Origin of the sequence: Pseudomonas sp. UBA7500 (assembly GCF_002478435.1) — a bacterium.
In the GTDB taxonomy this organism is placed as follows: Bacteria; Pseudomonadota; Gammaproteobacteria; order Pseudomonadales; family Pseudomonadaceae; genus Aquipseudomonas; species Aquipseudomonas palmensis.
The window spans coordinates 1-49,986 of sequence record NZ_DLNW01000008.1; the positions used below are offsets into that span (position 1 = coordinate 1).

Annotated in this window: 41 protein-coding genes and 1 pseudogene; 12 read left to right on the top strand and 30 right to left on the bottom strand. The window is 63.5% G+C overall.

Annotated elements, in window-relative coordinates:
- Positions 1–58 precede the first annotated feature (58 nt).
- Positions 59–439 carry a Mor transcription activator family protein gene (locus B4I46_RS06170; protein ID WP_043860880.1) on the bottom strand — a complete coding sequence of 127 codons (381 nt, stop codon included), beginning with the start codon at positions 437–439 and terminating at the stop codon, positions 59–61.
- A 455-nt stretch (positions 440–894) separates the two neighbouring features.
- On the opposite strand from B4I46_RS06170, the gene B4I46_RS06175 reads away from it, so the two are divergent.
- Positions 895–1,083 carry a hypothetical protein gene (locus B4I46_RS06175; protein WP_043860879.1) on the top strand — a complete coding sequence of 63 codons (189 nt, stop codon included), beginning with the start codon at positions 895–897 and terminating at the stop codon, positions 1,081–1,083.
- 40 nt (positions 1,084–1,123) lie between these two features.
- Here the strand turns inward: B4I46_RS06175 and B4I46_RS06180 are convergent, their stop codons facing one another.
- Positions 1,124–1,510 carry a fe2+ zn2+ uptake regulation protein gene (locus tag B4I46_RS06180; protein WP_088515161.1) on the bottom strand — a complete coding sequence of 129 codons (387 nt, stop codon included), beginning with the start codon at positions 1,508–1,510 and terminating at the stop codon, positions 1,124–1,126.
- A 208-nt stretch (positions 1,511–1,718) separates the two neighbouring features.
- Between B4I46_RS06180 and B4I46_RS06185 the strand changes: the two genes are divergently transcribed.
- Positions 1,719–4,040, top strand: a complete 2,322-nt coding sequence (locus B4I46_RS06185) for an acylase (protein ID WP_313717898.1) — start codon at positions 1,719–1,721, stop codon at positions 4,038–4,040.
- Positions 4,041–4,123: 83 nt separating this feature from the next.
- Here the strand turns inward: B4I46_RS06185 and yegQ are convergent, their stop codons facing one another.
- Positions 4,124–5,443, bottom strand: coding sequence for a tRNA 5-hydroxyuridine modification protein YegQ (gene yegQ / locus B4I46_RS06190; RefSeq protein WP_043860877.1), 1,320 nt, complete (start codon positions 5,441–5,443; stop codon positions 4,124–4,126).
- A 120-nt stretch (positions 5,444–5,563) separates the two neighbouring features.
- On the opposite strand from yegQ, the gene B4I46_RS06195 reads away from it, so the two are divergent.
- Positions 5,564–6,625 carry an AI-2E family transporter gene (locus B4I46_RS06195; protein WP_043860876.1) on the top strand — a complete coding sequence of 354 codons (1,062 nt, stop codon included), beginning with the start codon at positions 5,564–5,566 and terminating at the stop codon, positions 6,623–6,625.
- A gap of 17 nt (positions 6,626–6,642) precedes the next feature.
- On the opposite strand, the gene B4I46_RS06200 is transcribed toward B4I46_RS06195, so the two are convergent.
- The 23 genes from B4I46_RS06200 to B4I46_RS06310 form a co-directional block, all read right to left on the bottom strand.
- On the bottom strand, positions 6,643–8,736 hold the full coding sequence (locus tag B4I46_RS06200; RefSeq protein ID WP_286899107.1) for a TonB-dependent receptor family protein: 2,094 nt from the start codon (positions 8,734–8,736) through the stop codon (positions 6,643–6,645).
- A gap of 534 nt (positions 8,737–9,270) precedes the next feature.
- Positions 9,271–10,740, bottom strand: coding sequence for an NADH-quinone oxidoreductase subunit NuoN (nuoN, locus tag B4I46_RS06205; protein ID WP_043860874.1), 1,470 nt, complete (start codon positions 10,738–10,740; stop codon positions 9,271–9,273).
- 7 nt (positions 10,741–10,747) lie between these two features.
- Positions 10,748–12,280 carry an NADH-quinone oxidoreductase subunit M gene (gene nuoM / locus B4I46_RS06210; protein ID WP_043860873.1) on the bottom strand — a complete coding sequence of 511 codons (1,533 nt, stop codon included), beginning with the start codon at positions 12,278–12,280 and terminating at the stop codon, positions 10,748–10,750.
- A gap of 39 nt (positions 12,281–12,319) precedes the next feature.
- Complete coding sequence (gene nuoL, locus B4I46_RS06215) at positions 12,320–14,173, bottom strand: NADH-quinone oxidoreductase subunit L (protein WP_043860872.1); 1,854 nt, start codon at positions 14,171–14,173, stop codon at positions 12,320–12,322.
- A complete protein-coding gene (gene nuoK / locus B4I46_RS06220; RefSeq protein WP_010220409.1) occupies positions 14,170–14,478 on the bottom strand; it encodes an NADH-quinone oxidoreductase subunit NuoK in 309 nt (102 codons plus the stop codon). Before nuoK ends, nuoL begins: the two co-directional genes overlap by 4 nt.
- A gap of 3 nt (positions 14,479–14,481) precedes the next feature.
- Positions 14,482–14,982, bottom strand: a complete 501-nt coding sequence (gene nuoJ, locus B4I46_RS06225; protein ID WP_043860871.1) for an NADH-quinone oxidoreductase subunit J — start codon at positions 14,980–14,982, stop codon at positions 14,482–14,484.
- A 9-nt stretch (positions 14,983–14,991) separates the two neighbouring features.
- Positions 14,992–15,540 carry an NADH-quinone oxidoreductase subunit NuoI gene (gene nuoI / locus B4I46_RS06230; RefSeq protein WP_009400993.1) on the bottom strand — a complete coding sequence of 183 codons (549 nt, stop codon included), beginning with the start codon at positions 15,538–15,540 and terminating at the stop codon, positions 14,992–14,994.
- 11 nt (positions 15,541–15,551) lie between these two features.
- Positions 15,552–16,559, bottom strand: a complete 1,008-nt coding sequence (nuoH, locus tag B4I46_RS06235) for an NADH-quinone oxidoreductase subunit NuoH (RefSeq protein WP_054915105.1) — start codon at positions 16,557–16,559, stop codon at positions 15,552–15,554.
- Positions 16,556–19,270, bottom strand: a complete 2,715-nt coding sequence (gene nuoG / locus B4I46_RS06240; RefSeq protein WP_043860869.1) for an NADH-quinone oxidoreductase subunit NuoG — start codon at positions 19,268–19,270, stop codon at positions 16,556–16,558. Before nuoG ends, nuoH begins: the two co-directional genes overlap by 4 nt.
- 128 nt (positions 19,271–19,398) lie before the next feature.
- The gene (nuoF, locus tag B4I46_RS06245) at positions 19,399–20,754 is read right to left on the bottom strand and encodes an NADH-quinone oxidoreductase subunit NuoF (protein WP_043860868.1); all 1,356 of its coding nucleotides are present in this window, start codon (positions 20,752–20,754) and stop codon (positions 19,399–19,401) included.
- The gene (gene nuoE, locus B4I46_RS06250) at positions 20,751–21,248 is read right to left on the bottom strand and encodes an NADH-quinone oxidoreductase subunit NuoE (protein ID WP_043860867.1); all 498 of its coding nucleotides are present in this window, start codon (positions 21,246–21,248) and stop codon (positions 20,751–20,753) included. The genes nuoF and nuoE overlap by 4 nt, the downstream gene beginning before the upstream one ends.
- Positions 21,249–21,250: 2 nt before the next feature.
- Positions 21,251–23,032 carry an NADH-quinone oxidoreductase subunit C/D gene (nuoC, locus tag B4I46_RS06255; protein ID WP_043860866.1) on the bottom strand — a complete coding sequence of 594 codons (1,782 nt, stop codon included), beginning with the start codon at positions 23,030–23,032 and terminating at the stop codon, positions 21,251–21,253.
- 77 nt (positions 23,033–23,109) lie between these two features.
- The gene (locus B4I46_RS06260; protein WP_043860865.1) at positions 23,110–23,787 is read right to left on the bottom strand and encodes an NADH-quinone oxidoreductase subunit B; all 678 of its coding nucleotides are present in this window, start codon (positions 23,785–23,787) and stop codon (positions 23,110–23,112) included.
- A gap of 10 nt (positions 23,788–23,797) precedes the next feature.
- Positions 23,798–24,211 (bottom strand): NADH-quinone oxidoreductase subunit A, encoded by a 414-nt coding sequence (locus B4I46_RS06265; RefSeq protein ID WP_010220397.1) that lies wholly within the window; start codon positions 24,209–24,211, stop codon positions 23,798–23,800.
- Between the two features lie 627 nt (positions 24,212–24,838).
- Positions 24,839–26,164, bottom strand: coding sequence for an isocitrate lyase (gene aceA / locus B4I46_RS06270; RefSeq protein ID WP_043860864.1), 1,326 nt, complete (start codon positions 26,162–26,164; stop codon positions 24,839–24,841).
- A gap of 522 nt (positions 26,165–26,686) precedes the next feature.
- A complete protein-coding gene (locus B4I46_RS06275) occupies positions 26,687–27,421 on the bottom strand; it encodes a secretin N-terminal domain-containing protein (protein WP_286899120.1) in 735 nt (244 codons plus the stop codon).
- A 125-nt stretch (positions 27,422–27,546) separates the two neighbouring features.
- Positions 27,547–27,972, bottom strand: a complete 426-nt coding sequence (locus B4I46_RS06280; protein WP_043860862.1) for a GNAT family N-acetyltransferase — start codon at positions 27,970–27,972, stop codon at positions 27,547–27,549.
- Positions 27,965–29,131, bottom strand: coding sequence for a cupin domain-containing protein (locus tag B4I46_RS06285; RefSeq protein WP_043860861.1), 1,167 nt, complete (start codon positions 29,129–29,131; stop codon positions 27,965–27,967). The genes B4I46_RS06280 and B4I46_RS06285 overlap by 8 nt, the downstream gene beginning before the upstream one ends.
- 80 nt (positions 29,132–29,211) lie before the next feature.
- Entirely contained in the window at positions 29,212–30,582 is a 1,371-nt protein-coding gene (gene purB, locus B4I46_RS06290) for an adenylosuccinate lyase (RefSeq protein WP_043860860.1), read from the bottom strand.
- Positions 30,583–30,717: 135 nt separating this feature from the next.
- Positions 30,718–31,338, bottom strand: coding sequence for a high frequency lysogenization protein HflD (gene hflD / locus B4I46_RS06295; RefSeq protein ID WP_043860859.1), 621 nt, complete (start codon positions 31,336–31,338; stop codon positions 30,718–30,720).
- Positions 31,338–32,459 carry a tRNA 2-thiouridine(34) synthase MnmA gene (gene mnmA, locus B4I46_RS06300; protein WP_286899123.1) on the bottom strand — a complete coding sequence of 374 codons (1,122 nt, stop codon included), beginning with the start codon at positions 32,457–32,459 and terminating at the stop codon, positions 31,338–31,340. The genes hflD and mnmA overlap by 1 nt, the downstream gene beginning before the upstream one ends.
- A gap of 73 nt (positions 32,460–32,532) precedes the next feature.
- Entirely contained in the window at positions 32,533–32,973 is a 441-nt protein-coding gene (locus B4I46_RS06305) for an NUDIX hydrolase (protein ID WP_054915102.1), read from the bottom strand.
- 163 nt (positions 32,974–33,136) lie between these two features.
- Complete coding sequence (locus tag B4I46_RS06310) at positions 33,137–35,362, bottom strand: NADP-dependent isocitrate dehydrogenase (protein ID WP_054915101.1); 2,226 nt, start codon at positions 35,360–35,362, stop codon at positions 33,137–33,139.
- A gap of 418 nt (positions 35,363–35,780) precedes the next feature.
- Here B4I46_RS06310 and icd point away from each other — a divergent pair, with 418 nt between their 5' ends.
- Complete coding sequence (gene icd, locus B4I46_RS06315; RefSeq protein ID WP_043860855.1) at positions 35,781–37,037, top strand: NADP-dependent isocitrate dehydrogenase; 1,257 nt, start codon at positions 35,781–35,783, stop codon at positions 37,035–37,037.
- Positions 37,038–37,098: 61 nt separating this feature from the next.
- Here the strand turns inward: icd and cspD are convergent, their stop codons facing one another.
- A complete protein-coding gene (cspD, locus tag B4I46_RS06320; RefSeq protein ID WP_058541364.1) occupies positions 37,099–37,353 on the bottom strand; it encodes a cold shock domain-containing protein CspD in 255 nt (84 codons plus the stop codon).
- A gap of 228 nt (positions 37,354–37,581) precedes the next feature.
- Between cspD and clpS the strand changes: the two genes are divergently transcribed.
- Together clpS and clpA are read left to right on the top strand one after the other, a co-directional pair.
- The gene (gene clpS, locus B4I46_RS06325) at positions 37,582–37,944 is read left to right on the top strand and encodes an ATP-dependent Clp protease adapter ClpS (protein WP_043860853.1); all 363 of its coding nucleotides are present in this window, start codon (positions 37,582–37,584) and stop codon (positions 37,942–37,944) included.
- Positions 37,945–37,974: 30 nt separating this feature from the next.
- Positions 37,975–40,245, top strand: coding sequence for an ATP-dependent Clp protease ATP-binding subunit ClpA (gene clpA, locus B4I46_RS06330; protein WP_043860852.1), 2,271 nt, complete (start codon positions 37,975–37,977; stop codon positions 40,243–40,245).
- Between the two features lie 130 nt (positions 40,246–40,375).
- Here clpA and infA read toward each other — a convergent pair whose 3' ends face one another.
- From infA to aat, 3 genes and pseudogenes are all read right to left on the bottom strand, one after another.
- Positions 40,376–40,594, bottom strand: coding sequence for a translation initiation factor IF-1 (gene infA / locus B4I46_RS06335; protein WP_002553999.1), 219 nt, complete (start codon positions 40,592–40,594; stop codon positions 40,376–40,378).
- Positions 40,595–40,695: 101 nt separating this feature from the next.
- A complete protein-coding gene (locus tag B4I46_RS06340) occupies positions 40,696–41,403 on the bottom strand; it encodes an arginyltransferase (protein WP_043860851.1) in 708 nt (235 codons plus the stop codon).
- Positions 41,404–41,478: 75 nt separating this feature from the next.
- Positions 41,479–42,157: pseudogene (gene aat, locus B4I46_RS06345) on the bottom strand (leucyl/phenylalanyl-tRNA--protein transferase).
- 341 nt (positions 42,158–42,498) lie between these two features.
- On the opposite strand from aat, the gene ftsK reads away from it, so the two are divergent.
- The 6 genes from ftsK to cysG form a co-directional block, all read left to right on the top strand.
- Positions 42,499–44,904, top strand: a complete 2,406-nt coding sequence (gene ftsK / locus B4I46_RS06350; RefSeq protein WP_043860849.1) for a DNA translocase FtsK — start codon at positions 42,499–42,501, stop codon at positions 44,902–44,904.
- A 65-nt stretch (positions 44,905–44,969) separates the two neighbouring features.
- Positions 44,970–45,593 carry an outer membrane lipoprotein chaperone LolA gene (gene lolA / locus B4I46_RS06355; RefSeq protein ID WP_043860848.1) on the top strand — a complete coding sequence of 208 codons (624 nt, stop codon included), beginning with the start codon at positions 44,970–44,972 and terminating at the stop codon, positions 45,591–45,593.
- A gap of 19 nt (positions 45,594–45,612) precedes the next feature.
- Entirely contained in the window at positions 45,613–46,938 is a 1,326-nt protein-coding gene (locus B4I46_RS06360; protein WP_043860847.1) for a replication-associated recombination protein A, read from the top strand.
- Positions 46,935–47,309: a fluoride efflux transporter CrcB gene (gene crcB, locus B4I46_RS06365; protein WP_043860846.1), complete on the top strand. Its 375-nt coding sequence runs from the start codon at positions 46,935–46,937 to the stop codon at positions 47,307–47,309. Before B4I46_RS06360 ends, crcB begins: the two co-directional genes overlap by 4 nt.
- A gap of 17 nt (positions 47,310–47,326) precedes the next feature.
- Positions 47,327–48,607, top strand: a complete 1,281-nt coding sequence (gene serS / locus B4I46_RS06370) for a serine--tRNA ligase (protein WP_043860845.1) — start codon at positions 47,327–47,329, stop codon at positions 48,605–48,607.
- Positions 48,608–49,986, top strand: a 1,379-nt coding sequence (cysG, locus tag B4I46_RS06375) for a siroheme synthase CysG (RefSeq protein WP_286899133.1), incomplete at its 3' end; no start/stop codon positions are given.

Here is a 49,986-nt window from a genome sequence, read left to right on the forward strand (position 1 = left end):
CACACAACAACGCCAGGCGCGACCGCTCGCGCCTGGCGTTGTTGTGTGCAGGGTGTGTCTAGCGCGTGTGCGCTTCCTGGCGACGGATGTTGCCGATCTGGCGCAGGCTCAACCCGTACTTGTCGGCCAGCACGCTGCGTGACTGGCCATTGGAGCTTTCCTGCTGGATCTGCTGGTTACGCAGCTGGCGATTGAAGTGGTCGGCCTTGGGAATCTCCAGCGCCATGCCGGCGTAGCGCTTGATCAATGCATCCAGCGCTTCGGTTGGCAGGATCTCGGCCAGCGTGGTGCGCTCGCGGTGCTTGGGAATGTACTTGGGGCGGCCGCCGTAGATGGTGGTCAGGCGGTAGGCATGCTCCAGCCCGATGCATTCGATGAGCATCTGCAGTGACTGGGGCAGTTGTTCGATGTCGATCTTGTTCAGGTCACACAGTTCCATGATGACTTCCTTGTTGGCGGTATGAGCGAAGGGGCCACTTCATCGGGTGCCGTCCGTGCCTGAGCATCCTTGCCAGGTGCGGCGCGCCCCACGTCGACAGCGTTGAACTGCCAAGTGGCCTGAAGGAATTCTCGGTCAACCGCCAAGGGGAGATCTAGGCAGCAAGCGGGTCAGGGGAGGTAGTCTTTCCGTACACATTGCGTGAGGAAGTCGGTGGTCTGTTGTAGGAACCAGCGGCGCCAGGGAGGGCGTGGCCGCGTGTCTACGGCGAGCCTGCTCCAGCACTGTGGTTCAGGTTGCTCAACCCTGAACGCAGGGCACGGGCACACCTGGCGGATGATTTCAGGTTGTCGCGTCGGGAAAAACCGGGAAACATCCTCCTGCGTGACGTGGCGTTGTATCATGGCCGCCGGCCGCAGTAGGGCCCTCAAACCCGTTGTCGTAAGGATTTTTCAATGACTCAAGCTCAACGCCTGAAATACTCGATCCTGGTTGCCCTGGTGGTGCTGGCAATCATGCTGGGCGGCTCGTACCTGCAGAACGCCGGCGTGATCAGCGAAAAGGTGTTCCAGTACATCGCCATCGGCGTAGCCGTATTGGCCGTGATCGTGAACGGCATCATGCGGCGCAAGGTCAAGTTCTGACCGCTTGCGAGGCTGCGGCCGGCGTCACCCGGCCGTTGGCCTAGCGTGAAACCGGCTGTTCCAGCACCGCGCGAGCCTCGGGGTTGAGGCTGTAGCACTTGTCGCTGCCCAGGCTGATCACACCCTCGACGCACAGGCGCTTGAGCACTTCGCGAACGCTCAGGAACGACAGCGGAATATCCAGCTGCTCGAGCTGGCTGTGCACCCCGCGCACCCCGATACTGCGCCCCTCTCTGGCGGCCGCGTGCAGCGCATCGATGACCTTCAGCCGGATCAGGCTGGTGCGCAGGCCGAATGCCTTGAGCAGTTCGCGGATATGTTCGTTGCCGGCGCGGTCCGGTTCAGCCGCTTCGGGCTTTTCCGGCAGCGGCGCGTGGGCTTTGCGTCTGAAACGCAGCGGTGTGATTGGCTGTTGCTGGTTGTACATGTGAAAACTCCCTTTCCCGAGCCTGTCCAGTTTGCGTGTGGTGCTCTCACTCTATAAGACGAACGAGCACGGCAAATCTGCATCGGCAAGGCAAAAAATATTGCCTTTATGTAGAGAGAGACGAACGAGCGGCGCAAAAGCGGTAAATTTTCATGATGAAATTCGTCTAGTCAGGATGTTCGTTCACCCTGATGCTGCCGGAGTCCGCGTGTCTGCCAATCGCTCGATCCCCTCGTTCTGCCTGACGGCCCTGCTGGTTGCTCTGAGTTGTTCAGCCCACGCCCGCGAGGCGCCGCCGGGCGAGGCCCGGGCCGAGATCCGCCGCACCAGCTTCGGTGTGCCGCACATCGTGGCCCGCGATGAGCGTGGCCTGGGCTATGGCATCGGGTATGCCTACGCGCAGGACAACCTGTGCCTGCTGGCCAACGAAGTGGTGACCGTCAACGGTGAGCGCTCGCGGTTCTTCGGGCCGCAGGCGCTGACCCTGGAGCAGCGTGAAAACCTGGCCAGCGACGTGTTTTTCACCTGGCTGAACACGCCGGCGGCGGTGTCTGCGTACTGGCAGGCGCAACCGGCGCCGATCCGTTCATTGCTCGAAGGCTACGCGCTGGGCTACAACCGCGCGCTGGCCGAGCGCACTGCCCAGGGCCTGCCTGCCCAGTGCCAGCAGGCCGAGTGGCTGCGCCCCATCACCGCCCTGGACCTGGTCAAGCTGACCCGTCGCCTGCTGGTCGAGGGTGGGGCCGGGCAGTTCGTCGAAGCCGTGGCCGGTGCCGCGCCCCCCGGTGCAGCGGCGGGGTTGCCGGCTGCGGCCTTCAGTGTGGCCCAGGCGCGCCAGGCCAACTTTGCGCTTGAGCGCGGCAGCAACGCGGTGGCGATAGGGCACGAGCGTTCGGCCAATGGCCGTGGCCTGTTGCTGGCCAACCCGCATTTCCCGTGGGTGGGTGGCATGCGCTTCTACCAGATGCAGTTGAGCATCCCCGGCAAACTGGACGTGATGGGCGCCGCGTTGCCCGGCCTGCCGCTGATCAATATCGGTTTCAACCGGCATCTGGCCTGGACTCACACCGTCGACACCTCCCGGCACTTCACCTTGCACCGCTTGCAACTGGACCCGAAAGACTCGACCCGCTACCTGCTCGACGGCGTGTCCACCCCCATGACCCGTCAGCCGGTGAGCGTGTCGGTCAAGGCTGAGGACGGCCAGCAGCAGGTGGTCACCCGCGAGCTGTACGGCACGATCTACGGCCCGCTGGTGCAGTGGCCCGGGCGGCTGGACTGGACCGGGCAGGTGGCCTTCAGCCTGCGTGATGCCAACCTGGGCAACACCCGCGTGCTGCAGCAGTGGTACAGCATGAACCAGGCCGACAGCCTGCAGGCCCTGCAGCAGTCGGTGCAGCGCCTGCAGGGCATACCCTGGGTCAACACCCTGGCGGTGGATGCCAGGGGGCAGGCGTTGTACCTGAACCAGTCGGTGGTGCCCTATGTGGATGCGCCGCTGCTGGCGCAGTGCAGCGACCCGGCGGCGGGCCTGGAACTGATCGTGCTCGACGGTTCGCGCAGCGCCTGCAACTGGAAGGTCGATGCGCGAGCGGCGCAGCCCGGTATCTTCCCCGCGCAACTGCAGCCCAGCCTGCTGCGTGGCGACTTCGTACAGCACTCCAACGATTCGGCCTGGATGGTCAACCCGGCGCAGCCGCTGCGCGGCTACTCGCCGATCATCAGCCGCGAAGACGTGCCCCTAGGCCCGCGCAGCCGCTTTGCCCTGCAGCGGTTGAACCGCCCCGGCAAGATCAGCGCGCAGGACCTGCACCACATGGTCATGGACGACAAGGTGTACCTGGCCGAGCTGGCGCTGCCCGACCTGCTGCAGTGGTGCAAGGGCGCCACGGCCGATCCGCAGCTCAAGGCCATTTGCGACAGCCTGGCGGCGTGGGATGGCAAGGCCGGCCTGGCCAGTGGCATCGGCCTGGTGCACTTCCAGAACATCCTGCAGGCGTTGCAGGAGCACGGTGAGTTCTGGCGCGTGGCATTCGATCCGGCCGACCCCCAGCACACCCCACGCGGCCTTGCGCTGGAGCGTGCCGAGGTGGCCAGGGCCGTGCGTGCGGCGGCATTGGCGTCGCAGGCGCAGGTGGCCGAGGCCGGGCTGAGTGCGAATGTGCAGTGGGGGCAGATCCAGCAGGCGGGCGACGGCACGCCGATGCATGGCGGGCCGTCGAGCCTTGGGGTGTACAACGCCATGCAGAGCGTGCCGGGCGAGGGGGGCAAGCGCACCGTGATCAGCGGCACCAGTTACCTGCAGGTGGTCAGTTTCGATGACAAGGGGCCGCACGCGCAGGGGCTGCTGGCGTTTTCCCAGTCCAGCGAGGCGGGGTCGGTGCATGCCAGTGACCAGACCCGTGCGTTCTCGGCCGGGCACTGGCACACCATTCCATTCACCGAGGCGCAGATCAAGGCGGACCCGCAGTATCAGGTGCAGGTGATACGTGAGACGGATACTGCAGCTGTAGCCAGCAGCCCACGTTGAGCGTCGGCTGCATCGCGGGTCAAGCCCGCTCCCACCAGGGTTGCGCACTACCTGTGGGGGCGGGCTTGACCCGCGATAGCGTGCTACGTATTCAGATCCCGCAACAACAGCCCGAAGCCCAGCTCCACCTGTTCGGGAATCGGCAGGTACACCGTGTGCCCATCCCCCGGCGCCACCTCCAGCGGATTGCCCGCGCGATCCCGCAGCTGGTGCAGGTCGAAATGGTAGTTGCCCCGCGGCGTCATCAGCTCCAGGTGATCGCCCAGCCCGAAACGGTTCTTGACCTTGACCTCGGCCAGCCCGTCGACCCGCTCCCCGGTCAGCTCGCCCACGAATTGCTGGCGCTCGGACACCGAGTTGCCCCGCTCGTAGTTCTGGTACTCGTCGTGCACGTGGCGGCGCAAGAAGCCTTCGGTGTAGCCGCGTTGCGCCAATGACTCCAGGTCGAGCATCAGCGAACGGTCGAATTCACGCCCCGCCAGCGCATCGTCGATGGCCTGCCGGTACGCCTGGGTGGTGCGGGCACAGTAGAAGTGCGACTTGGTACGCCCCTCGATCTTCAGCGAGTGCACCCCCATGCGGGTCAGGCGCCCGACGTGCTGCACGGCACGCAGGTCCTTGGCGTTCATGATGTAGGTGCCGTGCTCGTCCTCGAATGCCGGCATGTCTTCGCCGGGCCGGTTGGCTTCCTGCAGCACGAACACCTGGTTGGTGGGGGCGCCGACGCCCAGGGTCGGCTGGACTTCGCGCACGATGTCACCCACCTCGTTTTCCTGGGCCGGGGTGGCGCTGTACTGCCAGCGACAGGCGTTGGTGCAGCTGCCCTGGTTGGCATCGCGCCGGTTCAGGTAGCCCGACAGCAGGCAGCGCCCCGAATACGCCATGCACAGGGCGCCGTGCACGAACACTTCCAGCTCCATCGCCGGCACCTGCTGGCGGATCTCTTCGATTTCTTCCAGCGACAGCTCCCGGGACAGGATCACCCGGCTCAGGCCCTGGGATTGCCAGAACGCGACACTGGCCCAGTTCACCGTATTGGCCTGTACTGACAGGTGGATCGGCATGGCCGGGAAGTGCTGGCGCACCAGCATGATCAGCCCAGGGTCGGACATGATCAGCGCGTCCGGGCCCATGGCGATCACAGGTTCCAGGTCCTTGAGGAAGGTCTTGAGCTTGGCATTGTGCGGGGCGATGTTGACCACCACATAGAACCGCTTGCCCTGGGCCTGGGCTTCCTGGATGCCCAGCGCCAGGTTGGCATGGTCGAATTCGTTGTTGCGCACACGCAGGCTGTAGCGCGGCTGGCCGGCGTAGACCGCATCGGCGCCATAGGCGAAGGCATAGCGCATGTTCTTCAGGGTGCCGGCAGGGGCGAGCAGTTCGGGTCGGGCGAGGTGGGTCATGGCAAGGTCGCGACAAAAGCGCGGATGCTACGCGCCTGCACCACCGATTTTATTGATCCACGGCAACGGCACTTTCTGCAGTGCGCCGCGCACTAATCATCAGAGCGCAAAGGAGCGGACATGAACGAATCGGTATTGCAGCAAAAAGCCCTGATGTGGTTGCTGGTCCTGGTGACCCTGGCCTTCATCTGGATTCTATTGCCCTACTACGGCGCGGTGTTCTGGGCGGTGATCCTGGGCATCGTGTTTGCGCCGTTGCAGCGCCGGTTGCTGTTGCGCCTGGGCTGGCGGCGCAACCTGGCGGCGGGTATCACGCTGCTGGTGTGCCTGCTGATCGCGATTCTGCCGGTGATCGTCATCAGCACGTTGCTGGTTCAGGAGGGCGCCACGCTGTACAAGAACATCGAGAGCGGCCAACTGGATATCGCCGGCTACATCGAGCGCTTCAAGGACATGCTGCCCGCTGTGGCCCAGCATGGCCTGGAACGCCTGGGCATGGGGGATCTGGAGGGCTTGCGCGACAAGATCGCCAAGGGCGCGATGCAGGGCAGCCAGTTCTTCGCCACCCAGGCGTTCAGCTTCGGGCAGGGCACGTTCGAGTTCCTGGTGAGCTTCGGCATCATGCTGTACCTGCTGTACTTCTTCCTGCGCGATGGCGCCGAGCTGGTGCGCAAGATCCGCACGGCGGTGCCCCTGGCCGAACACCAGAAGCGTCGCCTGCAACTGAAGTTCAATCGCGTGGTGCGTGCCACGGTCAAGGGCAACCTGCTGGTGGCGGTGACCCAGGGCGCGCTCGGCGGGTTCATCTTCTGGGTGCTGGATATCCCCAGTGCGCTGGTGTGGGCGGTGCTGATGGCGTTTCTGTCGCTGCTGCCGGCGGTGGGTGCCGGCATCGTGTGGGGCCCGGTGGCCGCGTACTTCCTGCTCAGTGGTTCGATCTGGCAGGGTGTGGTGCTTGCCGCCTTCGGGGTGTTCGTGATCGGCCTGGTGGACAACGTGCTGCGCCCGATCCTGGTGGGCAAGGACACCCGCATGCCCGACTACCTGATCCTGATCTCGACCCTGGGCGGGCTGGCGGTGTTCGGCCTCAACGGCTTCGTCATCGGGCCGTTGATCGCGGCGCTGTTCATGTCCAGCTGGGGGATTTTCGTGGCGACCAAGCCTCAGGTGCAACTGCCCTGAGGCGGCGCCGGCGAGCGTCACTTCCAGCTATAGGACATGCCCACGTAGGCTGCGAAGCCTTCGCCGGGGGTGGAGCGTGCGGCATCGAGACCCTTGTCGTCGTAGCCGGGCGTCACGGTTGCGGCATAGCGCTTGTTGGTGAGGTTGCGCAGGTCGAGCCAGGTGGCCCAGTCCTGTCGGGGGGAGGCGTAGCCGAAGGTTGCGCCCAGCAGGGCATACGCATCGGCCTGGTAGGAGTTGGCGTAGTCGACCTGCACCTTTGAGGCCATCTGCGTGTTGAGCCCGGCATAGAAGCCGCTGGGATGGTCCAGGCGCACCTGCGCCTGGTAGTAGTGCATTGGCATGCCGGGCAGGCGGTTGTCGCCGAACGCCGCGTCATCGCGGTAGTGGAAGTCGCTGAAGGTGTAGGCCTGGCGCAGCGACACCCGGCCAACTCCGCTGTGTTCCCACAGCAGGCTGTCGAGGCTGGCTTCCACCCCCTGGTGCACGGTAGGGCTGGCATTCATCTCGCCGACGATGGCGTTGGTGCTGCTGCTGGCGGCCACGGTTTCCACTGTCAGCAGTTCGTGGCGCACGGCCGAGTAGTACCAGGCCAGGTCCCAGCGCCCCAGCCGCGAGTCGCCGCGTGCGCCGAGCTCCAGGGTGGTGGCGGTCTGGTTGCGCAGCTCGATGGGTTGGGTCTGCAGGCCTTTGATCGCTGGCGAGCTCCAGATCAGTGCCCAGGGGTGCGCAGGCTCCACCGAGCGGCTCAGGTTGCCGTACAGCTGCAGCGCGGGGCTGAAGTCGTAGCGCAGCCCCAGGCGCGGGGCGTAGTCCCAGTCATGCTGGCTGACCTTGCCGCCGCTGGCCGGATAGGTGACGGCGCTTTCGCGGCGGGTATAGATCATCGCCAGGCCGCTGGTCAGCCACAGGTCTGGCACCAGTTCCAGTTCGTTGCTGAAGTGGAGGACGCTGTCCGAGCCCTGGTAGGTGAAGTCGCGGGTCTTGGTGCCTATGGGCTGAGTGGGGTCGGTCTCGACCCGCACGAACTCCGAGGCCCCCGTGTTGGGCAGGTGCTTTGTGGTGCGCCAGCCGAGGGTGGTCTTGCTCTCGTGGCCGAACAGGGTGTCGCGGCGCAGGTAGTTGAGCGTGCCGCTGACGTCGGTGTACGCCACCTTGAGGCGCTTGGTGCCTTCACGCAGGTCCATCGGGTAGTCGTGGTAGACCAGGCCGGCTTCCAGTTGCGAGTCGTCATCGAGGTAGAAGGTGGTCTTGTTGCCCAGCCAGGTGCTGCCCGGTTGCGGGCGGCTGGCGTCGCGGCTCAGGTACAGCGGGTTGGCAGCGCGCGGGTGGTGCTTGATTTGGTCCTTGGTCAGGCGCCCGGCCAGTTCGTTTTCGGTTTCGCGGTAACGCAGGTAGAAGCGGGTTTCCAGGTTGGGGTTGAAGCGGTAGCCGACGTTGGCGGCGATGCCCTTGCTGCTGCCGCTGCTGTGGTCCTGGTAGCCGTCGTATTCCGAGTCGGTGAGGGCGACGTAGTAGTCCAGGTCACCCAGTACCTGGCCGGAGCTGACCTGGCGTTTGCCGTAGCCACGGCTGCCGGCCTCGACCCGTACCTGCAGGGGCGCGGCGTCGTAGCCGGTGTGGGTCACATAGTTGATGGCGCCGCCCAGGGCCAGGGCGCCGCGGTCGAAACCATTGGCGCCGCGCAGTACCTCGGCGCGGCTTAGCCACAGGGGCTCGAACAATTCATAGGGCGTGCCGCCGGGGCCGGTCAGGGGCAGGCCGTCGAACAGGGTGTATACGCCGGAGCCGTGGGCGCCGGGGGCACGGTTGAGGCCCGAGCCGCGAATCGACAGTTTGATGCCGTCGTTGCCGGCGGATTGGGCGAACACGCCGGGCTGGTAGGCGAGCACGTCCTGGTTGCTGGCGACGCGGCCTTGTTCGACCTGTTGCATGTCGATCAGGTTGGTGGCCCCGGGGATTTGCTGCAGGCGCTCACGGGCGTCCTGAAGCTCGTTGTGTTCCTGGTCCTGGATCAGTACCTGGCCGAGTTCGATGCCTGGGTTGGCTTGGGCGGTGGCGGTGCAGGCGATCAATACGGCGAGGGACGAGCGGGACAGGGTGGGGTGCATCGAAGGGGTTCCGGAACGGTTGGGCGGGTATCTGACGTTGCAAGTATCAGACGAAGCACAGTGGGTGATCTGTAGTGCAGTCATGCTTTTGATCTGCTCTGGATATGTTCACGGTCGTCGATTTTACCGATTGGTGTGTTTATCCGGCATGGATAGCGCTGCGAATGACGCCTTCCGCTCTTACAGCGGGTCACTTTTGCAAGGACGCAAAAGTAACCAAAAGGTCCCCGGCCAAACATACGGCCCTACGCTTCGCTCCGGGTTCCCTCCCTCCGGCGCCGTCCAGGGGGCACGCGACCCGAGTTGCTGCGCAACTCTAACAGTCGCTCGCTTCGGCTAACGCCGAAGGGGCTGCGCCCCGCCCCCTGCACGACACCTCCACTCGGCCTCCTGACAGGCCGGACAATCAAGATCAAGATCAAGATCAAGATCAAGATCAAGAGCAAGAGCAACGGCGGTTTGGTGTATTGGTTGTTCAATCGCCAAAAACAAAACACCCCGCCGAAGCGGGGTGTCCTGTCAATGCATCAGCACTCAACCAAGCAACTGCAAACCTGCATGCTGCACCAGGTCCAGCAACGGCTGCGGATATACACCCAGCACGAACGCCAGAATCGCAATCGCCAGCAACATCACGCCACCGGTACGCTGCTCCCAGTTCAACGGCGCATCGTGACGACGCAGGTTCGGCTCGATCAGGTACAGGGTGACCATCACGCGCAGGTAGTAGAACACCCCAATCGCACTACCGATCACCAACGCACCCACCAGCCACCACAGCTGCGACTCGACGCCGGTAGCAATGATGTAGAACTTGCCGATGAAGCCCGCGGTCAGCGGAATACCCGCCAGCGACAGCATCATCACGGTCAGTACCGCCGTCAGGTACGGACGACGCCAGAACAGGCCGCGGTACTCGTACAGGGCATCGGCATCACGGCCCTTGTAAGGCGAGGACATCAGGGTGATGACGCCAAACGCGCCCAGGCTGGTGATCACGTAGGTCACCAGGTACACGCCAATGGCTTCCACCGCCATGCCCTTGCTCGCCACCAGGGCAATCAGCAGGTAACCGAAGTGGGCGATCGAGGAGTAACCCAGCAGACGCTTGAGGTTGCTCTGGGTCAGCGCCAGCAGGTTGCCGACCAGAATCGAGGCCACTGCAATCACCGACAGCACGGTGGTCAGCACGCCGCTGCTGGCAGCAGGGGAGAGCATGAACAGGCGTACCACAACGGCGAATACAGCCACCTTGCTCGCGGTGGCCAGGAACGCGGCGACCGGCGCCGGAGCACCTTCGTATACGTCCGGGGTCCACAGGTGGAACGGTACCAGCGACAGCTTGAACGCCAGGCCGACCAGCATCATGCCCAGGCCCAGCTGGGCAATCAGGCTTGGCAGGCTGGTGGTGGCCAGGGCCTTGCCGATGCCGTCGAAGCTCAGGCTGCCGGCGTCGGCATACAGCAGCGCCATGCCGAACAGCAGGAACGCGGAACCGGCTGCCGACAGCACCATGTACTTGATGCCGGCTTCCAGCGAACGCTTGTTGAAGAACGCATACGCCACCAGGCCATACACCGGTACCGAGAGCAGCTCCAGGCCGATGAACAGGCCGGCCAGGTGTTGCGCGCAGACCAGCACCAGGCCGCCCAGGGCCGCCATCAGGATCAGCAGGTAGAGCTCTTCGCGGTTGCCCGGGTAGCCCTTGCCGCCGTCACCCAGGTAGGCATGCGCCAGGGTCACGCAGGCCAGGGTGGCGACCAGGATCAACGCCATGTACAGGCACGCGAAGCTGTCGACGGTCAGCAATGGGGTGACCGCCAGCGGGGCCACCTTGAGGGTCGGGATGATCGACAGCAGGGCCAGGTTCAGCCCCACGGTCGACAGCAGGAAGGTTTGCGAGTGATTGCGGCGCCAGGCGATGGCCAGCATCACCACGACGATGGTGATACTGGTGATCAGCAGTGGCGCAAGCGCAATAAAGTGTTGAATCGTCAGGTCCATAGCGCTCTTACCGGGCCGAAGCGAGTTGAGTGAAAGCGGAGCCGAGCCACTGCTGCACACCACTCATGGTGGCGGCGGAGGTATCCAGGAACGGCTGCGGGTAAACGCCCAGCACAATCAGCAGTACCGCCAGGCCCAGCACCATGATCAGTTCGCGGTTGTCCATGCCGGCCAGTACTTCGTCGGACTTGGCCGGGCCGAAGTAGGCGCGGTGGATCATGATCAGCGAGTACACCGAGCCGAACACCAGGCCGGAGGTGGCAATCGCGGTGACCCATGGGGCACTGACGAAGCTGCCGATCAGGATCAGGAACTCGCCGACGAAGTTGCCGGTACCCGGCAAGCCCAGCGAAGCCGCGGCGAAGAACAGGCTGATGGCCGGCAGGTAGGCGATGCGCGACCACAGGCCACCCATCTGACGCATGTCACGGGTGTGCAGACGCTCGTACAGCTGGCCGCTGAGGATGAACAGCGCCGCCGCCGACAGGCCGTGGGCCAGCATCTGGATCACCGCGCCCTGCAGGGCCTGCTGGCTGCCGGAGTAGATGCCGATCAGCACGAAGCCCATGTGCGAGACGCTGGAGAACGCGATCAGGCGCTTGATGTCGGTTTGCGCGAAGGCCAGGAATGCACCGTAGAAGATCCCGATCAGACCCAGGGTCATGGCGATCGGCGCGAACTCGGCCGAGGCATTCGGGAACAGCGGCAGGGCAAAACGCAGCAGGCCGTAGGCCGCGGTCTTCAGCAGGATACCGGCCAGGTCGACGGAACCGGCAGTCGGCGCCTGGGCGTGGGCATCAGGCAGCCAGGAGTGGAACGGTACCACCGGCAGCTTGACCGCGAAGGCGATGAAGAAGCCCAGCATCAGCAGGTATTCGGTACCCGCCGGCAGGTCGGCCTTGAGCAACTGGGTGTAGTCGAAGGTGATCACACCGGTGTTGCCGTAGTTGACCAGTACCAGGCCCAGGATCGCCACCAGCATGATCAGGCCGCTGGCCTGGGTGAAGATGAAGAACTTGGTGGCTGCGTAGATCCGGGTCTTCTTGCCGTCCGAGGAGCTGTGACCCCAGAGCGCGATGAGGAAATACATCGGCACCAGCATCATTTCCCAGAAGAAGAAGAACAGGAACAGGTCCAGGGCCAGGAACACACCGACCACGCCGCCCAGGATCCACATCAGGTTGAGGTGGAAGAAGCCGACGTGGCGCTGGATCTCTTTCCAGGAACACAGTACCGAGAGCACACCGAGCAGGCCGGTGAGCAGGATCATCAGCAGCGACAGGCCGTCCAGGGCCAGGTGCAGGCTGATGCCGAAGCGCTCGATCCACAGCACTTTGAACTCGTAGGCCCACTGTGGCGCGGCACCCGGCGCAGGCGCCAGGGTGTAGTCGCCGTTGGCCCACAGCCAGAGGCCGATACCAAGCAGCAGGGACATGGTTAGCAGCGCGATGTAGCGCGGCAGGGTGGCGCCGAAGCGCTCACCCAGCCAGCACAGCAGGCCGCCGATAAAGGGGATCAGGATCAGCCAAGGCAAAATCATGACGGGCTCAATTCCTTTCGCAAAGTCGCAAGGTTCATATCAGACCGCAGCCACAACAACGGCACCGAGCACAAGCACGGCACCAATGGCGATCGAGGCGGTGTACCAGCGCAGCTGACCGGTTTCGGTTTTGCTCATGGCGGCATGACCGCCCTTGGCCAAACGCGGAATCAGGCCGATGCTGCGGTCAACCGGATCCTTGCGCAGGATGTGGCTGATCAGCAGGTAAGGTTTGACGAACAGCTTGTCGTAGATCCAGTCGAAGCCCCAGGCGGCGAACCACCAGGCCGACAGCACACGACCGATACCGCTGTTGGCGATCGCGGTAACCAGGCGACGCTTGCCCAGGAACAGCATGGCGGCCAGCAGGATACCGGCGATGGCGATGGCACCCGAGGCGATTTCCAGGCTGTGCTTGGCTTCGCCACCGGCATGCCCGACGCTCTGCGGCAGCACGCCGGCCAGCGGTGGGTGGATCCAGGCGCCGACGAAGGTCGACAGCACGATCAGCACGCCCAGCGGCAGCCAGTGCGAGATGCCGTGGCCAGCGTGGGCTTCGGTCTTGGCTTCGCCGTGGAAGGCGATGAAGATCAGGCGGAAGGTGTACAGCGAGGTCATGAACGCACCCACCAGGCCGGCGTACAGCAAGCCGCTGTTGCCGCTGGCGAAGGCTTCCCAGAGGATCTCGTCCTTGGAGTAGAAGCCGGCGGTCAGCAGCGGCAGGGCAGCCAGGGCGGCACCACCGACGATGAAGCTGGCGTAGGCCAGTGGCAGTTTCTTCCACAGGCCGCCCATCTTGAAGATGTTCTGCTCGTGGTGGCAGGCAACGATCACTGCACCGGAGGCAAGGAACAGCAGGGCCTTGAAGAAGGCGTGGGTCATCAGGTGGAAGATCGCGCCGTCGAAGGCGCCCACGCCCAGGGCCAGGAACATGTAGCCGATCTGGCTCATGGTCGAGTAGGCCAGGATACGCTTGATGTCGGTCTGTACCAGCGCGGCAAAGCCGGCCAGCACCAGGGTCACGCCGCCGACCACACCTACCAGGTGCAGCACGTCGGGCGCCAGGGCGAACAGGCCGTGGGTACGTGCGATCAGGTAGACACCGGCGGTCACCATGGTGGCGGCGTGGATCAGTGCCGATACCGGGGTAGGGCCGGCCATCGCGTCTGCAAGCCAGGTCTGCAGCGGCAGCTGGGCCGATTTGCCCACGGCGCCGCCCAGCAGCATCAGGGTTGCCAGCACGATCCAGAAATCACCGGCCTGGAACTTCTGCGGCGCCAGCACCAGCAGTTGCTGGATGTTCAGGGTGCCCAGTTGCTGGAACAGGATGAACAGGCCGATGGCCATGAACACGTCGCCGATACGGGTGACGATGAAGGCCTTGAGCGCTGCGTTGCCGTTGTTGCGGTTGCTGTAGTAGAAACCGATCAACAGGTACGAGCACAGGCCCACGCCTTCCCAACCGAAGTAGATGAACAGCAGGTCGTCGCCCAGGATCAGGAACAGCATGCTGGCAATGAACAGGTTGGTGTAGGCGAAGAAGCGCGAGTAGCCGGCTTCACCACGCATGTACCACGAGGCGAACAGGTGGATCAGGAAGCCCACGCCGACCACCACGCCGAGCATGGTCACCGACAGGCCGTCCAGGTACAGGGTGAAGTTGGGCTTGAAGTCGCCCACCTGCATCCACTGCCACAGCAGCTGGCTGTACGCGCCGCCTTCAGGCGGGGCGACGTTGAACTGCCAGATCACGTAGGCGGCCACGATGGCCGAGAGGCCGATCGAACCGACACCGATCAGCGCCGACAGGTTCTCCGAGAACCGCCCGCGCGAGAACGACAGCAGCACAAAGCCGATCAGGGGGAAGACGAAGGTCAGAAAGAGTAGGTTCATCCGCGCATCTCACTGGCAGCATCGATATCGAGAGTGTGGAAGCGGCGATACAGCTGCAGCAGGATCGCCAGGCCGATACTGGCCTCGGCGGCGGCCAGGCTGATCACCAGGATGAACATGATCTGCCCGTCCGGTTGCGCCCAGCGGCTGCCCGCCACGATGAATGCCAGTGCCGAGGCGTTCATCATGATTTCCAGGCTCATCAGTACGAACAGAATGTTGCGGCGCACCATCAGCCCGACCAGGCCGAGGCAGAACAGGATGCCGGCGACGGCCAGGCCGTGTTCGAGAGGAATTGCTGACATGATTTACTCCTTCGCCTCGTTGCGGCCGAGGTGGAACGCCGTCACTGCTGCAGCCAGCAGCAGCATCGAGGCCAGTTCCACCACCAGCAGGTAAGGGCCGAACAGGCTGATGCCCACGGCCTTGGCGTCAACGGTGGTATGACCGATGGCGGCGCCGCTCGGCTGCACGAACAGCACGTACAGCAGTTCGGCCAGCAGCAGGACGGCGAGGAACACCGGCCCGCCCCAGATGCCGGGCTTGAGCCAGCCGCGCTCCTGGGCGACCGACGCCGGCCCCAGGTTGAGCATCATCACCACGAACACGAACAGCACCATGATGGCGCCAGCGTAGGCGATCACTTCGAGCACGCCGGCAAACGGCGCGCCGAGGGCGAAGAAGGTCATCGCCACGGAGATCAGCGAAATGATCAGGTAGAGCAGGGCATGCACCGGGTTGGTGTTGGTGATCACCCGCAGGGTGGACACCACGGCGACACCGGATGCGAAATAGAAAGCGAATTCCATCTTTCTTCCTTAAGGGAGCAAGCTCTTCACGTTGATCGGCTCGGCTTCGTTCTGCGCGGCGCCCTTCGGCTTGCCGGCAACGGCCATACCTGCAACACGGTAGAAGTTGTAATCAGGGTTCTTGCCGGGGCCGGAGATCAGCAGATCTTCTTTCTCGTACACCAGGTCCTGACGTTTGAACTCGGCCATTTCGAAATCCGGGGTGAGCTGGATCGCGGTGGTCGGGCAGGCTTCCTCGCAGAGGCCGCAGAAAATGCAGCGCGAGAAGTTGATGCGGAAGAACTCGGGGTACCAGCGACCGTCTTCGGTCTCGGCCTTCTGCAGCGAGATGCAACCCACCGGGCAGGCCACGGCACACAGGTTGCAGGCCACGCAGCGCTCCTCGCCGTCGGGGTCGCGGGTCAGCACGATGCGGCCGCGGTAGCGCGGCGGCAGGTAGACCGGCTCTTCGGGGTATTGCAGGGTGTCGCGTTTGCGGAACCCGTGGGAGAACACCATCACCAGGCTGCGCAGCTGGGTGCCAGTGCCCTTAACGATGTCGCCAATATACTTGAACATGGGTCAAATCCTCACTGGGCCGCAACAGCTGGCGTGTTGAGCAACACGAGCGCAGCGGTCACCAGCAAATTGATCAGGGTCAGCGGCAGGCAGAACTTCCAGCTGAAGTCCATCACCTGGTCATAGCGCGGGCGCGGGATCGAGGCGCGCAGCAGGATGAACAGCATGATGAAGAACGCGGTCTTCAGGGCGAACCACACGAACGACAGTTGCGGCAGGATGCCGAACGGCCCGTGCCAGCCACCGAAGAACAGGGTTACCAGCAGCGCCGAGATCAGGATGATGCCGATGTACTCGCCCACGAAGAACATGCCCCATTTCATGCCGGCATATTCGATGTGGTAGCCGTCGGCCAGTTCCTGTTCCGCTTCCGGCTGGTCGAAGGGGTGACGGTGAGTCACGGCCACGCCAGCGATGAAGAAGGTACAGAAGCCGAAGAACTGCGGAATGATGAACCACAGGTTCTGCGCCTGGTATTCGACGATGTCGCGCATGTTGAACGAGCCGACCTGGGCCACGATGCCCATCAGCGCCAGGCCCATGAACACTTCGTACGACACGGTCTGGGCCGAGGCCCGCAGGCTGCCGAGCAGGGCGTACTTGTTGTTCGACGACCAGCCGGCGAACAGGACGGCGTACACCGACAGGCCGGCCATGGCGAAGAAGAACAGCAGGCCGATGTTCAGGTCCGCGACACCCCAGGTCGGGGTGATCGGGATGATCGCGAAGGCGATCAGCAAGGCGCTCATGGCCACCACCGGCGCCAGGGTGAAGATCACCTTGTCGACGAAGGGCGGGTTCCAGTCTTCCTTGAAGAACATCTTCAGCATGTCGGCGGCAATCTGGAACATGCCGAACGGGCCGACGCGGTTAGGACCGTAACGGTCCTGCCACCAGCCCAGCAGGCGACGCTCGACGAAGCTGAGCAGCGCACCGCAGACCACCACCGCCAGCAACACCACGATGGCCTTGATGACAGTGAGGATCACATCGATCACTTCAGGGGTGAACCAGGTCATTGTGCTGCCTCCTGCAAGCCTTCGACGGATGCACCGAAGATGGCAGGCGGGATGCCGGCCAGGCCTTTGGGCAATGCAACCAGGCCTGCGCCCAGTTCCTCATTGATGCGCAGCGGCAGACGCAGGGTCTGGCCGGCCACGTTCAGGCTCAGCAGTGCGCCGTCGTTGACGCCCAGGCGGTCGGCTTCGGACTTGGCCAGTGCCACGTAGGCCTGCGGGATGCGCTCCTGCACCGGGGCGGCGCGCGAAGAGTTCTCTTCACTGCCGAACAGGTGGTAGAACGGCACGGCCTGCCAGGTGCCACGGGCCGGCGAGAACGCCGCCGGAACGCTGGCGAACCAGTTCAGCCTGTCGCCCTGGGTCTCGATCAGGCGGGTGCCCGGGTCGCCTGCACGCAGGTGACCACCGACCTCGTCCTGGAACTTGTTCCAGGCCTGCGGCGAGTTCCAGCCCGGCGACCAGGCGAACGGCACCTGCTGGCGCGGTTCGGCGGAGCCCGAGTAGCCTTCCATGGAGAAGGCGAACGCGGTGTCCGGGTCTTGCGGGGTACGTGGCTCGTGCACGCTGATGTTGGCGCGCATGGCGGTACGGCCCGAGTAGCGCAGCGGCTCGCGGGCCAGTTTCATGCCCTTGATGCGGAACGCGGCCGATGGCGCGGCGTTGACGATGCCGGCCAGTTGCGGCACCACGCCAGCCACGGCGTGGGTCACGTGGTCCAGCTGGGTCCAGTCGACCGGCTTGTTGAGCAGGGTGGCACGCAGTGCGTGCATCCAGCGCCAGCCTTCGTGCACCAGGATGCTGCTGTCCAGGTACTGCGGGTCGAACACCTGGAAGAAGCGCTGGGCGCGGCCTTCCTGGCTGACCAGGGTACCGTCGCCCTCGGCGAAGGTGGCGGCCGGCAGCACCAGGTGCGCGCGGTCGGTGGTCGGGGTTTTCTGGTGGTCGGCAACGATCACCACCTTGGCCGCGGCCAGGGCAGCGTCGACCTTGGCAGCCGGTACGCGGCTGTACAGGTCGTTTTCCAGCACCACGATGGCGTCGGCCTTGCCGGCGATCACGGCGTCCAGCGCCGCATCGATCGACTCGCCACCGAGCATGGCCAGGCCCAGGCTGTTGGCCTCGGGCACCACCAGGCTCAGCGAGCCGTTCTTCTCGCGCAGCTTGAGTGCCTTGGCGATGTTGGCAGCGGCTTCGATCAGAGCCCTGGAGGCCAGCGAAGTACCGGCAACCACCAGTGGGCGATTGGCCGCGACCAGGGCGTCGGCGATGCGCTTGGCCAGGTCCAGGGCTTCGGCGTCCAGGCCTTCGACGGCTGGGGCGCTCGGGTCGATGGCGTGGGCCACGGCGAAACCGATGCGGGCCAGGTCGTCCGGCGCGGCGTGCACGCACTCTTGCGCCACGTCGTCGAGCTTGGTCTCGCTCAGGCTGGCAATGAACAGCGGGTACATGGCGTGCTGGCCGATGTTCTTCACCGCGGCATCGAGCCACGGCTGAACGCGCATGGCATCGGCCATCGCCTCGGCCTTGCCCTTGACCGACTGACGCAGGGCCAGGGCCACGCGGGCAGCGGTCTGGGTCAGGTCTTCGCCAAGCACGAACACCGCGTCATGGTCTTCCATGTCGCGCAGGGTCGGCACCGGCAGCGGGCTGTCGTTGAGCACCTGCAAAGCCAGGCGCACGCGCTCCAGCTCACCGGCTTCCATGCCTGCATAGAAGTGTTCGGCACCCACCAGCTCGCGCAGGCCGTAGTTGCTCTCCAGGCTTGCACGGGGCGAACCGATACCCACGATGTTGCGCCCGCGCAGCATGTCGGCGGCCTTGTCCAGCGCGGCGTCCAGGCCCAGTTTCTGGCCGTCCTGGAGCAATGGCTGGCGTGGGCGGTCGGTACGGTTGACGTAGCCGTAGCCGAAGCGGCCACGGTCGCACAGGAAGTACTGGTTCACCGAGCCGTTGAAACGGTTCTCGATGCGGCGCAGTTCACCGTAGCGCTCGCCCGGGCTGATGTTGCAGCCGCTGGAGCAGCCATGGCAGATGCTCGGGGCGAACTGCATGTCCCACTTGCGGTTGTAGCGCTCGGAGTGGGTCTTGTCGGTGAACACACCGGTCGGGCAGACCTCGGTCAGGTTGCCGGAGAACTCGCTCTCCAGGGCACCGTCCTCGACGCGGCCGAAATACACGTTGTCGTGCGCACCGAACACGCCCAGGTCGGTACCGCCGGCGTAGTCCTTGTAGTAGCGCACGCAGCGGTAGCAGGCGATGCAGCGGTTCATCTCGTGGGAGATGAACGGGCCGAGCTCCTGGTTCTGGTGGGTACGCTTGGTGAAACGGTAGCGGCGCTCGTTGTGGCCGGTCATCACCGTCATGTCTTGCAGGTGGCAGTGACCTCCTTCCTCGCACACCGGGCAGTCGTGCGGGTGGTTGGTCATCAGCCATTCGACGACGCTGGCGCGGAACACGCGGGCTTCTTCGTCTTCGATGGAAATCCAGCTGCCATCGGTGGCAGGGGTCATGCAGGACATGACGATGCGACCACGGGTGTCGTTCTCGTCGGTGTACTGCTTGACCGCACACTGGCGGCAGGCACCGACGCTACCGAGCGCCGGGTGCCAGCAGAAATAGGGGATGTCGAGGCCTAGCGACAGACACGCCTGTAACAGGTTGTCTGCACCGTTGACTTCGAGCTCTTTGCCGTCTACGTGGATAGTGGCCATGGTTCAAAGTTCTTCGTTGGCCCGCGTCTGCGGGCGTGGCTAATGGAAAGCTGTATGCCTGCGGTTCGCCGTCATCCGGGCGAGCATCGCGGGCAACGGGCGGCACGGACCGCCCGTCTTCTTGTTCGTTATGCGCCAACCACAACGGGTTTGGCCAAGTCCGGGCGCGGTGCAGCAGTGGCTGCGATGCCGGCTTCGAACTCGGGGCGGAAGTATTTGATGGCACTGCCCAGCGGCTCGACCGCACCGGGTGCGTGAGCGCAGAAGGTCTTGCCTGGGCCGAGGAAACCGACCAGCCCCAGCAGCGTCTCGATGTCGCCTGGCTGACCCTGGCCTTTCTCGATGGCGCGCAGCAGCTTGACGCTCCACGGCAGGCCGTCGCGGCACGGGGTGCAGAAGCCGCACGATTCGCGGGCAAAGAACTCTTCCATGTTGCGTAGCAGCGAGACCATGTTGACGCTGTCGTCAACGGCCATGGCCAGGCCCGTACCCATCCGGGTACCGACCTTGGCGATGCCGCCGGCGTACATCTGGGCGTCGAGGTGCTCGGGCAGCAAAAAGCCGGTACCGGCGCCGCCTGGCTGCCAGCACTTGAGCTTGAAGCCGTCGCGCATGCCGCCGGCGTAGTCTTCGAACAGCTCGCGGGCGGTGACACCGAAGGGCAGTTCCCACAGGCCAGGGTTCTTCACCTTGCCGGAGAAGCCCATCAGCTTGGTGCCGTGGTCTTCGCTGCCTTCGCGGGCCAGCGACTTGTACCAGTCGATGCCGTTGCCGACGATGGCCGGCACGTTGCACAGGGTCTCGACGTTGTTCACGCAGGTCGGCTTGCCCCACACGCCCACGGCGGCAGGGAAGGGCGGCTTGGAACGCGGGTTGGCGCGGCGGCCTTCGAGGGAGTTGATCAGTGCGGTTTCTTCACCGCAGATGTAACGCCCGGCGCCGGTGTGCACGAACAGCTCGAAATCGAAACCGCTGCCCAGGATGTTCTTGCCCAGCAGGCCGGCAGCCTTGGCTTCCTCGACCGCACGGGTGAGGTTGCGCGCGGCGGTGGTGTATTCGCCACGCAGGAAGATGTAGCCGCGGTAGGCCTTGAGCGCGCGGGCACTGATCAGCATGCCTTCGATCAGCAGATGGGGCTGTTGCTCCATCAGCATGCGGTCCTTCCAGGTGTTGGGCTCCATTTCGTCCGCATTGCACAGCAGGTAGCGGATGTTCATGGATTCGTCTTTGGGCATCAGGCCCCATTTGACGCCCGTCGGGAAGCCCGCACCGCCACGGCCCTTGAGGCCGGAGTCCTTGACGGTCTGCACGATGTCGTCCTGCGACATCTGCGCCAGTGCTTTGCGGGCAGCGGTGTAGCCGTCCTTGGCCTGGTACTCGTCGAGCCACAGTGGCTCGCCGTCGTCGCGCAGGCGCCAGGTCAGCGGATGGGTTTCGGCGGCGCGCGCGATGCGGTTGGCCGGGCCGAAGGAAGTGATGGTCATACGTAACCCTCCAGCAGTTTGGAAACGCCGGCAGGTTGCACGTCGCCAAAGGTGTCGTCGTCGATCATCAGGGCCGGGGCCTTGTCGCAGTTGCCCAGGCAGCATACCGGCAGCAGGGTGAAGCGCCCGTCTGCGGTGGTCTGGCCCAGGCCGATGCCCAGCTCGCTCTGGATCTGGCTGACCACCGACTCGTGGCCGCCGATGTAGCAGACCATGCTGTCGCACACACGGATGATGTGGCGGCCGACCGGCTGGCGGAAGATCTGGCTGTAGAAGGTGGCCACGCCTTCGACGTCGCTGGCAGGGATGCCCAGCACTTCGCCGATGGCGTACACGGCGCCGTCCGGCACCCAGCCGCGTTCCTTCTGAACGATCTTCAGGGCTTCGATGGACGCCGCGCGCGGGTCCTCGTAGTGGTGCATCTCGTGCTCGATGGCCGAGCGCTCGGTTTCGCTCAGGGCGAAACGGTCGGTTTGGATAAGCGTGTTATTCATGCTTAGCGGTCCACGTCAGCCATAACGAAGTCGATACTGCCCAGGTACGCAATCAGGTCCGCGACCATGCTGCCGCGGATCACCGAAGGGATCTGCTGCAGGTGCGGGTAGCTCGGAGTGCGGATCCGGGTGCGGTAGCTCATGGTGCCGCCGTCGCTCGTCAGGTAGTAACTGTTGATGCCCTTGGTCGCTTCGATCATCTGGAAGGACTCGTTGGCCGGCATGACCGGGCCCCACGAAACCTGCAGGAAGTGCGTGATCAGGGTCTCGATGTGCTGCAGGGTGCGCTCTTTTGGCGGCGGCGTGGTCAGCGGGTGATCCGCCTTGTACGGGCCTTCCGGCATGTTGCGCATGCACTGGTCGATGATCTTGATGCTCTGGCGCATTTCTTCCACGCGCACCATGCAGCGGTCATAGGCATCGCCATTGCTGGCCAGCGGCACTTCGAACTCGAAGTTCTCGTAGCCCGAGTACGGGCGTGCCTTGCGCAGGTCGAAGTCGCAACCGGTCGAACGCAGGCCGGCACCGGTGACGCCCCATTCCAGGGCTTCCTTGGTGTTGTAGGCAGCTACGCCGATGGTACGGCCCTTGAGGATGCTGTTCTGCAGGGCGGCCTTGGTGTACTCGTCGAGGCGCTTGGGCAGCCAGTCGACGAAGTCCTTGACCAGTTTTTCCCAGCCGCGCGGCAGGTCGTGGGCCACGCCACCGATACGGTACCAGGCCGGGTGCAGACGGAAACCGGTGATGGCTTCGATCACGGTGTAGGCGCGCTGACGGTCGGTGAAGGTGAAGAACACCGGGGTCATGGCGCCGACGTCCTGGATGTAGGTACCCAGGAACAGCAGGTGGCTGGTGATGCGGAAGAACTCGGCCATCATGATGCGGATGGTGTCGACCTTCTGCGGCACCTTGATGCCGGCCAGCTTCTCGACCGCGAGCACGTAGGGCAGGTTGTTCATCACCCCGCCCAGGTAGTCGATGCGGTCGGTGTAGGGGATGAAGCTGTGCCAGGACTGGCGCTCGGCCATCTTCTCGGCACCACGGTGGTGGTAGCCGATGTCCGGGACGCAGTCGACGATCTCTTCACCGTCCAGCTGCAGCACGATACGGAACGCACCGTGAGCCGAAGGGTGGTTGGGGCCAAGGTTGAGGAACATGTAGTCCTCGTTGGCACCGGAACGCTTCATGCCCCAGGCTTCGGGGTTGAAGCGTGCGGCTTCTTCCTCGAGCTGCTGCTTGGCCAGGTTCAGGCTGTAGGGGTCGAACTCGGTGGCGCGCGCCGGGAAGTCCTTGCGCAGCGGATGGCCTTCCCAGGTGGGCGGCATCATGATGCGGGTCAGGTGCGGGTGGCCGGCAAAGTCGATGCCGAACATGTCCCAGACTTCGCGCTCGTACCAGTTGGCGTTGGGCCAGATACCGGTGACGGTGGGCAGGTTCAGGTCACCTTCGTTCAGTGCCACCTTGATCATCACGTCGCTGTTACGCTCGACGGACAGCAGGTGGTAGAACACGGTGAAGTCGGCGCCCGGCAGGCCGCGACGCTGGGTGCGCAGGCGCTCGTCCACGCCGTGCAGGTCGTACAGCATGCTGTACGGCTTGGCCACGTTGCGCAGGAAGGTCAGCACTTCGATCAGCTTGGCGCGGGCAACCCAAAGCACCGGCATGCCGGTGCGGGTGTCCTGGGCGGTGAACGCCTCGGGGCCAAAACGATTGTTCAATTCGACGACCACATCCTGGTCGTCAGCCTTGTAAGGCGGGATGTAAATAGCGGTGTCCGCTGTCATGGTCTCGATCGCTTTCGGTCAACGTAGAGAATGAAGCCAGGCCGCCTGCTCGAATGAACAGGCGGCAGGTCGCTGGATCAGACTTCGTCGGGGCTGCGCAGGTGGGTAACCTGGATACGCTGTTCACGACGCTGCTCTTTCTGCGACGGCATCTCGGCGCGGTACACGCCTTGATCGCCGACGACCCACGAAAGAGGGCGCCGCTCCTTGCCGATCGATTCCTGCAGCAGCATCAGGCCTTGCAGGAACGCTTCGGGGCGAGGCGGGCAGCCAGGCACGTAGACATCCACGGGGAGGAACTTGTCGACCCCCTGAACGACCGAGTAGATGTCGTACATGCCACCGGAGTTGGCGCACGAACCCATGGAGATGACCCACTTGGGTTCGAGCATCTGCTCGTACAGGCGCTGGATGATCGGCGCCATCTTGATGAAGCAGGTGCCGGCGATGACCATGAAGTCGGCCTGACGCGGCGATGCCCGGATGACCTCGGCGCCGAAGCGGGCGATGTCGTGGGGTGCCGTGAAGGCCGTGGTCATTTCCACGTAGCAGCAGGAGAGGCCGAAGTTGTACGGCCACAGGGAGTTCTTGCGCCCCCAGTTGACGGCTCCACTGAGTACATCTTCGAGCTTGCCCATGAAGATGTTCTTGTGGACCTGGTCCTCTAGCAGCGAATCGGAGACGGTTTCCCGTTCACCGATTGGATACTGCTCGTTGGGCGCATCGGGGTCGATCCTGGTGAGATTGTATTGCATTGCCAAAGCCTCATTGTTTCAGCTTCGCTTGCCGCTTGCGACGACCTTCGGGAGCCCAATCGAGGGCCCCGACGCGCCATAGGTAGACAAGACCTGCCAACAGAATTGCTATGAAAACGAGTGCTTCGACGAATCCGGTCCAGCCGCTTTCGCGGACGGACACAGACCATGCAAAGAGAAAGAGGGCTTCGATATCGAAGATCACGAACAGCATCGCGACCAGATAGAATTTGGCGGAAAGACGCAGGCGGGCACCGCCTGTTGGCAGCATGCCGGACTCGAACGGTTCGTTCTTGCTGCGGCCCCAGGCCTTGCTGCCCAGCAGGGCGGACAGGCCGAGCATGAAGGCACACAGGCCGACGACACCCAAAAGGAAGATGGCAAAGCCCCAGTTGTGGGCGATGAGTCCTGTCGAATCGGGCATGCTGAAAATCCTTAACAGAGCGCTTGGTCTCTGAGCTTGAAAAGAAGTAGAGCAGTGACGATATGTCGCAGCGAAATCTATCGCGCTGATTTTATGGGTAAACCCGTAGCAAGTAAAATTTCTGCAGCAAATTTATTCGTAGCATTAAGAACAAAAATCTTTCGTAACTCGCTGCAGGCCACGTATTCCGTGGATTGCGCGTGCTTTTGTTAATTATGTTTCTTGTATGGCGTAACGAAATACAAGTTTCGAAATGATAATTAATATCATTTGAAGGGCTCCTGTTATTCCTACCTCCTGCGTCAACTAAAAGTTGTTGTTCAAGGGGGTGGCCGGCAAGTTTGTGCGCCCCTGTTTCGGGCAGTGTCTGCGTGCTGGCGCTGGGCTCTGGCTCAGGGTTGTGCGCGGGGGTGGCGCGTCGGTATCTGCGCTGCCACGGCCGTCCGCTGACGCCGGTGTGCACTAGCATAGCCAATCGGGGGTAATAAGGAAGCCTTGTGCCGGGCGGCTGGCCTTTTCGCCGGCAAGGCTGGCGCCTGCGCGGGGTATGAATGGCACAAGACCCGGAGCCCCATCACAGGCCCCGGGTCTTGCGTGTTACCCGAATGTCACCAATCGATCAGCCGATCAGTGGAACTGCTCTTCTTCGGTCGAGCCGGTCAGGGCGGTAACCGAAGACTTGCCACCCTGGATCACGGTGGTCATGTCGTCGAAGTAGCCAGTGCCCACTTCCTGCTGGTGCGCCACGAAGGTGTAGCCTTTGGACGCGTCGGCGAATTCCTGCTCCTGCAGCTTCACGTAGGCAGTCATGTCGTTGCGGGCGTAGTCGTGCGCCAGGTTGAACATGCCGTGCCACATGTTGTGGATGCCAGCCAGGGTGATGAACTGGTGCTTGTAGCCCATGGCCGACAGCTCGCGCTGGAACTTGGCGATGGTCGCGTCGTCCAGGTTCTTCTTCCAGTTGAAGGAAGGCGAGCAGTTGTAGGACAGGATCTGGTCCGGGTATTCCTTCTTGATGGCTTCGGCAAAGCGGCGTGCTTCGTCCAGGTCCGGCTTGGCGGTTTCGCACCAGATCAGGTCGGCATACGGTGCGTAGGCCAGGCCGCGGGCAATCGCCTGGTCCAGACCGGCACGTACCTTGTAGAAACCTTCCTGGGTGCGCTCACCCACCACGAATGGCTGGTCGTACGGGTCGCAGTCGCTGGTCAGCAGGTCGGCGGCGTTGGCGTCGGTACGGGCCAGGATGATGGTCGGTACACCGGCAACGTCGGCCGCCAGGCGGGCAGCGCTGAGCTTCTGTACGGCTTCCTGGGTCGGAACCAGTACCTTGCCGCCCATGTGGCCGCATTTTTTAACCGAGGCCAGCTGGTCTTCGAAGTGAACGCCGGCGGCGCCTGCCTCGATCATGTTCTTCATCAGCTCGTAGGCGTTGAGTACACCGCCGAAACCGGCTTCAGCGTCAGCCACGATCGGTGCGAAGTAGTCGATGTAGCCGTCGTCGCCCGGGTTCTTGCCGGCTTTCCACTGGATCTGGTCGGCGCGACGGAACGAGTTGTTGATGCGCTTGACCACGGTTGGCACGGAGTCCACCGGGTACAGCGACTGGTCGGGGTACATGGACTCGGCCGAGTTGTTGTCGGCAGCCACTTGCCAGCCGGACAGGTAGATAGCCTGGATACCGGCCTTGACCTGTTGAACAGCCTGGCCGCCGGTCAGCGCGCCCATGCAGTTGACGAAATCTTTTTCAGGGCGGAACGAAGGGTGGGCGCCTTTGGTTACCAGGTTCCACAGCTTCTCGGCACCCATGCGGGCCAGGGTGTGCTCAGGTTGAACCGAGCCACGCAGACGAACGACATCAGCGGCAGAGTAGGTACGGGTCACGCCTTTCCAGCGTGGGTTCTCGGCCCAATCTTTTTCGAGGGCTGCAATTTGCTGTTCGCGTGTCAGTGCCATGAAAGTAAACCTCGTCGCATAGGTCGGTAAAAAATGTTCGCTCTGTCGGCTGCGCTGTGCGTACAGGGGCAGCTCCGATTGCTCGCTGGTCAGAAGCACTGGCAGCCAGTGGTGTGGGCGAAATGGCGACGTTGAACGATGGGGCTCGAAGGGGGAAGTGAGCAGGTCCTTGGCGTGGCTGTCGGGCAGGTTGGCTCGTGGTTGCCGTGCTGCGTCGATCAGGGTGTGCCGTCTACCGTTTGATGCGCTTCCGTCCCTCGGGACAACTTCGTTCCAGTCGCAATCTCGTCAAACCGCCTTGTGGGCTGTACAGACACGAATCGGCTCAGGTCGGGTAGGTCAGAGCGCAACTCGAAGGCCCTTGCCAGGGCCTCTGATTAGCGGGAGCGGGGCCATCATGCCTCTGCGATTCGGGGGCGTCAAATGTTTTGTAGTGCTTTTTTTCACCCACTACATCTTTGGTCTAATACGACTCGTCAGTCAGTTTCGAGGCCTTTGGTCGAGGCCTTGAACGGCGCGGGGTCAGTCCAGTGCCTCGACTTTTACCCGCAAAGTCATGTTCTCACCGCGCTGGGTGGAGTAACTGAGGGTCGAAGCGCTGCGATCGGCCTGACTTTGAGCGTTGACACCTGCCAGGCTGATCCACTCGCCAAGCTTGCCGGTGACCTTCGTGTCGGTACTTTGCACCTTCACTACATCGGGATGTTCCTGGCTCATTCGGTCATTGTTGGTGCTGATGGCAAGGTGCACGGTTTCGCCGGTGACGCTGGCGGTGACGTAGAAACCCTGGGTGACGTTGCGGTACTCGGTGTTGCTCTGCACGCGTCCGTAGCTGTCGGTCTGGGTGCTGGTGATGGGAATGCTCTGGCCAACCTGGATCAGCGCCGGAGTTCCCTCGCTGGCCTGCACCTGTTGCAGCCCACCCTCGCGGTTGGCGGTGCCGTAGCGGATCACGCGGGCGTTGCCGCGGTTGTCCTGGACGTTGCTGTCGGTGTTGTCGACGCTGATCAGCAGGCGCTTGGGGGCGGTGTCCAGTTGTTGCAGCAGGGTGCGAAGTTCGTCGATCTTGCCGGGCTCGGCATTGACGATCAGCTTGTTTTCGAAGGTGCTGACACTGCCGTCCTTGCCGATGAAGGCTTGCGCGGCGGGGAGCAGTTCGGCGCTGGTGCGGTGGTTCAGCGGCAGGACTTCGGTGGCGGCCAGCGCACTGAGGCTGAACGACAGAAGCAGGGTGGCGAGCAGGGGGCGTAGCGGCATGTCCATGGTCTCCGCGGGTGGAGTGGATATGATGGCAAATTTGTAGCGGTTGTGCTGGCCTGTTCGCCGGCAAGGCCGGCTCCCGCGGGTATGGGAGCTGGTCTTGCCGGCGAGAGGGCTGGCGCTTACTGCGAGTCGCGCACCATGTCCACGTGCGGCAGGCCGGCCTCGAGGAACTCCTCGCTGACGACCTTGAAGCCCAGGCGCTCGTAGAACGCGGTGGCATGCACTTGTGCGGTGAGCTTCTGCTGGCGCAGATCGCGGTTCTGCGCCTCGGCGATGGCGGCCTGCATCAGTGCGTCACCCACCTTGAGCCCGCGCCAGTCCTTGAGCACCGACACGCGCCCGATCTGGCCATCCTGCAACAGGCGGGCGGTGCCGATGGCGTAGTCGCCCTCAAAGGCCAGGAAGTGCACGGCGATGTTGTCGTCGGCATCCCACTCCAGCTCTGGCGGCACGTTCTGCTCGGCAATGAACACCGATTCGCGGATACGACGGATGTCGGCGTTGTCTTTCTGCCAATCGGCCAGGCGTACTTCGATCTTATTCATTGGCAAATCCCAGGCTTCCTTGCTTGACCAGTTCGCAGATCAGGGTAAGGCCATTTTCGTCGCCAAGCCATGGCGCGAGGTTTTCCACGTGCAGGGCGTCGGCGGCGCAGATCAGCTTGAGCAGGTCGCGCAGTTCGCCCGGCAGCAGGCGGCTCTGGCCGCTGGCGAACAGCAGCACGTTGTCGTCGACTTCCGACCAGGCCAGGCGCGCGCTCGGGTTGCGGATCAGGATCGCACCCTGTTCCAGGCTGTCGATCAGGTCTTCTTCGCTCAGTGCCTCGCCAGCCACCAGTTCCGGGTAGCGTGGTTCGGTCATGAACTGGCCGAACCAGGTCAGCAGCAGGCGCTCGTCGCTCATGTGCTCGGCCAGCAGGCCCTTGAGGCGGTCCAGGGCGTCGCGCTGGATCTGGTGCGGGTCGCTCACCGGCTGGGCGTCGGCGTCGGTGTAGCGCTCTTCGTCAGGCAGGAACTGGCTGAGGAAGTCGGTAAAGTGGGTCAGCACTTCGGCGGCGCTCGGCGCGCGGAAGCCGACCGAATAGGTCAGGCAGTCGTCTTCGGCCACACCGTAGTGGGCCAGGCGCGGTGGCAGGTAGAGCATGTCGCCCGGTTCCAGGGTCCACTCGTCGGTCTGCTCGAAGTCGGCCAGGATACGCAGGTCGGCGTGCTCGATCAGCGGGCTGTCGCTGTCGCACATCTGGCCGATCTTCCAGTTGCGCTTGCCCTGGCCTTGCAGCAGGAACACGTCGTAGTTGTCGAAGTGCGGGCCCACGCTGCCACCCGGGGCGGCGAAGCTGATCATCACATCGTCGATGCGCCAGCTTGGCAGAAAGCGAAAGCTCTCCAGCAGCTCGCCCACTTCCGGCACGAACTGGTCGACGGCTTGTACCAGCAGGGTCCAGTCGCGCTCAGGCAGGGTGCTGAAGGTGTCGTCGTCGAACGGGCCGCGGCGCAGTTCCCACGGGCGCTCGCCATGTTCGATGACCAGGCGCGATTCGACTTCCTCTTCCAGTGCCAGGCCGGCCAGTTCATCGGCATCGATCGGGCTTTCGAAATCAGGGAAGGCCTGGCGAACCAGCAGGGGCTTCTTCTGCCAGTAGTCGCGCAGGAATTCGCGGGCAGTCAGGCCGCCCAGCAGCTGAAGTGGGGTATCAGGATTCATGTGTAACCTATTGAAAAAAAGTAATTTTCTTTCAGCAATAAAAACGCCCGGCCAAGCCGGGCGTCAAAACGCGGGGGCAATCAGATGCGTTTGGCTTGTGCCGCGGCATTACCGATGTAGTTGGCCGGGGTCAGCTTCTTCAGCTCGGCGCGGGCTTCGGCCGGCATGTCCAGGCCATCGATGAAGGTTAACAGCGCTTCAGGGCTGATACCTTTGCCGCGGGTCAGCTCTTTGAGCTTCTCGTACGGGTTTTCGATGTCGTAGCGGCGCATCACGGTCTGGATCGGCTCGGCCAGGACTTCCCAGCAGGCGTCCAGGTCTTCGGCAATGCGGGCTTCGTTGATTTCCAGCTTGCTGATGCCCTTGAGGCTGGCCTCGTAGGCGATCACGCTGTGGGCGAAACCGACGCCCAGGTTGCGCAGCACGGTGGAGTCGGTCAGGTCGCGCTGCCAGCGCGAGATCGGCAGCTTGCTGGCCAGGTGCTGGAACAGCGCGTTGGCGATGCCCAGGTTGCCTTCGGAGTTCTCGAAGTCGATCGGGTTGACCTTGTGTGGCATGGTCGAGGAACCGATTTCGCCGGCAATGGTGCGCTGCTTGAAGTAGCCCAGCGAGATGTAGCCCCAGATATCGCGATCGAAGTCGATCAGGATGGTGTTGAAGCGGGCGATTGCGTCGAACAGCTCGGCAATGTAGTCGTGCGGTTCGATCTGGGTGGTGTAGGGGTTGAACACCAGGCCCAGCTCGTCTTCGATGAAGGCGCGGGCGTTGGCTTCCCAGTCGATCTGCGGGTAGGCCGACAGGTGGGCGTTGTAGTTGCCCACGGCGCCGTTGATCTTGCCCAGCAGCGGCACGGCGGCAACCTGGGCGATCTGGCGCTCCAGGCGGTACACCACGTTGGCCAGCTCTTTGCCCAGGGTAGTCGGCGAAGCCGGTTGGCCGTGGGTGCGCGACAGCATCGGTACGTCGGCGAAGCGGTGGGCCAGTTCGCGGATCGACTCGGCGATCTGGCGCATCAGCGGCAGCAGCACGCTGTCGCGGCCTTCGCGCAGCATCAGGCCGTGGGACAGGTTGTTGATGTCCTCGCTGGTGCAGGCGAAGTGGATGAACTCGCTGACCTTGGCCAGTTCCGGCAGCTGGGCGGCCTGCTCCTTGAGCAGGTACTCGATGGCCTTGACGTCGTGGTTGGTGGTGCGCTCGATCTCTTTGACGCGCTCGGCGTGCTCGAGGGCGAAGTCGTCGGCCAGGGCGTTGAGCACGGCGTTGGCTTCGGCGGAAAACGCTGGTACTTCAGCGATTTGCGGGTGGGCGGCCAGGCGCTGGAGCCAGCGGACCTCGACCAGGGCGCGGAAACGGATCAGGCCGTATTCGCTGAAGATGGGGCGCAGGGCCTGGGTTTTGCCGGCGTAGCGGCCGTCAACAGGGGAAACCGCAGTGAGCGAGGAAAGCTGCATGGGGTGTTCTCGGACAGTCGGGCAACGAAAAGGGCGCATATCATACATGAAAAACGCGCCCGGGTTTTGAGGGTGACAAAAGGTCTTTCGGGCCTTTTCGCTGGCAAGCCAGCGAAGGCCGCGACGCGGTCAGGGTCAGCCGCGCAGCATCGGGTACAGCTCCTTGAGCAGCTTGCGCCGGCTGATCACCAGCTGCCAGCGGTGTCCGCCCAGCTGGCGCCACAGGCGCGCAGCACGGATGCCGGCCAGCAGCAGGGCGCGGATCTTCGAGGCATTGTTGGGCTGCTGCAGGTTGCGCATGTCGCCATGCACCTGGATACGCTGGCGCAGGGTGCTCAGGGTGTCCTGGTAGAGGGCGCCGCACGAAGCGATCACGTTTTCATGCACCAGGCCGAAATGATCGGCCTGGGACTGGATCTGCGGCAGGCGCTTGCCGATGGTGTCGAGCATGTCGCCACGCTTGGCCAGCTGGCGCTCCAGGCCCAGCATCGACAAGGCGTAGCGCAGCGGCTCGCGCTGCAGGCTGGCAGGATCGCGCTCCAGCGCGCTGGCCAGGGCGCGGTAGCCATCCTTGAGGTTCAGGTCGTCACCGCCGAACACCTCCAGGGTGTCCTTGGGGTCGCGTACCAGCAGGCTGCCGAGCATGCAGCCCAGGTCGGCCTCGCTGGCCTGGCCTGTGCGGGCGATTCGGTCGACCAGCACGGCGGCCTGGAATACCCCGCCCAGGGCCACCAGTTGTTCTTGCATCTGGTTCATCAGCGGCTGCTCCAGGGCTCGGCCACTTCGATCACACCGCCCCCCAGGCATACCTCACCGTCATAGAACACCACCGATTGGCCCGGCGTCACGGCGCGCTGCGGCTCGTCGAAAACGGCGCGGTAGCCGCTTGCGGTGCGTTCCAGGGTGCACGCCTGGTCGCTCTGGCGGTAGCGCACCTTGGCCGTCAGCTGGCGCGGGCTGGAGAGGTCGACGGGGTTGACCCAGAAGATCTCCGAGGCGAGCAGGGCGCGGGAGAACAGCCACGGGTGCTCGTTGCCCTGGCCGACCACCAGCACGTTGCGGCTGAGGTCTTTCTCCAGCACGTACCACGGCTCGTCGCTGGCATCCTTGAGGCCGCCGATGCCCAGGCCCTGACGCTGGCCGATGGTGTGGTACATCAGGCCGTGGTGCTGGCCGATGACTTCACCCTCGGTGGTCTGGATTTCACCGGGCTGCGCCGGCAGGTACTGCTTGAGAAAATCGCTGAAGCGGCGCTCGCCGATAAAGCAGATACCGGTGGAGTCCTTCTTCTTGGCCGTGGCCAGGCCGTGTTTTTCGGCGATGGCGCGCACCTCGGGCTTTTCCAGTTCGCCCACCGGGAACAGCGTGCGGGCGATCTGCTCGCCGCCGACGGCGTGCAGGAAGTAGCTCTGGTCCTTGTTCGGGTCCAGGCCCTTGAGCAGCTCGGTACGCCCGTCGATGTCGCGGCGGCGCACATAGTGGCCGGTGGCGATCAGGTCGGCACCGAGCATCAGGGCGTAGTCGAGGAACGCCTTGAACTTGATTTCGCGGTTGCACAGGATGTCCGGGTTCGGCGTGCGCCCGGCCTTGTACTCTTCCAGGAAGTGCTCGAACACGTGGTCCCAGTACTCGGCGGCAAAGTTGGCAGTGTGCAGCTTGATGCCGATGCGGTCGCACACGGCCTGGGCATCGGCCAGGTCTTCGCGGGTGGTGCAGTATTCGGTGCCGTCGTCCTCTTCCCAGTTCTTCATGAACAGGCCTTCCACCTGGTAGCCCTGCTCGATCAGCAGGAGGGCGGAGACGGAAGAGTCCACGCCGCCGGACATGCCGACGATGACGCGTGTCTTTTCGGGTTCGTAGAGTGCTGGACTGGTCATAGGTACCGGCTGTGTATCTGGAAAAAGACGTCGATTCTATCAGGCTGCGCCGCGCAAGGCGAAAGCCGCGGCTTCAATTGCGGATCAGGCTCAGGCTGTGCAGCGGGCCGGCCAGGTAGTCGTCGATGCATTGCGGCACCAGCTCGCTGCGCCAGCGCTCGGGGTCGGCCAGCAGTTCGTCGCGGGTGAGCCAGGTGGCGCGCACGATGTCGGTGTCCAGGGCGCGTTCGGGGTGGTGGCGAAGCGGGCGGGCAGCGAAGCAGATGCGCTGGTAGGTCACGCCGTTGCTGGGGGCGGTATAGAGGTAGATGCCGACGATGCCGGTAAGCTCGACGTCCCAGGCGGTTTCTTCGAGGGTCTCGCGCAGGGCGGCTTCGAGCAGGGTTTCGTTGGCTTCGAGGTGGCCGGCGGGCTGGTTGAAGACGTGCCGGCCGGCCTTGAATTCCTCGACCAGCAGGAAGCGGCCGTTGTCTTCGACGATGGTGGCGACGGTGATGTGGGGTTGCCAGGTCATGCGGGTGCTCCTGCTCAGGGCAGCGTCGCCTGCATCGCGGGTCAAGCCCGCTCCCACACAACCCCTGTGGGAGCGGGCTTGACCCGCGATGCAGACGACACAGATTCCAGAAAGCACAAACCCCGGTGCGTGGCCGGGGTCTGTGTGTCAGCTCAAGCCAACCTTACAGCGCGGCAACCGCGTTGTTGAAGGTCTGGCTCGGGCGCATTGCCTTGGCGGTCAGCTCGGCATCGGGGTAGTAGTAACCACCGATTTCAACCGGCTTGCCCTGGACTGCGTTGAGCTCGGCGACGATGGTCGCTTCGTTCTCGGTCAGCGCCTTGGCCAGCGGTGCGAAGCGTGCTTGCAGCGCCGCGTCATCGGTCTGTGCAGCCAGTGCCTGGGCCCAGTACAGGGTCAGGTAGAAGTGGCTGCCACGGTTGTCGATGCTGCCAACCTTGCGCGCAGGGGACTTGTTGTTGTCCAGGAACTGGCCGGTGGCCTGGTCCAGGGTCGCAGCCAGTACCTTGGCCTTGGGGTTGGCGTAGGCGGTGCTCAGGTGCTCGAGCGAAGCTGCCAGGGCCAGGAACTCGCCCAGCGAATCCCAGCGCAGGAAGTTTTCTTCCACCAGCTGTTGCACGTGCTTGGGTGCCGAACCGCCGGCGCCGGTTTCGAACAGGCCGCCGTTGTTCATCAGCGGCACGATCGACAGCATCTTGGCGCTGGTGCCCAGTTCCATGATCGGGAACAGGTCGGTCAGGTAGTCACGCAGCACGTTGCCGGTGACCGAGATGGTGTCTTCGCCGGCACGGATGCGCTGCAGCGAAACCTTCATGGCCTCGACAGGCGACAGGACGCGGATGTCCAGGCCGGTGGTGTCGTGGTCTTTCAGGTACTTCTGGACCTTCTCGATCAGCACGCCGTCGTGGGCGCGTTGCGGGTCGAGCCAGAAGATCGCCGGGGTGGCGCTGGCGCGGGCACGGTTGACGGCCAGCTTGACCCAGTCCTGGATCGGCGCGTCCTTGGTCTGGCACATGCGGAAGATGTCGCCGGCCTCGACGTCCTGGGACAGCAGCAGGTTGCCCTTGCCGTCGACGACGCGGATCACGCCATCAGCCTTGGCCTGGAAGGTCTTGTCGTGGGAGCCGTACTCTTCGGCCTTCTGTGCCATCAGGCCGACGTTCGGCACGCTGCCCATGGTGGTAGGGTCGAAGGCGCCGTGTTGCTTGCAGTCTTCGATCACCGCCTGGTAGATGGTGGCGTAGCAGCGATCCGGGATCACTGCCTTGGTGTCCTGCAGTTGGCCTTCGGTGTTCCACATCTTGCCCGAGTCGCGGATCATCGCCGGCATCGAGGCGTCGACGATGACGTCGCTCGGCACGTGCAGGTTGGTGATGCCCTTGTCGGAGTTGACCATGGCCAGCGCCGGGCGCACGGCATACACAGCCTGCACGTCGGCTTCGATCTGGGCCTGCTGTTCGGCTGGCAGGTCCTTGATGCGGGCGTACAGGTCGCCGATGCCGTTGTTCAGGTTGAAGCCGACCTGCTCCAGTACGGCGGCGTGCTTGGTCAGCGCGTCCTTGTAGTACTCGGCGACGATCTGGCCGAACATGATCGGGTCGGAGACCTTCATCATGGTGGCTTTCAGGTGAACCGACAGCAGTACGCCCTGGGCCTTGGCTTCTTCGATCTGGGCAGCGATGAAGCTGCGCAGGGCCTTGGTGCTGAGCACGGCGCAGTCGACGATTTCGCCGGCCTTGACCGCGGTCTTTTCTTTCAGGACGGTGGTCGAACCGTCCTTGGCCAGCAGTTCGATGCGCAGGCTGTCATCGGCTTCGATCAGCGCGGCTTTTTCGCTGCCGTAGAAGTCGCCGTTGTCCATGTGCGCGACGTGCGACTTGGAGTCGGCTGCCCAGGCGCCCATCTTGTGCGGGTGCTTGCGGGCGTAGTTCTTGACCGACAGCGGTGCGCGGCGGTCGGAGTTGCCTTCGCGCAGTACCGGGTTCACGGCGCTGCCCTTGATGCGGTCGTAGCGGGCGCGGGCTTCTTTTTCCGCGTCGGTGCTGACGGTGTCCGGGTAGTCCGGGATGTTGAAGCCCTTGGCTTGCAGTTCCTTGATCGCGGCCTTCAGCTGCGGTACCGAGGCGCTGATGTTCGGCAGCTTGATGATGTTGGCTTCAGGCGTGGTTGCCAGTTGGCCCAGTTCTGCCAGGTGGTCGGCCACTTGCTTGTCGGCGCCGAGCTGTTCAGGGAAGGCAGAGAGGATACGGCCAGCGAGCGAGATGTCACGGGTTTCGACGGCGATGTCGGCAGTGGCGGTGAACGCTTCGACGATGGGCAGCAGTGAGTAGGTGGCGAGGGCGGGGGCTTCGTCGGTGAAGGTGTAGATGATCTTGGATCGGGTGGGCATATTCGGGTTAACTCTCTGTTTTGCTGAGCGTGCGCGGAATCTCGAGGGGTGCGCAGGATAGGCGCTTCGCTCAAGCGGATCCATGAGCAGAAAGTCGAGGATTCCGGGCTGTGATGGTGGGTTGCATCAGTCGAGTGTCAAACGGCTGAACTGCGGTAACAGCCCAGTCTTGTCGGGGCCGGACGTCTCTATTCGGACCGGTCGCCCCCAGTGACCCTTTGGTCACCGGCGGAGTATATCAAACCCTTGGTCGTAATCATCAAGGTCAACATGTCGGATGGCCACTTTTAGACCAAAGACGTAGAGCGTTTTACGCTGGTATGACGGTTTTTTCGGCGAGGTTTGCGTCTGCGTTCAACTGGGTTAGGCTCTGGGGATTGCATGAAGTCCTATCAACCAGAAAAAAGCGGAGTGCAGCATGGGATACCAGAAAATCAAGGTTCCGGCAGTCGGTGACAAAATCACCGTCAACGCAGACCATTCTCTCAATGTTCCCGACAATCCGATCATCCCCTTCATTGAAGGTGACGGTATTGGCGTCGATGTCAGCCCGGTGATGATCAAGGTGGTCGATGCTGCAGTCGAAAAGGCTTATGGCGGCAAGCGCAAGATCTCCTGGATGGAGGTGTACGCCGGCGAGAAGGCCACCCAGGTCTACGACCAGGACACCTGGCTGCCCCAGGAAACCCTGGATGCGGTGAAAGACTACGTGGTATCGATCAAGGGCCCGCTGACCACCCCGGTCGGCGGCGGCATCCGTTCGCTGAACGTCGCCCTGCGCCAGCAACTGGACCTGTACGTGTGCCTGCGTCCGGTGGTGTGGTTCGAGGGTGTGCCCAGCCCGGTGAAAAAACCTGGCGACGTCGACATGGTGATCTTTCGCGAGAACTCCGAGGACATCTATGCCGGCATCGAGTGGAAGGCCGGCTCGCCCGAGGCGAACAAGGTCATCAAGTTCCTCAAGGAGGAAATGGGTGTCACCAAGATCCGCTTCGACCAGGATTGCGGCATCGGCATCAAGCCGGTTTCCAAGGAAGGCACCCAGCGCCTGGTGCGCAAGGCCCTGCAGTATGTGGTGGATAACGACCGCGAGTCGCTGACCATCGTGCACAAGGGCAACATCATGAAGTTTACCGAGGGGGCCTTCAAGGACTGGGGCTACGAGGTGGCCAAGAACGAATTCGGCGCCGAGCTGCTCGATGGCGGCCCGTGGATGAAATTCAAGAACCCCAAGACCGGGCGTGAAGTGATCGTCAAGGACGCCATTGCCGACGCCATGCTCCAGCAGATCCTGCTGCGTCCGGCCGAGTACGACGTGATCGCAACCCTCAACCTGAACGGTGACTACCTGTCCGACGCCCTGGCGGCGGAGGTGGGCGGTATCGGCATCGCGCCGGGTGCCAACCTGTCGGACACCGTGGCCATGTTCGAGGCCACCCACGGCACGGCGCCCAAGTATGCCGGCAAGGATCAGGTCAACCCTGGTTCGGTGATCCTGTCGGCCGAGATGATGCTGCGTCACCTGGGCTGGACAGAGGCGGCGGACCTGATCATCAAGGGCACCAACGGGGCTATCAAGGCCAAGACCGTGACCTACGACTTCGAACGCCTGATGGAAGGTGCGACGCTGGTGTCGAGCTCGGGCTTCGGTGAGGCGCTGATCAAGCACATGTAAGCGGGCAGCAAAAGGCCGGCCTGTCCGAGAGGGCAGGCCGGCCCTGGTGTTCCTGGGGTGTTCAGGCGTCGATCGTGGTCGCGCTGCCGGCGGGCTCGCTCTGGGCGCTGGTGACGACGGGTCTTATGTTCTGCGCATGAAACCCCTTGGGTGCCTGAATGATATCGAATGTGACGACTTGTCCGGCCTTCAGGGTCTTGTAACCTTCCATGTTAATGGCAGAGAAGTGGGCAAACAGGTCCTCATCCTTGCCATCCTCGTTGATGAATCCGAATCCCTTGGCATTGTTGAACCACTTGACTTTGCCGGTTGCCATCCTCATATCCCTCTGCAAAGGACTCCATCACTGGAGTATCATCCACTCCATCCGCCTATGAACCTGCGAAAATTCTGGTTGACTGCGCGGATCTTTATCGACCACGGTGGGCTCTTATTGGTTGTAACACCGATTTGCCGATAGTCAAGGTCAGGCGACGGCCGTTCCGGCGTGTGGCCAGGCGGTCCACATTCAACCTTAACCTGTCGAAATGATGAATTTCTTTCCATGCATGCACATAGCCAGATTCGACTAACATTCAATCAGGATCGCCCGCAGCAGGATGAGGACGATGGCTCTGGTCTGGCGGTACAGGAAGCCAAGCCCGCGCTGCAGGCACCACCGATGTACAAGGTGGTTTTGTTCAACGATGACTACACACCGATGGATTTCGTCGTCGAAGTGCTCGAGGTGTTTTTTAACCTGAATCGCGAGCTGGCGACCAAGGTCATGCTGGCCGTCCATACAGAAGGGCGGGCAGTGTGCGGATTGTTTACCCGCGACATCGCCGAGACCAAGGCCATGCAGGTCAACCAATACGCCCGGGAAAGCCAGCATCCGCTACTCTGTGAAATCGAGAAGGACGGTTAATCGCCGACCACTTGGGTATGAGGTGAAGCTATGTTAAACCGCGAGCTCGAAGTCACCCTCAATCTGGCCTTCAAGGAGGCCCGTTCGAAGCGTCATGAGTTCATGACCGTCGAACACCTTCTGCTGGCGCTTTTGGATAATGAGGCCGCCGCAACCGTTTTGCGTGCCTGTGGAGCCAACCTCGACAAGCTCAAGCACGACCTGCAGGAGTTCATCGACTCCACCACGCCACTGATCCCCGTGCATGATGAAGACCGCGAGACCCAGCCAACCCTGGGCTTCCAGCGGGTGCTTCAGCGTGCCGTGTTCCATGTACAGAGCTCGGGTAAACGTGAAGTCACCGGCGCCAATGTGCTGGTGGCGATCTTCAGCGAGCAGGAAAGCCAGGCGGTGTTCCTGCTCAAACAGCAAAGTGTCGCGCGAATCGACGTGGTCAACTACATCGCCCACGGCATCTCCAAGGTGCCGGGCCATGGCGAACACCAGGACGGCGAGCAGGACATGCAGGACGAAGACGGCGGCGAAGCCTCGTCCTCGAGCAATCCGCTGGATGCCTATGCCAGCAACCTCAACGAACTGGCACGCCAGGGGCGTATCGACCCGCTGGTGGGGCGCGAGACCGAGGTCGAGCGCGTGGCGCAGATCCTTGCGCGTCGGCGCAAGAACAACCCGCTGCTGGTGGGCGAGGCCGGGGTGGGCAAGACCGCCATCGCCGAAGGCCTGGCCAAGCGTATCGTCGACGGGCAGGTGCCTGACCTGCTGGCCCAGAGCGTGGTCTATTCGCTGGACCTGGGCGCCTTGCTGGCCGGTACCAAGTACCGTGGCGACTTCGAGAAGCGCTTCAAGGCGCTGCTCGGCGAACTGCGCAAGCGTCCGCAGGCGATCCTGTTCATCGACGAAATCCACACCATCATCGGCGCCGGTGCGGCATCGGGCGGGGTGATGGATGCGTCCAACCTGCTCAAGCCGCTGCTGTCTTCGGGTGATATCCGTTGCATCGGCTCGACTACGTTCCAGGAGTTCCGCGGCATCTTCGAGAAGGACCGGGCCCTGGCGCGGCGCTTCCAGAAGGTGGATGTCAGCGAGCCGTCGGTGGAAGACACCATCGGCATCCTGCGCGGCCTCAAGGGGCGTTTCGAGTCCCATCACAGCATCGAGTACAGCGATGAGTCGCTGCGTGCCGCAGCGGAGCTTGCAGCGCGCTACATCAATGACCGTCACATGCCAGACAAGGCCATCGACGTGATCGACGAGGCGGGGGCGTACCAGCGCCTGCAGCCGGTCGAGAAGCGCGTCAAGCGCATCGATGTGCAGCAGGTGGAGGACATCGTCGCCAAGATTGCGCGCATTCCGCCAAAGCACGTCACCAGTTCCGACAAGGAGCTGCTGCGCAACCTGGAGCGCGACCTGAAGCTGACCGTGTTTGGCCAGGATGCCGCGATCGATTCGCTGGCCACCGCTATCAAGCTGTCGCGTGCGGGCCTGAAGGCGCCGGACAAGCCGGTGGGCTCGTTCCTGTTTGCAGGCCCTACCGGGGTCGGCAAGACCGAGGCGGCGCGTCAGCTGGCCAAGGCGCTGGGGGTCGAGCTGGTGCGTTTCGACATGTCCGAGTACATGGAGCGTCACACTGTGTCGCGCCTGATCGGTGCGCCTCCGGGCTATGTCGGTTTCGACCAGGGCGGCCTGTTGACCGAAGCCATCACCAAGCAGCCGCATTGCGTGCTGCTGCTCGATGAAATCGAGAAGGCTCACCCGGAAGTCTTCAACCTGCTGCTGCAGGTGATGGACCACGGTACCCTGACCGACAACAACGGGCGCAAGGCGGACTTTCGCAACGTCATCGTGATCATGACCACCAACGCCGGCGCCGAGACTGCGGCACGGGCCTCGATCGGGTTTACCCATCAGGACCACTCGTCCGACGCGATGGAAGTGATCAAGAAGAGCTTCACGCCGGAGTTCCGCAACCGCCTGGACACCATCATCCAGTTTGGTCGCCTGAGCCACGAAGTGATCAAGAGCGTGGTCGACAAGTTCCTCACCGAACTGCAGGCCCAGCTGGAAGACAAGCGCGTACTGCTGGAGGTGTCGGATGCTGCTCGCAGCTACCTGGCAGCCGGTGGCTACGATGCGCAGATGGGTGCGCGGCCCATGGCGCGGCTTATCCAGGACAAGATCAAGCGGCCGCTGGCCGAAGAGATCCTGTTTGGCGAGCTGGCCGAGCATGGCGGCGTGGTGCACATCGACCTGCGCGATGGCGAGCTGGTGTTCGACTTCGAGACCACGGCCGAGATGGCCTGATCGCGTTCGCCGGCATGGCCGGCTCCTGCGGGGTGATGCAGCCCTGGTAGGAGTCGGCCTTGCCGGCCAGGCTTTTCAGGCAGGCACGCAAAAACGCCCGGCACTGGCCGGGCGTTCTTGTGTGTAGCGTTTAGCGGGCGCGGTAGGTGATGCGCCCTTTGCTCAGGTCATAAGGCGTCAGTTCGACGCGGACCTTGTCGCCGGTGAGAATACGGATGTAGTTCTTGCGCATCTTGCCGGAGATATGCGCGGTAACGACGTGCCCATTTTCCAACTCCACGCGGAACATGGTGTTGGGCAGGGTGTCGACGACAGTGCCTTCCATTTCGAAGCTGTCTTCTTTCGACATGCAGTAAAGCCCTCGGTGTCCAGTTGCCGGCCCGGTGCAACTGCGCCAGGCTAAAAAGTGGCGTGCATTGTGCCCGAAAAATGGGGTTCAAGCCAAGGGTTTCAGTTAAGCGTGACCCATCGTTGATTGATCAGCAGCTCGATGGGGCGGTACTGGGTCTTGTAATTCATCTTTTTGCAGTTCTTGATCCAGTACCCGAGATAGACCGCTTCAAGCCCCAGGCGCAGGGTTTCGCTGATCTGCCAGAGGATCGCGAAACGTCCCAGGCTGCGCCGTTCTTCCTGGGGTTCGTAGAAGGTGTACACCGCCGATACGCCGTTGGGCAGCAGGTCGGTGACCGCCACCGCCAGCAGCTTGCCGTCCAGGCGAAACTCGTAGAAGCGTGAAAACGGCAGGTCGCGGACCAGGAAGGTGGAGAACTGGTCGCGGCTGGGCGGGTACATGTCGCCGTCGGCATGGCGCTGCTCGATGTAGCGGCGGTACAGCTCGAAGTATTCTTCGTTGAACCGAGGGCGTGCGGGGGTCACCACCAGGTCGGCGTTGCGCTTGATGATGCGCTTCTGCTGGCGATTGGGCGTAAAGCGAGCCGCCGGGATGCGCGCAGGTACGCACGCATTGCAGTTCTGGCAATGCGGGCGGTACAGGTGGTCGCCGCTGCGACGAAAGCCCATTTCCGACAGGTCTGCGTAGACGTTGGCGTCCATTGGCTGGCTCGGGTCGAGAAACAGCGTGGTGGCTTGCTCGTCTGGCAGGTAGCTGCAGGCATGGGGTTGAGTGGCATAAAACTTCAACCGCGCCAGCTCTGTCATGATCAACCCCTCGGGAGGTGCGTTTGGATTAAGTGTAAGCCAGCTGTGAAAACTCGCCTAGCAAACGCCAGGACGTCAGGCCCAGCTGACGTTGGCCGGCTGGTCGAGGTAGTTGCGCAGGTACTCGGCAAAGGCGCTGCGGGCGATGGCGCGGGCGCCGAGGCTGTGCAGGTGGTTGGTGGGCATCTGGCAGTCGATGAGCACGAAGCCGGCCGCCTTGAGGTGTTCCACCAGGTGCACGAAGCCCACCTTGGAGGCGTTGTCGGCGCGGCTGAACATCGATTCGCCAAAGAACAGGCGGCCCATGGCCAGGCCGTAGAGCCCGCCCACCAGCTCGCCGTTTTCGCGCACTTCCACCGAGTGGGCGAAGCCCTGCTGGTGCAGCGTGAGGTAGGCAGCCTGCATGGGGTCGGTGATCCAGGTGCCGTCGGCATAGTCGCGAGGCGCCGCACAGGCACTGATCACGCTGGCAAAGTCCTGGTCGAAGCTGACCTGATAGCGGCCCTGGCGAATGACCTTGCGCAGCGAGCGCGACACATGCAGCTCGTCCGGGAACAACACGGTGCGCGGGTCGGGCGACCACCACAGGATCGGCTGGCCGTCCTGGTACCAGGGGAAGCAGCCATGGCGATAGGCCTGCACCAGGCGCTCGGCACTCAGGTCGCCGCCGGCGGCGAGCAGGCCGTTGGGTTCGTGCAGGGCCTTTTCCAGGGGGCGGGAAGTCCAGGTTGTTGCGGCTCAGCCAGGTCAGCATGGAGGTGGGTCGCCGTGCGGTGGAGGAGGGGAGGGGAAGGATCGCCGCAAAAGGCTTCGTCGGCAAGGCCGGCGCCTGCCGTTGCCCCGCCGGCGTTGGCAGGCGGCGCAACTTAACCTGCACTATGCTGTCCCAACTACGCAAAAACCCCGCATAAGCCTTTGTCACAAAAGAGAATGCGTGCTCAAATTGCCGTATAGGAAATTGGCCCCCGTTTACGCCTCGTTCCGGCGTGCCGTCATGGCGGCAGGCGGGCAGTAATGTTAAAAGTAGTGGTTTGTTGACCCGGTCGCCCGGTCGACCCCTGTTGGACGCGCATTGAGCGCAGGAATAGACGCGTTTTGAAGAAATCCACCGCAACACCCAACCCCGAGCCGATCTGGCGCCAGCAGCTGCACTACCGGCTCAAGGAAGGTGCGCTGATCGCCATGGGCGCGCTGTGCCTGTACCTGTGGATGGCCTTGCTCACCTACGACCAGGCCGACCCGGGCTTCAGCCATACCAGCAATGTCGAGCAGGTGCAGAACGCCGCCGGTCGCGCCGGGGCGTTCTTTGCCGACGTGTTGTTCATGGTGCTGGGCTATTTCGCCTATATCTTCCCGTTGCTGCTGGCGATCAAGACCTGGCAGATCTTCCGCGAACGTCATCAGCCCTGGCAGTGGAGCGGCTGGCTGTTCTCCTGGCGTTTGATCGGCCTGGTGTTCCTGGTGCTGTCGGGCGCCGCGCTGGCGCATATCCATTTCCATTCGGCCCCGAGCCTGCCGGCCTCGGCGGGCGGCGCGCTGGGCGAAAGCCTGGGTGACCTGGCCAAGAACGCGCTGAACGTGCAGGGCAGCACCCTGATGTTCATCGCGCTGTTCCTGTTCGGCCTGACCGTGTTCACCGACCTGTCGTGGTTCAAGGTGATGGACATCACCGGCAAGATCACCCTCGACCTGTTCGAACTGTTCCAGGGTGCGGCCAACCGCTGGTGGGCCGGGCGCAACGAGCGCAAGCGCCTGGTTGCCCAATTGCGTGAAGTCGACGAGCAGGTGCACGACGTGGTGGCGCCTGTGGTGCCCGACCGCCGCGAGCAGCTCAAGGCCAAGGAACGCATCATCGAGCGCGATACCGCGCTGAGCAAGCATGTGGCCGAACGCGAGCAGCATGTGCCACCGGTGATCATGCCGGCGCCGGCCAAGGCGCCAGAGCCGAGCAAGCGCGTGCAGAAGGAAAAGCAGGCGCCGTTGTTCGTGGACAGCGCCATCGAAGGCACGCTGCCACCGATTTCGATTCTCGACCCGGCCGAGAAGAAGAAGGTCAACTATTCGCCAGAGTCCCTGGCGGGCGTGGGCCATCTGCTGGAAATCAAGCTCAAGGAGTTCGGGGTTGAAGTGTCGGTGGACTCGATCCACCCCGGCCCTGTGATCACCCGCTACGAAATCCAGCCGGCCGCCGGGGTCAAGGTCAGCCGCATCGCCAACCTGGCCAAGGACCTGGCGCGCTCGCTGGCGGTAACCAGCGTGCGCGTGGTCGAAGTGATCCCGGGCAAGACCACGGTGGGTATCGAGATTCCCAACGAAGACCGCCAGATCGTGCGCTTCTCCGAGGTGCTGTCGTCGCCGCAGTATGACGAGGCCAAGTCGCCTGTGACCATGGCCCTGGGTCACGATATCGGCGGCAAGCCGGTGATCACCGACCTGGCCAAGATGCCGCACCTGCTGGTGGCCGGTACCACAGGTTCCGGTAAATCGGTGGGCGTGAACGCGATGATCCTGTCGATCCTGTTCAAGTCCGGCCCCGAAGACGCCAAATTGATCATGATCGACCCGAAGATGCTCGAGCTGTCGATCTACGAAGGCATCCCGCACCTGCTGTGCCCGGTGGTCACCGACATGAAGGACGCCGCCAATGCCCTGCGCTGGAGCGTGGCCGAGATGGAGCGCCGCTACAAGCTGATGGCGGCCATGGGCGTGCGCAACCTGGCCGGCTTCAACCGCAAGATCAAGGACGCCGAAGAAGCGGGCGAGCCGATCTACGACCCGATGTTCAAGCGCGAAAGCATGGATGACGTGCCGCCGCTGCTCAAGACCCTGCCGACCATCGTGGTGGTGGTGGACGAATTCGCCGACATGATGATGATCGTCGGCAAGAAGGTCGAAGAACTGATCGCCCGTATCGCGCAGAAGGCGCGGGCTGCCGGTATCCACCTGATCCTGGCCACCCAGCGTCCGTCGGTGGACGTGATCACCGGCCTGATCAAGGCCAACATCCCGACCCGCATGGCGTTCCAGGTATCGAGCAAGATCGACTCGCGCACCATCATCGACCAGGGCGGCGCCGAACAACTGCTGGGCCATGGCGACATGCTGTACATGCCGCCGGGCACCAGCCTGCCGATTCGCGTGCACGGCGCCTTCGTGTCCGACGAAGAGGTTCACCGCGTGGTCGAGGCCTGGAAGCTGCGCGGCGCCCCGGACTACAACGACGACATCCTCAGCGGTGTCGAAGAGGCCGGCAGCGGCTTCGATGGGGGCGGTGGTGGTGGCGGTGACGATGACGCCGAAACCGACGCGCTGTACGACGAGGCCGTGCAGTTCGTGCTCGAAAGCCGTCGTGCCTCCATTTCCGCGGTACAGCGCAAGCTCAAGATTGGCTACAACCGCGCCGCCCGCATGATCGAGGCGATGGAAATGGCCGGTGTGGTCACTGCCATGAACACCAACGGTTCGCGTGAAGTGATTGCGCCCGGACCGATGCGCGACTGATGATTCCTTATCTGCCGGCGGCCATTGACGGCCGCCTGCCCACCCCTACTGCAACGAGGATTTCCATGCGCCTGATTCGCATGCTGTTGGTTTCCGCCATGGCCCTGTCCAGCGCTTCGGTTTTCGCCGCAGAGGCGGACGTCAAAAGCCTGACCCAATTGCTGGAGACGTCCAAGACCATTTCTGCCGGTTTCTCGCAACTGACCCTCGATGGCAGCGGCACCCAGTTGCAGGAAACCACCGGTCAGATGGCGGTGCAGCGCCCTGGCCTGTTCTACTGGCACACCGATGCGCCTGCCGAGCAGGTGGTGGTGTCGGACGGCAAGAAGGTGACCCTGTGGGACCCGGACCTGGAGCAGGCGACCATCAAGAAGCTCGACGAGCGTCTGACCGAAACGCCGGCCTTGCTGTTGTCGGGTGATATCTCGAAAATCAGCCAGAGCTTCGATATCACCTCCAAGCAACAGGGTGACGTGATCGATTTCACGCTCAAGCCCAAAACCAAGGACACCCTGTTCGACTCGCTGCGCCTGTCGTTCCGCAAGGGGCTGGTAAACGATATGCAACTGATCGACAGCGTCGGCCAGCGCACCAACATCCTGTTCAGCGGGGTCAAGGCCAATGAGCCGATCCCGGCGAGCAAATTCAAGTTCGTCGTGCCTGAAGGCGCCGACGTGATTCAAGAGTAAAGAGGTCAAGCCCGCGTCCATGGACCTGTTTCGAAGTGACCCTGTTGCCCAGCCCTTGGCCGCGCGCCTGCGCCCGGCCAACCTGGACGAATACGTCGGCCAGCAGCACCTGCTGGCGCGCGGCAAGCCGCTGCGCGAGGCACTGGAGCAGGGCGCGCTGCACTCGATGATCTTCTGGGGCCCGCCCGGGGTGGGCAAGACCACCCTGGCGCGTTTGCTGGCACAGTTCTGCGAGGCGCACTTCGAGACCGTTTCAGCCGTACTGGCCGGGGTCAAGGAGATCCGCCAGGCGGTGGAGATCGCCAAGCAGCAGGCCGCCCAGTACGGGCGGCGCACCATCCTGTTCGTCGACGAAGTGCACCGCTTCAACAAGTCGCAGCAGGACGCCTTTCTGCCGTATGTGGAAGACGGTACGCTGATCTTCATCGGCGCCACCACCGAAAACCCCTCGTTCGAACTCAACAACGCCCTGCTGTCGCGGGCGCGCGTGTATGTGCTCAAGAGCCTGGACGAAGCCGCGTTGCACCGCCTGGTGGAGCGCGCACTGACCGAGGAGCGCGGCCTGGGCAAGCGCAACCTGAGCCTGGGCGACGAAGCCTTCAAGATGCTGCTGGCTGCCGCCGATGGCGATGGCCGGCGCCTGCTCAACCTGCTGGAGAATGCCTCGGACCTGGCCGAAGACGGCAGCGAGATCGGGGTGGAGCTGCTGCAAAGCCTGCTCGGTGATACCCGTCGACGTTTCGACAAAGGCGGCGAGGCCTTCTACGACCAGATTTCCGCATTGCACAAGTCGGTGCGCGGCTCCAACCCCGATGGGGCGCTGTACTGGTTCGCGCGCATGCTCGATGGCGGCTGCGACCCGTTGTACCTGGCGCGGCGCGTGGTGCGCATGGCCAGCGAAGACATCGGCAACGCCGACCCGCGTGCGCTGAGCCTGTGTCTGGCCGCGTGGGACGTGCAGGAGCGCCTGGGCAGCCCCGAGGGCGAGCTGGCGGTGGCCCAGGCCATTACGTACCTGGCCTGTGCGCCCAAGAGCAACGCGGTGTACATGGGCTTCAAGACCGCCCTGCGCGAAGCCGCCGAGCATGGTTCGCTGGAAGTGCCACTGCACCTGCGCAACGCACCCACCAAGCTGATGAAGCAACTGGGCTACGGCGACGAGTACCGTTATGCCCACGACGAGCCCGATGCCTATGCGGCGGGCGAAGACTACTTTCCCGATGACCTCGCGCCGCGCCAGTACTACCAGCCGGTGCCTCGCGGCCTGGAGCTGAAGATCGGCGAGAAGCTGCGCCACCTGGCCGAACTCGATCGCCTGAGCCCGCGCCAGCGGAGGAAGCCATGATTGCCCTGGTGGCCGCAGTCAGCGCCGGGGGCATTGCCGGCACGCTGCTGCGCTTTGCTGCGGGAAATTGGGTCAATGCCCACTGGCCACGCCACTTCTATCTCGGTACGCTGGCGGTCAACCTGATTGGCTGCCTGCTGATCGGCTTGCTCTACGGGCTGTTTCTGCATCGCCCGCTGGTGCCGGTCGAGCTGCGCGCAGGCCTGATCGTCGGCTTCCTTGGCGGCCTGACGACCTTTTCATCCTTTTCCATGGACACCGTACGCCTGCTCGAAAGCGGGCAAGCGCCCCTGGCGTTCGGCTATGCCAGCCTCAGTGTAGTGGGTGGCCTGCTCGCCACCTGGGCCGGTTTGTCCTTGACCAAATTCTGAACCAGCGAGAAAACGATATGCTCGATTCCCAACTGTTACGCGGCCAACTTCAGGAAGTGGCGGATCGCCTGGCTTCCCGTGGCTTCAGCCTGGATGTCGCGCGCATCGAAGCACTTGAAGAGCGCCGCAAGTCTGTGCAGACCCGCACCGAACAGCTGCAGGCCGAGCGTAACGCCCGTTCCAAATCCATCGGCCAGGCCAAGGCCAAGGGTGAGGACATTGCCCCGCTGATGGCCGACGTCGAGCGCATGGCCAACGAACTGGCTGCCGGCAAGGTGGAGCTGGAAGGTATCCGCGAAGAGCTGGACGCTATCCTGCTGACCATCCCCAACCTGCCGGACGCCAGCGTACCGGTGGGCGCCGATGAAGACGACAACGTCGAAGTGCGCCGCTGGGGCACCCCGCGCAGTTTCGATTTTGCGATCCAGGACCACGTCGCCCTGGGCGAGCGTAACGGCTACCTCGACTTCGAGACCGCAGCCAAGCTGTCGGGTGCGCGGTTTGCCCTGCTGCGCGGCCCGATCGCCCGTCTGCACCGTGCCCTGGCGCAGTTCATGATCAACCTGCACACCGCCGAGCATGGCTACGAGGAAGCCTACACCCCGTACCTGGTACAGGCCCCGGCGCTGCAAGGTACCGGCCAGCTGCCCAAGTTCGAGGAAGACCTGTTCAAGATCAGCCGCGAAGGCGAGGCCGACTTCTACCTGATCCCGACGGCCGAAGTGTCGCTGACCAACATCGTGGCCGGCGAAATCGTCGATGCCAAGCAACTGCCGATCAAGTTCGTCGCCCACACCCCGTGCTTTCGTAGCGAAGCCGGTGCGTCGGGTCGCGATACCCGCGGCATGATCCGCCAGCACCAGTTCGACAAGGTCGAGATGGTCCAGGTGGTCGAGCCGGGCAAGTCGATGGAAGCCCTCGAAGGCCTGACTGCCAACGCCGAGCGCGTGCTGCAACTGCTGGAGCTGCCTTACCGCGTACTGTCGCTGTGCACCGGCGACATGGGCTTCAGTGCCGTGAAGACCTACGACCTGGAAGTGTGGGTGCCGAGCCAGGACAAGTACCGCGAAATTTCCTCGTGCTCCAATTGCGGCGACTTCCAGGCGCGCCGCATGCAGGCCCGCTGGCGCAACCCGGAAACCGGCAAGCCGGAGCTGGTGCACACCCTCAACGGCTCGGGCCTGGCTGTAGGCCGTACCCTGGTGGCAGTGCTGGAGAACTACCAGCAGGCTGATGGCAGCATCCGTGTACCGGACGTGCTCAAGCCTTACATGGGTGGCCTGGAGATCATCGGTTAAATGGAGTTCCTGCCGCTGTTCCACAACCTGCGGGGCAGCCAGGTGCTGGTCGTAGGTGGAGGCGAGATTGCCCTGCGCAAGTCTCGCCTGCTGGCCGATGCAGGTGCCGTGCTGCGGGTGGTTGCCCCTGAAATCGAGGGGCAACTGGCCGAACTGGCACGCTCCAGTGGCGGCCAGACCCTGGCCCGCGGCTATCACGAAAGCGACCTCGACGGTTGCCAGCTGATCATCGCCGCCACCGACGACCAGGCGCTCAACGCCCAGGTATCGGCCGATGCGCGCCAGCGCTGTGTGCCGGTCAACGTGGTGGATGCGCCGGCCTTGTGCACGGTGATCTTCCCGGCGATCGTCGACCGTTCGCCACTGGTGGTGGCAGTGTCCAGCGGCGGCGATGCGCCGGTGCTGGCACGCCTGATCCGCGCCAAGCTGGAAACCTGGATTCCTGCCGCCTATGGCGAACTGGCCGGCCTGGCCGCGCGCTTTCGCCATCGGGTCAAGGAGCTGTACCCCGACGTGAACCAGCGTCGTGGGTTCTGGGAAGACGTGTTCCAGGGCCCGATTGCCGAGCGCCAGCTGGCCGGGCAGGGCGCCGAAGCCGAACGCCTGCTGCAGGCCAAGGTGGACGGCGCGCTGCCGCAGACCTCGGGCGAGGTGTACCTGGTGGGGGCGGGGCCGGGTGATCCGGACTTGCTGACCTTCCGTGCGCTGCGCCTGATGCAGCAGGCCGATGTGGTGCTGTACGACCGCCTGGTGGCGCCCGCCATCATCGAGTTGTGCCGGCGCGACGCCGAGCGCATCTACGTGGGCAAGCGCCGCGCCGATCACAGCGTACCGCAGGACCAGATCAACCAGCTGCTGGTGACCCTGGCCAAGCAAGGCAAGCGCGTGCTGCGCCTCAAGGGCGGCGATCCGTTCATCTTCGGCCGGGGTGGCGAGGAGATCGAAGAGCTGGCCGAGCATGGCATACCCTTCCAGGTGGTGCCGGGCATCACCGCAGCCAGCGGCTGTTCGGCGTATGCCGGCATCCCGCTGACCCACCGCGATTATGCCCAGTCGGTGCGCTTCGTGACCGGCCACCTCAAGGACGGTACCAGCAACCTGCCGTGGAATGACCTGGTGGCGCCTGCGCAGACCCTGGTGTTCTACATGGGGTTGGTGGGCTTGCCGACCATCTGTGCCGAGCTGATTCGTCACGGTCGTGCGGCTAGTACGCCGGCGGCGCTGGTGCAGCAGGGCACTACCACCAACCAGCGGGTGTTTACCGGCACCCTGGCCGACCTGCCGCAACTGGTGGCGGAGCATGAAGTGCATGCGCCGACGCTGGTGATCGTGGGCGAGGTGGTGCAGCTTCGCGAGAAGCTGGCGTGGTTCGAAGGGGC

What these genes read in the sequence shown, in the direction of transcription:
- B4I46_RS06170 (WP_043860880.1), bottom strand. Translation starts at nt 439, where the DNA reads ATGGAACTGTGTGACCTGAACAAGATCGACATCGAACAACTGCCCCAG.
- B4I46_RS06175 (WP_043860879.1), top strand. Translation starts at nt 895, where the DNA reads ATGACTCAAGCTCAACGCCTGAAATACTCGATCCTGGTTGCCCTGGTG.
- B4I46_RS06180 (WP_088515161.1), bottom strand. Translation starts at nt 1,510, where the DNA reads ATGTACAACCAGCAACAGCCAATCACACCGCTGCGTTTCAGACGCAAA.
- yegQ (WP_043860877.1), bottom strand. Translation starts at nt 5,443, where the DNA reads ATGACCCACCTCGCCCGACCCGAACTGCTCGCCCCTGCCGGCACCCTG.
- B4I46_RS06195 (WP_043860876.1), top strand. Translation starts at nt 5,564, where the DNA reads ATGAACGAATCGGTATTGCAGCAAAAAGCCCTGATGTGGTTGCTGGTC.
- B4I46_RS06200 (WP_286899107.1), bottom strand. Translation starts at nt 8,736, where the DNA reads ATGCACCCCACCCTGTCCCGCTCGTCCCTCGCCGTATTGATCGCCTGC.
- nuoN (WP_043860874.1), bottom strand. Translation starts at nt 10,740, where the DNA reads ATGGACCTGACGATTCAACACTTTATTGCGCTTGCGCCACTGCTGATC.
- nuoM (WP_043860873.1), bottom strand. Translation starts at nt 12,280, where the DNA reads ATGATTTTGCCTTGGCTGATCCTGATCCCCTTTATCGGCGGCCTGCTG.
- nuoL (WP_043860872.1), bottom strand. Translation starts at nt 14,173, where the DNA reads ATGAACCTACTCTTTCTGACCTTCGTCTTCCCCCTGATCGGCTTTGTG.
- nuoK (WP_010220409.1), bottom strand. Translation starts at nt 14,478, where the DNA reads ATGTCAGCAATTCCTCTCGAACACGGCCTGGCCGTCGCCGGCATCCTG.
- nuoJ (WP_043860871.1), bottom strand. Translation starts at nt 14,982, where the DNA reads ATGGAATTCGCTTTCTATTTCGCATCCGGTGTCGCCGTGGTGTCCACC.
- nuoI (WP_009400993.1), bottom strand. Translation starts at nt 15,540, where the DNA reads ATGTTCAAGTATATTGGCGACATCGTTAAGGGCACTGGCACCCAGCTG.
- nuoH (WP_054915105.1), bottom strand. Translation starts at nt 16,559, where the DNA reads ATGACCTGGTTCACCCCTGAAGTGATCGATGTGATCCTCACTGTCATC.
- nuoG (WP_043860869.1), bottom strand. Translation starts at nt 19,270, where the DNA reads ATGGCCACTATCCACGTAGACGGCAAAGAGCTCGAAGTCAACGGTGCA.
- nuoF (WP_043860868.1), bottom strand. Translation starts at nt 20,754, where the DNA reads ATGACCATCACTTCCTTCGGCCCGGCCAACCGCATCGCGCGCGCCGCC.
- nuoE (WP_043860867.1), bottom strand. Translation starts at nt 21,248, where the DNA reads ATGAATAACACGCTTATCCAAACCGACCGTTTCGCCCTGAGCGAAACC.
- nuoC (WP_043860866.1), bottom strand. Translation starts at nt 23,032, where the DNA reads ATGACAGCGGACACCGCTATTTACATCCCGCCTTACAAGGCTGACGAC.
- B4I46_RS06260 (WP_043860865.1), bottom strand. Translation starts at nt 23,787, where the DNA reads ATGCAATACAATCTCACCAGGATCGACCCCGATGCGCCCAACGAGCAG.
- B4I46_RS06265 (WP_010220397.1), bottom strand. Translation starts at nt 24,211, where the DNA reads ATGCCCGATTCGACAGGACTCATCGCCCACAACTGGGGCTTTGCCATC.
- aceA (WP_043860864.1), bottom strand. Translation starts at nt 26,164, where the DNA reads ATGGCACTGACACGCGAACAGCAAATTGCAGCCCTCGAAAAAGATTGG.
- B4I46_RS06275 (WP_286899120.1), bottom strand. Translation starts at nt 27,421, where the DNA reads ATGCCGCTACGCCCCCTGCTCGCCACCCTGCTTCTGTCGTTCAGCCTC.
- B4I46_RS06280 (WP_043860862.1), bottom strand. Translation starts at nt 27,972, where the DNA reads ATGAATAAGATCGAAGTACGCCTGGCCGATTGGCAGAAAGACAACGCC.
- B4I46_RS06285 (WP_043860861.1), bottom strand. Translation starts at nt 29,131, where the DNA reads ATGAATCCTGATACCCCACTTCAGCTGCTGGGCGGCCTGACTGCCCGC.
- purB (WP_043860860.1), bottom strand. Translation starts at nt 30,582, where the DNA reads ATGCAGCTTTCCTCGCTCACTGCGGTTTCCCCTGTTGACGGCCGCTAC.
- hflD (WP_043860859.1), bottom strand. Translation starts at nt 31,338, where the DNA reads ATGAACCAGATGCAAGAACAACTGGTGGCCCTGGGCGGGGTATTCCAG.
- mnmA (WP_286899123.1), bottom strand. Translation starts at nt 32,459, where the DNA reads ATGACCAGTCCAGCACTCTACGAACCCGAAAAGACACGCGTCATCGTC.
- B4I46_RS06305 (WP_054915102.1), bottom strand. Translation starts at nt 32,973, where the DNA reads ATGACCTGGCAACCCCACATCACCGTCGCCACCATCGTCGAAGACAAC.
- B4I46_RS06310 (WP_054915101.1), bottom strand. Translation starts at nt 35,362, where the DNA reads ATGCCCACCCGATCCAAGATCATCTACACCTTCACCGACGAAGCCCCC.
- icd (WP_043860855.1), top strand. Translation starts at nt 35,781, where the DNA reads ATGGGATACCAGAAAATCAAGGTTCCGGCAGTCGGTGACAAAATCACC.
- cspD (WP_058541364.1), bottom strand. Translation starts at nt 37,353, where the DNA reads ATGGCAACCGGCAAAGTCAAGTGGTTCAACAATGCCAAGGGATTCGGA.
- clpS (WP_043860853.1), top strand. Translation starts at nt 37,582, where the DNA reads ATGCATGCACATAGCCAGATTCGACTAACATTCAATCAGGATCGCCCG.
- clpA (WP_043860852.1), top strand. Translation starts at nt 37,975, where the DNA reads ATGTTAAACCGCGAGCTCGAAGTCACCCTCAATCTGGCCTTCAAGGAG.
- infA (WP_002553999.1), bottom strand. Translation starts at nt 40,594, where the DNA reads ATGTCGAAAGAAGACAGCTTCGAAATGGAAGGCACTGTCGTCGACACC.
- B4I46_RS06340 (WP_043860851.1), bottom strand. Translation starts at nt 41,403, where the DNA reads ATGACAGAGCTGGCGCGGTTGAAGTTTTATGCCACTCAACCCCATGCC.
- lolA (WP_043860848.1), top strand. Translation starts at nt 44,970, where the DNA reads ATGCGCCTGATTCGCATGCTGTTGGTTTCCGCCATGGCCCTGTCCAGC.
- B4I46_RS06360 (WP_043860847.1), top strand. Translation starts at nt 45,613, where the DNA reads ATGGACCTGTTTCGAAGTGACCCTGTTGCCCAGCCCTTGGCCGCGCGC.
- crcB (WP_043860846.1), top strand. Translation starts at nt 46,935, where the DNA reads ATGATTGCCCTGGTGGCCGCAGTCAGCGCCGGGGGCATTGCCGGCACG.
- serS (WP_043860845.1), top strand. Translation starts at nt 47,327, where the DNA reads ATGCTCGATTCCCAACTGTTACGCGGCCAACTTCAGGAAGTGGCGGAT.